This is a genomic window from Marinobacterium maritimum, assembly GCF_039523155.1.
Taxonomy (GTDB): Bacteria; Pseudomonadota; Gammaproteobacteria; order Pseudomonadales; family Balneatricaceae; genus Marinobacterium; species Marinobacterium maritimum.
This window is the reverse complement of the sequence record NZ_BAAAET010000008.1, coordinates 1-57,356: the sequence shown is the minus strand read 5'-3', so window position 1 is coordinate 57,356 and position 57,356 is coordinate 1. Positions and strand designations below refer to the sequence as shown.

General features: G+C 58.8%; 55 protein-coding genes and 1 pseudogene (1 of these 56 running past the window's edge). 23 read left to right on the top strand and 33 right to left on the bottom strand.

Annotated elements, in window-relative coordinates; all coding sequences use genetic code 11:
- Positions 1–7, bottom strand: the 5' end (the start) of a protein-coding gene (gene pdhR / locus ABD013_RS17935) for a pyruvate dehydrogenase complex transcriptional repressor PdhR (RefSeq protein WP_343809046.1). Its footprint begins 758 nt before the window's first position; 7 of the gene's 765 nt are visible here — the first part of the coding sequence; its start codon is at positions 5–7; the stop codon falls past the left edge of the window.
- A gap of 181 nt (positions 8–188) precedes the next feature.
- Between pdhR and ABD013_RS17930 the strand changes: the two genes are divergently transcribed.
- Genes ABD013_RS17930 through ABD013_RS17920 form a run of 3 tightly spaced genes read left to right on the top strand, consistent with a single transcriptional unit; the run spans position 189 to position 4,461 of the window.
- Positions 189–3,038 (top strand): FAD-binding and (Fe-S)-binding domain-containing protein, encoded by a 2,850-nt coding sequence (locus ABD013_RS17930; protein WP_343809045.1) that lies wholly within the window; start codon positions 189–191, stop codon positions 3,036–3,038.
- Positions 3,025–3,513, top strand: coding sequence for a universal stress protein (locus ABD013_RS17925; protein WP_343809044.1), 489 nt, complete (start codon positions 3,025–3,027; stop codon positions 3,511–3,513). The genes ABD013_RS17930 and ABD013_RS17925 overlap by 14 nt, the downstream gene beginning before the upstream one ends.
- Before the next feature lie 45 nt (positions 3,514–3,558).
- Positions 3,559–4,461, top strand: a complete 903-nt coding sequence (locus ABD013_RS17920; RefSeq protein WP_343809043.1) for an AEC family transporter — start codon at positions 3,559–3,561, stop codon at positions 4,459–4,461.
- Positions 4,462–4,507: 46 nt separating this feature from the next.
- Here the strand turns inward: ABD013_RS17920 and ABD013_RS17915 are convergent, their stop codons facing one another.
- The 13 genes from ABD013_RS17915 to ABD013_RS17855 all read right to left on the bottom strand — a co-directional run bounded on the left by ABD013_RS17915 (position 4,508) and on the right by ABD013_RS17855 (position 19,419).
- Positions 4,508–4,792: a ComEA family DNA-binding protein gene (locus ABD013_RS17915; protein ID WP_343809042.1), complete on the bottom strand. Its 285-nt coding sequence runs from the start codon at positions 4,790–4,792 to the stop codon at positions 4,508–4,510.
- Between the two features lie 113 nt (positions 4,793–4,905).
- A complete protein-coding gene (gene pyrF / locus ABD013_RS17910) occupies positions 4,906–5,631 on the bottom strand; it encodes an orotidine-5'-phosphate decarboxylase (RefSeq protein WP_343809041.1) in 726 nt (241 codons plus the stop codon).
- Between the two features lie 13 nt (positions 5,632–5,644).
- Positions 5,645–6,832 carry a lipopolysaccharide assembly protein LapB gene (gene lapB / locus ABD013_RS17905; protein ID WP_343809040.1) on the bottom strand — a complete coding sequence of 396 codons (1,188 nt, stop codon included), beginning with the start codon at positions 6,830–6,832 and terminating at the stop codon, positions 5,645–5,647.
- Between the two features lies 1 nt (position 6,833).
- Positions 6,834–7,139: a LapA family protein gene (locus tag ABD013_RS17900; protein WP_343809039.1), complete on the bottom strand. Its 306-nt coding sequence runs from the start codon at positions 7,137–7,139 to the stop codon at positions 6,834–6,836.
- Positions 7,140–7,183: 44 nt separating this feature from the next.
- Positions 7,184–7,480 (bottom strand): integration host factor subunit beta, encoded by a 297-nt coding sequence (ihfB, locus tag ABD013_RS17895; protein ID WP_343809038.1) that lies wholly within the window; start codon positions 7,478–7,480, stop codon positions 7,184–7,186.
- Between the two features lie 63 nt (positions 7,481–7,543).
- Positions 7,544–9,226 carry a 30S ribosomal protein S1 gene (gene rpsA / locus ABD013_RS17890; RefSeq protein WP_343809037.1) on the bottom strand — a complete coding sequence of 561 codons (1,683 nt, stop codon included), beginning with the start codon at positions 9,224–9,226 and terminating at the stop codon, positions 7,544–7,546.
- A gap of 27 nt (positions 9,227–9,253) precedes the next feature.
- Positions 9,254–9,949 (bottom strand): (d)CMP kinase, encoded by a 696-nt coding sequence (gene cmk / locus ABD013_RS17885; protein ID WP_343809036.1) that lies wholly within the window; start codon positions 9,947–9,949, stop codon positions 9,254–9,256.
- On the bottom strand, positions 9,949–12,189 hold the full coding sequence (locus ABD013_RS17880; protein WP_343809034.1) for a bifunctional prephenate dehydrogenase/3-phosphoshikimate 1-carboxyvinyltransferase: 2,241 nt from the start codon (positions 12,187–12,189) through the stop codon (positions 9,949–9,951). Before ABD013_RS17880 ends, cmk begins: the two co-directional genes overlap by 1 nt.
- Positions 12,183–13,286: a histidinol-phosphate transaminase gene (gene hisC / locus ABD013_RS17875; RefSeq protein WP_343809033.1), complete on the bottom strand. Its 1,104-nt coding sequence runs from the start codon at positions 13,284–13,286 to the stop codon at positions 12,183–12,185. Before hisC ends, ABD013_RS17880 begins: the two co-directional genes overlap by 7 nt.
- Before the next feature lie 29 nt (positions 13,287–13,315).
- Entirely contained in the window at positions 13,316–14,206 is an 891-nt protein-coding gene (gene pheA / locus ABD013_RS17870; RefSeq protein ID WP_343809032.1) for a chorismate mutase, read from the bottom strand.
- A gap of 3 nt (positions 14,207–14,209) precedes the next feature.
- Complete coding sequence (serC, locus tag ABD013_RS17865; protein ID WP_343809031.1) at positions 14,210–15,292, bottom strand: 3-phosphoserine/phosphohydroxythreonine transaminase; 1,083 nt, start codon at positions 15,290–15,292, stop codon at positions 14,210–14,212.
- A gap of 32 nt (positions 15,293–15,324) precedes the next feature.
- Positions 15,325–17,964: a DNA gyrase subunit A gene (gene gyrA / locus ABD013_RS17860; RefSeq protein ID WP_343809030.1), complete on the bottom strand. Its 2,640-nt coding sequence runs from the start codon at positions 17,962–17,964 to the stop codon at positions 15,325–15,327.
- A 126-nt stretch (positions 17,965–18,090) separates the two neighbouring features.
- Positions 18,091–19,419 (bottom strand): HDOD domain-containing protein, encoded by a 1,329-nt coding sequence (locus ABD013_RS17855; RefSeq protein WP_343809029.1) that lies wholly within the window; start codon positions 19,417–19,419, stop codon positions 18,091–18,093.
- A gap of 96 nt (positions 19,420–19,515) precedes the next feature.
- On the opposite strand from ABD013_RS17855, the gene ubiG reads away from it, so the two are divergent.
- The 3 genes from ubiG to ABD013_RS17840 are packed head-to-tail and all read left to right on the top strand — an operon-like array spanning position 19,516 to position 21,704.
- Positions 19,516–20,235 carry a bifunctional 2-polyprenyl-6-hydroxyphenol methylase/3-demethylubiquinol 3-O-methyltransferase UbiG gene (gene ubiG, locus ABD013_RS17850; protein WP_343809028.1) on the top strand — a complete coding sequence of 240 codons (720 nt, stop codon included), beginning with the start codon at positions 19,516–19,518 and terminating at the stop codon, positions 20,233–20,235.
- Positions 20,235–20,909 carry an HAD family hydrolase gene (locus ABD013_RS17845; protein WP_343809027.1) on the top strand — a complete coding sequence of 225 codons (675 nt, stop codon included), beginning with the start codon at positions 20,235–20,237 and terminating at the stop codon, positions 20,907–20,909. Before ubiG ends, ABD013_RS17845 begins: the two co-directional genes overlap by 1 nt.
- A 39-nt stretch (positions 20,910–20,948) precedes the next feature.
- On the top strand, positions 20,949–21,704 hold the full coding sequence (locus ABD013_RS17840) for a YciK family oxidoreductase (RefSeq protein ID WP_343809026.1): 756 nt from the start codon (positions 20,949–20,951) through the stop codon (positions 21,702–21,704).
- A 73-nt stretch (positions 21,705–21,777) separates the two neighbouring features.
- On the opposite strand, the gene rluB is transcribed toward ABD013_RS17840, so the two are convergent.
- The 4 genes from rluB to ABD013_RS17820 form a co-directional block, all read right to left on the bottom strand.
- The gene (rluB, locus tag ABD013_RS17835; protein ID WP_343809025.1) at positions 21,778–22,707 is read right to left on the bottom strand and encodes a 23S rRNA pseudouridine(2605) synthase RluB; all 930 of its coding nucleotides are present in this window, start codon (positions 22,705–22,707) and stop codon (positions 21,778–21,780) included.
- 114 nt (positions 22,708–22,821) lie between these two features.
- On the bottom strand, positions 22,822–23,217 hold the full coding sequence (locus tag ABD013_RS17830; RefSeq protein WP_343809024.1) for an H-NS histone family protein: 396 nt from the start codon (positions 23,215–23,217) through the stop codon (positions 22,822–22,824).
- 78 nt (positions 23,218–23,295) lie between these two features.
- A complete protein-coding gene (locus tag ABD013_RS17825; RefSeq protein WP_343809022.1) occupies positions 23,296–23,916 on the bottom strand; it encodes an L-threonylcarbamoyladenylate synthase in 621 nt (206 codons plus the stop codon).
- Positions 23,917–23,950: 34 nt separating this feature from the next.
- A complete protein-coding gene (locus tag ABD013_RS17820) occupies positions 23,951–24,775 on the bottom strand; it encodes a PHP domain-containing protein (protein WP_343809021.1) in 825 nt (274 codons plus the stop codon).
- Between the two features lie 94 nt (positions 24,776–24,869).
- Between ABD013_RS17820 and ABD013_RS17815 the strand changes: the two genes are divergently transcribed.
- The 4 genes from ABD013_RS17815 (at position 24,870) to ABD013_RS17800 (ending at position 26,995) form a co-directional block, all read left to right on the top strand.
- A complete protein-coding gene (locus tag ABD013_RS17815; RefSeq protein WP_343809020.1) occupies positions 24,870–25,424 on the top strand; it encodes a septation protein A in 555 nt (184 codons plus the stop codon).
- The gene (locus tag ABD013_RS17810) at positions 25,424–25,723 is read left to right on the top strand and encodes a YciI family protein (RefSeq protein ID WP_343809019.1); all 300 of its coding nucleotides are present in this window, start codon (positions 25,424–25,426) and stop codon (positions 25,721–25,723) included. Before ABD013_RS17815 ends, ABD013_RS17810 begins: the two co-directional genes overlap by 1 nt.
- A gap of 143 nt (positions 25,724–25,866) precedes the next feature.
- On the top strand, positions 25,867–26,466 hold the full coding sequence (locus ABD013_RS17805; RefSeq protein ID WP_343809018.1) for an OmpA family protein: 600 nt from the start codon (positions 25,867–25,869) through the stop codon (positions 26,464–26,466).
- Positions 26,467–26,566: 100 nt separating this feature from the next.
- Entirely contained in the window at positions 26,567–26,995 is a 429-nt protein-coding gene (locus ABD013_RS17800) for a DsrE family protein (protein ID WP_343809017.1), read from the top strand.
- Positions 26,996–27,064: 69 nt separating this feature from the next.
- Here the strand turns inward: ABD013_RS17800 and purL are convergent, their stop codons facing one another.
- The gene (purL, locus tag ABD013_RS17795) at positions 27,065–30,967 is read right to left on the bottom strand and encodes a phosphoribosylformylglycinamidine synthase (protein WP_343809016.1); all 3,903 of its coding nucleotides are present in this window, start codon (positions 30,965–30,967) and stop codon (positions 27,065–27,067) included.
- A 108-nt stretch (positions 30,968–31,075) separates the two neighbouring features.
- Between purL and mltF the strand changes: the two genes are divergently transcribed.
- Entirely contained in the window at positions 31,076–32,575 is a 1,500-nt protein-coding gene (gene mltF, locus ABD013_RS17790; protein ID WP_343809015.1) for a membrane-bound lytic murein transglycosylase MltF, read from the top strand.
- A 6-nt stretch (positions 32,576–32,581) separates the two neighbouring features.
- Here mltF and tadA read toward each other — a convergent pair whose 3' ends face one another.
- The 3 genes from tadA to guaB form a co-directional block, all read right to left on the bottom strand.
- Complete coding sequence (gene tadA / locus ABD013_RS17785) at positions 32,582–33,079, bottom strand: tRNA adenosine(34) deaminase TadA (RefSeq protein ID WP_343809014.1); 498 nt, start codon at positions 33,077–33,079, stop codon at positions 32,582–32,584.
- A 76-nt stretch (positions 33,080–33,155) separates the two neighbouring features.
- Positions 33,156–34,736: a glutamine-hydrolyzing GMP synthase gene (guaA, locus tag ABD013_RS17780; RefSeq protein ID WP_343809012.1), complete on the bottom strand. Its 1,581-nt coding sequence runs from the start codon at positions 34,734–34,736 to the stop codon at positions 33,156–33,158.
- A gap of 93 nt (positions 34,737–34,829) precedes the next feature.
- Positions 34,830–36,299, bottom strand: coding sequence for an IMP dehydrogenase (guaB, locus tag ABD013_RS17775; RefSeq protein ID WP_343809010.1), 1,470 nt, complete (start codon positions 36,297–36,299; stop codon positions 34,830–34,832).
- A gap of 120 nt (positions 36,300–36,419) precedes the next feature.
- Here guaB and xseA point away from each other — a divergent pair, with 120 nt between their 5' ends.
- The 3 genes from xseA to ABD013_RS17760 all read left to right on the top strand — a co-directional run bounded on the left by xseA (position 36,420) and on the right by ABD013_RS17760 (position 39,387).
- The gene (xseA, locus tag ABD013_RS17770) at positions 36,420–37,766 is read left to right on the top strand and encodes an exodeoxyribonuclease VII large subunit (protein ID WP_343809009.1); all 1,347 of its coding nucleotides are present in this window, start codon (positions 36,420–36,422) and stop codon (positions 37,764–37,766) included.
- 165 nt (positions 37,767–37,931) lie between these two features.
- Positions 37,932–38,558, top strand: a complete 627-nt coding sequence (gene bamJ / locus ABD013_RS17765; protein ID WP_343809008.1) for a BamJ family beta-barrel-assembly machinery protein — start codon at positions 37,932–37,934, stop codon at positions 38,556–38,558.
- A 67-nt stretch (positions 38,559–38,625) separates the two neighbouring features.
- Positions 38,626–39,387 (top strand): alpha/beta fold hydrolase, encoded by a 762-nt coding sequence (locus ABD013_RS17760; protein ID WP_343809007.1) that lies wholly within the window; start codon positions 38,626–38,628, stop codon positions 39,385–39,387.
- Between the two features lie 6 nt (positions 39,388–39,393).
- On the opposite strand, the gene ABD013_RS17755 is transcribed toward ABD013_RS17760, so the two are convergent.
- From ABD013_RS17755 to bioB, 7 genes are all read right to left on the bottom strand, one after another.
- The gene (locus tag ABD013_RS17755; RefSeq protein ID WP_343809006.1) at positions 39,394–40,179 is read right to left on the bottom strand and encodes a putative metalloprotease CJM1_0395 family protein; all 786 of its coding nucleotides are present in this window, start codon (positions 40,177–40,179) and stop codon (positions 39,394–39,396) included.
- Between the two features lie 35 nt (positions 40,180–40,214).
- Complete coding sequence (locus ABD013_RS17750; protein ID WP_343809005.1) at positions 40,215–40,460, bottom strand: hypothetical protein; 246 nt, start codon at positions 40,458–40,460, stop codon at positions 40,215–40,217.
- 140 nt (positions 40,461–40,600) lie between these two features.
- Positions 40,601–41,287, bottom strand: a complete 687-nt coding sequence (gene bioD / locus ABD013_RS17745) for a dethiobiotin synthase (protein WP_343809004.1) — start codon at positions 41,285–41,287, stop codon at positions 40,601–40,603.
- A complete protein-coding gene (gene bioC / locus ABD013_RS17740; protein WP_343809003.1) occupies positions 41,284–42,066 on the bottom strand; it encodes a malonyl-ACP O-methyltransferase BioC in 783 nt (260 codons plus the stop codon). The genes bioD and bioC overlap by 4 nt, the downstream gene beginning before the upstream one ends.
- Entirely contained in the window at positions 42,053–42,820 is a 768-nt protein-coding gene (gene bioH, locus ABD013_RS17735; RefSeq protein WP_343809002.1) for a pimeloyl-ACP methyl ester esterase BioH, read from the bottom strand. Before bioH ends, bioC begins: the two co-directional genes overlap by 14 nt.
- Entirely contained in the window at positions 42,817–43,998 is a 1,182-nt protein-coding gene (gene bioF, locus ABD013_RS17730; RefSeq protein WP_343809001.1) for an 8-amino-7-oxononanoate synthase, read from the bottom strand. The genes bioH and bioF overlap by 4 nt, the downstream gene beginning before the upstream one ends.
- Positions 43,999–44,007: 9 nt before the next feature.
- A complete protein-coding gene (gene bioB / locus ABD013_RS17725) occupies positions 44,008–45,063 on the bottom strand; it encodes a biotin synthase BioB (RefSeq protein ID WP_343809000.1) in 1,056 nt (351 codons plus the stop codon).
- A 100-nt stretch (positions 45,064–45,163) separates the two neighbouring features.
- Here bioB and ABD013_RS17720 point away from each other — a divergent pair, with 100 nt between their 5' ends.
- From ABD013_RS17720 to ABD013_RS17700, 5 genes are all read left to right on the top strand, one after another.
- A complete protein-coding gene (locus ABD013_RS17720; RefSeq protein ID WP_343808999.1) occupies positions 45,164–45,871 on the top strand; it encodes a ComFC family protein in 708 nt (235 codons plus the stop codon).
- A gap of 50 nt (positions 45,872–45,921) precedes the next feature.
- On the top strand, positions 45,922–46,668 hold the full coding sequence (gene modA, locus ABD013_RS17715; protein ID WP_343808998.1) for a molybdate ABC transporter substrate-binding protein: 747 nt from the start codon (positions 45,922–45,924) through the stop codon (positions 46,666–46,668).
- Positions 46,655–47,341 (top strand): molybdate ABC transporter permease subunit, encoded by a 687-nt coding sequence (modB, locus tag ABD013_RS17710; protein WP_343808997.1) that lies wholly within the window; start codon positions 46,655–46,657, stop codon positions 47,339–47,341. The genes modA and modB overlap by 14 nt, the downstream gene beginning before the upstream one ends.
- Positions 47,338–48,408 carry a molybdenum ABC transporter ATP-binding protein gene (gene modC / locus ABD013_RS17705; RefSeq protein WP_343808996.1) on the top strand — a complete coding sequence of 357 codons (1,071 nt, stop codon included), beginning with the start codon at positions 47,338–47,340 and terminating at the stop codon, positions 48,406–48,408. Before modB ends, modC begins: the two co-directional genes overlap by 4 nt.
- A gap of 93 nt (positions 48,409–48,501) precedes the next feature.
- Positions 48,502–50,133, top strand: a complete 1,632-nt coding sequence (locus ABD013_RS17700) for a Na/Pi cotransporter family protein (protein ID WP_343808995.1) — start codon at positions 48,502–48,504, stop codon at positions 50,131–50,133.
- 27 nt (positions 50,134–50,160) lie between these two features.
- Here the strand turns inward: ABD013_RS17700 and ABD013_RS17695 are convergent, their stop codons facing one another.
- Entirely contained in the window at positions 50,161–51,666 is a 1,506-nt protein-coding gene (locus ABD013_RS17695; protein WP_343808994.1) for a malonate--CoA ligase, read from the bottom strand.
- 87 nt (positions 51,667–51,753) lie between these two features.
- Here ABD013_RS17695 and ABD013_RS17690 point away from each other — a divergent pair, with 87 nt between their 5' ends.
- From ABD013_RS17690 to ABD013_RS17675, 4 genes are all read left to right on the top strand, one after another.
- Entirely contained in the window at positions 51,754–52,437 is a 684-nt protein-coding gene (locus tag ABD013_RS17690) for a GntR family transcriptional regulator (protein WP_343808993.1), read from the top strand.
- Positions 52,412–53,779: a malonyl-CoA decarboxylase domain-containing protein gene (locus ABD013_RS17685; protein WP_343808992.1), complete on the top strand. Its 1,368-nt coding sequence runs from the start codon at positions 52,412–52,414 to the stop codon at positions 53,777–53,779. Before ABD013_RS17690 ends, ABD013_RS17685 begins: the two co-directional genes overlap by 26 nt.
- On the top strand, positions 53,766–54,806 hold the full coding sequence (locus tag ABD013_RS17680) for a Clp protease/crotonase-like domain-containing protein (RefSeq protein ID WP_343808991.1): 1,041 nt from the start codon (positions 53,766–53,768) through the stop codon (positions 54,804–54,806). The genes ABD013_RS17685 and ABD013_RS17680 overlap by 14 nt, the downstream gene beginning before the upstream one ends.
- 231 nt (positions 54,807–55,037) lie before the next feature.
- The gene (locus tag ABD013_RS17675; protein ID WP_343808990.1) at positions 55,038–55,580 is read left to right on the top strand and encodes a winged helix DNA-binding protein; all 543 of its coding nucleotides are present in this window, start codon (positions 55,038–55,040) and stop codon (positions 55,578–55,580) included.
- On the opposite strand, the gene ABD013_RS17670 is transcribed toward ABD013_RS17675, so the two are convergent.
- The 3 genes and pseudogenes from ABD013_RS17670 to ABD013_RS17660 form a co-directional block, all read right to left on the bottom strand.
- Positions 55,581–56,192 (bottom strand): FMN-dependent NADH-azoreductase, encoded by a 612-nt coding sequence (locus tag ABD013_RS17670; protein ID WP_343808989.1) that lies wholly within the window; start codon positions 56,190–56,192, stop codon positions 55,581–55,583.
- 17 nt (positions 56,193–56,209) lie between these two features.
- Positions 56,210–56,956 carry an SDR family NAD(P)-dependent oxidoreductase gene (locus tag ABD013_RS17665; protein WP_343808988.1) on the bottom strand — a complete coding sequence of 249 codons (747 nt, stop codon included), beginning with the start codon at positions 56,954–56,956 and terminating at the stop codon, positions 56,210–56,212.
- A gap of 47 nt (positions 56,957–57,003) precedes the next feature.
- Positions 57,004–57,356: pseudogene (locus ABD013_RS17660) on the bottom strand (4-hydroxy-2-oxovalerate aldolase); the annotation flags it as partial.

Genomic DNA, 57,356 nt, shown 5'->3' with positions numbered 1-57,356 from the left:
ACACCATACTGCAATGATCACCTGCTTGTGGATAACTGAACTCTATGGAAAAACTAAATTGGTTTGACCAATTTTACAAGCGCCTCAGCATTTAATATCCACAAGCTGGCATTGACAGCCAGGGCATAGAGGCCATAAAGTCCACTAAACCGATATGGTTAATTGGTAAGACCAATTATGGTGATTGTATGAAATCCGAGTTCCAAGCCTTTTTCGACCAGCTGCAGAGCTTCATCCCCGCTGAGCGTCTGATTACCGACCCGTTGCGCACCCTGGCCTACGGTACCGATGCCAGTTTTTATCGCCTGATCCCGCAGATTGTGGTCAGGGTTGAAAGCGAACAGGAAGTCGTACGCCTTATCGGCCTGGCCCATGAACACGACCTGCCGCTGACCTTTCGTGCCGCCGGTACCAGCCTGTCAGGCCAGGCGATCACCGACTCGGTTCTGGTACAGCTCGGTGACGGATGGAAGGGCTACGAAATCAGCCAAGGCGCTGACACCATCCGCCTTCAGCCCGGTGTAATCGGTGCCCATGCCAACCGCTACCTGGCGCCGTTCCAACGCAAGATCGGTCCGGACCCGGCATCCATCAATGCCGCCAAGATCGGGGGGATTGCCGCCAACAACGCCAGCGGCATGTGCTGCGGTACGGCGCAGAACAGCTACCGAACACTTCACAGCATGCGCCTGGTACTGTCCGATGGCTCGGTCCTGGACACGGCCGATCCCGTATCGGTAGAGCAATTCCGTCAACAGCACCAGCCCCTGCTCGACAGCCTGGACTCGCTGGCCAAGCTGACCCGCTCCAATAGCGAGCTCAGGCAGAAGATCGAGCACAAATACCGGCTCAAGAATACGACCGGCTATGCGCTCAATGCCCTGGTCGATTTCGATGACCCGATCGACATCCTGCAGCACCTGATGATCGGCTCGGAAGGCACCCTCGGCTTCATCTCCGCCATCACCTACAACACCGTACCCGATCACCCCCACAAGGCATCGGCACTGGTATTTTTTGATCGCGTCCGTACCACCTGTGAAGCAGTCGCCCTGCTCAAGTCCACACCGGTTGCAGCAGTCGAGCTGATGGATCGGGCCGGACTGCATTCGGTTGAGGACAAACCCGGCATGCCCGACTTCATCCGCTCATTGCCGGAGGATGCCGCCGCCCTGCTGATCGAAACCCGCGCCGAGAATGAAGCCGAGCTGCAACAGCAGATCGACGCCATCAGCGCCAGCATTGCTCACCTGCAGACCAGTCAGCCATACCAGTTCAGTACCGATCCAGAGGAGTGCGCTCGCTACTGGGCGATTCGCAAGGGCCTGTTCCCGGCGGTTGGTGCCGTGCGCGAGACCGGTACCACGGTGATCATTGAGGACGTCGCCTTCCCTGTCGAACGGCTGGCCGACGCCGTTGCCGATCTGCACGAGCTGTTCGTTCGCTGGGACTATCCTGAGGCCCTGATCTTCGGCCATGCTCTCGAAGGCAATCTGCATTTTGTATTCACCCAGTCGTTCGAAACCGAAGATGCCCTGCGCCGCTATGAAGGCCTGATGGATGACGTGGCGGACCTGGTCGTCAACCGTTATGGCGGCTCTCTCAAGGCCGAACACGGCACCGGGCGAAACATGGCGCCCTATGTGGAGCTGGAATGGGGGCAGGACGCCTATCGACTGATGCGCGAGATCAAGTCCCTGCTGGACCCGGCGGGCATCTTGAATCCGGGCGTTATCCTCAATGAGGATGCCAAGGTACATCTGAAAAACCTCAAGCCAATGCCCGCTGCCGACCCACTGGTGGATAAATGCATTGAATGCGGCTTCTGCGAACCGGTGTGCCCGTCACGGGATCTGACGTTGACGCCTCGCCAGCGCATCGTACTCTGGCGCGAAATCAGCGAGCTGGAACGCTCGGGCGACAACCCCGAGCGCTTGCAGCAGCTGAAAAAGGACTATGCCTATCAGGGTGACGAGACCTGTGCCGCCTGCGGGCTCTGCTCGACCAGCTGCCCGGTAGGCATCAATACCGGCGACCTGACCCGGCTGATTCGTCACCATAATCATGAGCATCGCGAGAACCTCGCCAACTGGCTCGCCGAGCACTACGGCGGCGCGATGAAAGCCAGCCGCGCCCTGTTTAAGGTCGCCGACACCACTCACCGACTATTGGGCAGTGACCGCATGAGCGCACTGACCGGGGGAGTCCGCAAGCTTAGCGGCAACCGGGTACAGCAGTGGACACCTGCCATGCCGACCGCTGCCAGCACGCCGGCCACGCCAACCCCTTCCAGCCCCCGGGTTGGCGACAGGGTCGTCTATCTGCCCAGCTGCGCCAGCCGCACCATGGGGCCCATGCGCGGCAGCGAAGAGCTGGTCTCACTGGCGGACAAAACCATCCATTTGCTGCAAAAAGCCGGTTTCGAAGTCATCCTCCCAGACGCCCTGGAAAGCCTGTGTTGCGGCATGCCGTTCCAGTCGAAAGGCATGTTCACGGCTGCCGAGCACAAGCGAAGCGAGCTGGCCAGCCAGCTGCTTAAGGCCAGTGACAGAGGTCGTATTCCGATCTATTCGGATACCAGCCCGTGCAGTTTGCGGCTGCAGGAAGGCCTGCCAGCAGAACTGCAGCTCTATGACAGTATCGAGTTCCTTGATCGCTTTGTGTTGCCCAGGCTCGAGGTCACGCCTGTCGCTGAGACGGTGGCTCTGCATATCACCTGCAGCAGCCAGCGCCAGGGACTGGATGGCGCACTCAAGCGTATCCTCAGCGCCTGCAGCACAGACGTCGTTATCCCCGATCAGATCACCTGCTGTGGTTTTGCTGGTGACAAGGGGTTCTCGACCCCCGAGTTGAATGCAAATGCCTTACGCACCCTGAAATCCCAGGTCCAGCACTGCAGCGGTGGCTATTCTACCAGCCGTACCTGCGAGATCGGACTGAGTCATCACAGCGGCATCGAATACCGCTCAGTGGTGTATCTGCTTGATCGTTGTTCACAACCCAAGCCTTGCGAGGAGGCCCACCATGTCGCTACCTGATATCAACACCATTCTGTACACCACGCTGCTGGACGACTACTCCCGCCCGGTTTTTCGTCATGCAGTACAACTGGCACGCCTGACCGGCGCGCATATTCAGATGCTGCATGTGATCGAACCGGTCGGCGAGATGGGACACGCGCTGATCCGCAACTACCTGCCCGAGGACATGATCCAGCGAATGCATGAAGAAGGCATCCACAAGGTCCTCGATCAGATGCGTGTACGCGTCGACAAGTTCATTGCTGACGAACTGGCGGCACTGCCGGCCAACGGAACCCCCGACATCACGCCGGTTGTTGCAGAAGGCGCTCATGCCGATGTTATTCTCGAACAGGCTGAAATACTGGGCGCGGATGTTATCATCATGGGCGCTGAAAACCGGTTCGGTCATCACAGCCACACGGCAAATCAGGTTATTCGCTACGCCAAAGTTCCCGTGTATGTCGTGCCAACCGGTAAAGACTATCTCTGACCCGAAGGGCGGGCTGGCCCCACCGGGCCAGCCAAAGGAACTTTCATGGACAGCACTTCACTCGCGCTAATGGAACGCATTTTTCTCACGGTTTTCCCTCTGGTTGCCATCGTTAGCGTCGGTTTTTTCTATGCCAAATCCCGACACACCGATATGGCGATCGCCAACCGCATCAACATTGATGTTTTCTGCCCGGCGCTGATCTTCTCGGTCATGTCGGCCAAATCCTTTGATTTACCGACCTATTCCAACCTCGCCATCGGCGCTGCAGTCGTCGTACTCGGCTCAGGCCTGCTGATCTGGCCACTGTGCCGCCTGATCGGTGTCCAGATGAAGACTTTCCTGCCGCCAATGATGTTCAACAACAGCGGCAATCTGGGTATCCCGCTGCTGGTGCTGGCGTTCGGAGAGCAGGCCCTGCCGGCCGCCGTAGTGTTGTTTCTGGTGGAAAATCTGCTGCATTTCACGGTCGGCATCTACATGCTCGACCACCGCACCAACCCGTTCAACGTGCTGCGCATGCCGATGATCATCGCCACCATTGCCGGTTTGCTGGTCAGCAGCTTTGACTGGACGCTGCCCAATGTGGTGCTGGTACCGATTGACATGCTGGGTCAGATCGCCATTCCACTGATGCTGTTCGCGCTGGGGGTCCGTATGACCAGCGTCGACTTCTCCAACTGGAAAATTGGTCTCTGGGGAAGTCTGCTGGCGCCGGTCAGCGGCGTGATCGTCGCGCTGGCCCTGCAGCCGTTACTGCAACTTGAGCCACTGCAGTTCAGCTACCTGTTGATGTTCGGTGCCCTGCCGCCGGCGGTACTCAACTACATGATGGCGGAGCGTTACAACCAGGAACCGCATCAGGTCGCATCGATTGTATTGTTGGGCAACATCAGCAGCCTGCTGGTAATCCCGGTTGCACTGGCATTTGCCCTGCAAGCGGGATAAGCACTAAAAAGAAGGGCCGGCAGATGCCGGCCCTTGGCTGACCGTCTTACTCCGCACCACCCGACTGCAACAGAATCAAGTCCCTGTTCTTTGTAACTGTCGCAGGCCCTATGCCTTTCACATCGCTCAGCTGCTCAACCGCAATGAATGGACCATTGGCTTCACGGTAGGCCACGATGGCTTCCGCTTTTGCCGGTCCTATGCCATTAAGCGCAGATGCAATCTGGGCCGCACTGGCGGTATTGATATCCACCGGCTCGGCCGCCAGCGACAAGGGGGAAAACAACAGGGTAGAGGAGAGCAGCACGCTGCCCAGCAGACGTTTCATCATGATCGCTTCCTTTCGTCTATGAGGGGAATGCCAGCCATCCTTGACCAGCGCCTATCATCATAGGCAGCGCAGTGCCGAAGCTGAAGACCTGTTCGGCCTGCGCTTGATCCTGATCAGTTCTGGCGTGCCAGAAGTGCTGCCGCAACGTCCTGCTGTATACGTGCTGCGACATCAGACGGGGTCTGCGCCTGAGTAATCGGTCGACCGATCACCAGGTAATCGCTGCCGGTCTCGATCGCTTCGGTCGGTGTCATGATACGACGCTGATCGCCCTGCTCGGCATCAGCCGGACGGATACCCGGGGTCACCAGCGCGAACGGCTGTTCAATGGCGGCCCGAATCGCAGCGACCTCCTGGGCTGAACAGACCACGCCATCCAGCCCGGATGACTGGGTCAGTTTGGCCAGACGCACGACCTGCTCCATCGGGTCCAGATCCAGGCCAATCTCGGCCAGATCGGCACGCTCCATGCTGGTCAGCACAGTCACCGCGATCAGCAGGGTCCGGTTATCCCGCATTTGCTCCAGCTGCTCGCGTGCCGCCTCCATCATGCGGCGCCCACCCGAAGCGTGCACATTGACCATCCAGACACCCATTTCTGCCGCCGCGCGCACGGCACGCGCCGTGGTGTTGGGAATGTCATGGAATTTCAGGTCCAGAAAGACCTCGAACCCCAGGCGATGCAGCGCTTCAACCACCGCAGGCCCACAACGGGTAAACAGCTCCTTGCCCACTTTAACCCGGCACAGCGCCGGGTCCAGCTGCCGGGCCATCTGCAGGGCAGCCTCCTGATCCGGATAATCGAGAGCAACAATGATTCGGTTGGTATCGGTGGTCATGTTTAAAAATCTCTTACTCGCCTTCAAGGCCCTGTATCGGGCCGGTCGTACCCCACTGCTTGCAGGAAGGGCACTGCCAATGCAGTGTCCGTCCGGCAAAACCGCAATGGTTACATTGATAAATGGGTTTACTCTGTTCCAGCTGCCCGGTCAGTCCACGCAAAACACTGAGGCTCTGCCGAGCACTGCGGGAACCATAGTCGATATGCATGTCGATCAGGCGATTGAAGCCCCTGATCGAGGGACGCTTTTTCAGTTCTTCCGTGAGAAATTTGCCTGCCGCATAAACATCCTTATGCTGCCAGATTATCTCCGCCAGGGCCTTAAGGACCGTTGCCGACGGGGCCTCCTGCAGGCATTTGCGCAGATAGGCCTCGAATTCATCTTCCGCTTCCAGCGCCTGGTAACATTCGGCCAGAGGGGCAATGGTTTCAGGCACCAACAGCGCGTTCTGCTGCAGAACCTGTTTCAATGCCTTGATCGCCGGGCGCCAGCGTGACTGCGCCATCAGCATCCGGGCCCTGATCAGGCTGGCACGACAGCAGGCACTGTCATAGGCAAGCGCCTGACGCAGATATTGCTCAGCGGCCCCGGAATCGCCCTCACGCAGTACCACCTCTGCCCGTTCGCAGCAATAATGGGCCAACTCATGCTGGGCTTCGGCCAGATCAGCGGTCTGAAGCTGATGCGCCGTATCCAGCGCCTGCTGCCATTCACGCTCTTTTTCATAGAGCTTGATCAACAGCAGCAGGGCCTTACGGCGAGCATTCGCTTCAGTCGCTTGCTGAATAATATCCAGCAACAGGTTTTCTGCCCGGTCGAGCAACCCCAGGGCATCATAGTCACGGGCCAGTGCCATCTGGATACGCAGGAAGTCCGCTGGTGGCAAGTCCGGCCGGGCCAACAGCTTCTGATGAATGCTTACTGCCCGATCAACCTCGCCCTTGCGCCGGAACAGCTTGGCCAGAGTCAGGTGCGCCGGAATCGTATCAGAGTTGATCTCCAGTGCGCGAATGAAACTTTCGATCGCTTCATCGGTGTTTTCATTGATCAGATGATCAAGCCCGTTGAAGTACTCCTTGCTCAGGTCGGCTGCCGAGAGCTCTGCCGCTTGGCGGTTCAGCACCTGGCTTCGACCCAGCCACCAGCCGGCGCCCACTGCCAGAAACAGTGGAACAATCAGCAGGTAGTCAGACAACATTTCAGTTGGAGTTTTTCAGGCCGGCCGTACGCAACTGGTCAAGCTCCTTGCGGAACGCCTGCTCCTTGCGCCGAGCCGATCGGAGGCGGGTTTTCAACGCCAGCAGCGTCAGGCTGCTCAGCAACATGCCGCAGATCCCCCCCAGCACGAAGACAGCGATGAGCCAGAGGGACAGGCTGGCTTCCGGCGAGGCGAAGAACACCAGATCGATGCTCACCGGTTGAGTATTGTGGATGGTAAACAGAATGCCGATGCCGATCACGATCAGCGCCAGCAGGGTCAGAATCAGTTTTTTCAGCCAGTTCACGCGTTCTTCCTCTGCAGTTGACCGGCATTATTATGACAGGGAACTCAATAGCCGGCTTTAAGCCCTTCGTTCACCTGGTCACGCAGCTCCTTACCGGGCTTGAAGTGCGGAACATATTTGGCCACCAGGGGAACGGCTTCGCCCGTTTTGGGATTACGTCCCATCCGGGGAGCACGATAGTGTAACGAGAAGCTGCCGAAACCGCGAATTTCAATACGCTCGCCTGTCGACAGCGCATCGGTCATATGGTCAAGCATGGTCTTGACAGCCAGCTCCACATCCTTGACCGATAATTCGGGGTGGGCATCAATCAAACGCTCGATTAACTCTGACTTGGTCATAACACCTCCGGTTCAGACCGAAGGCCCCGCAACGGCAGGGCCTCAGACTAGAGCGATGGGGAATCAGGAGTCCTGCTTTTTCATCTGCTGCTTGATCAGGTCACCAATGGTGGTCGGCCCCTGTTCCTGGCTGGGCTGCTCCTGCACCGCCTTCATCGCCTGTTTCACCTGCGCCCGTTCCATCTGACGAACAGAGAGATTCAGCGCTCGATTACGACGGTCCACACTCAATACGGCGGCTTCCAGCTCATCACCGGCCTTGAGTTCAGTGGTCAGGTCAGCCACATGTGCTTCAGACAGTTCAGAAACCTTGAGGATGGCATCCACACCCTCTGCCAGTGCGATGGTTGCCTGGCGCGGGTTTACCTCCTGAATGATACCGGTCACGATGCTGCCCTTGGGATGCTGGTCGGCATACTGCGCAAAAGGATCCGAGTTCAGCTGCTTGATACCCAGCGCGATACGCTCACGCTCAGGATCTACGGACAGCACCAGGGCCTCGACCTCATCCCCCTTGTTGTAGTCTTTCATCGCCTCTTCCCCGGGCAGATCCCAGGACAGATCGGAGAGGTGCACCAGGCCATCGATACCGCCATCCAGGCCGATAAACACACCGAAGTCGGTGATCGAGCGGACCCGTCCCTTGAGTACATCGCCCTTGGCATGCTGGCTGGCAAACTGTTCCCAGGGGTTGGCCTGACATTGCTTCATCCCCAGCGAGATGCGGCGACGCTGCTGGTCGATATCGAGGATCATGACTTCGACCTCATCGCCAACCTGTACTACCTTGGAGGGGTGGATGTTCTTATTGGTCCAATCCATTTCAGAGACATGGACCAGACCTTCGATGCCCGGGGCGATTTCGGCAAAACAGCCATAGTCGGTCAGGTTGCTCACCTTCGCCTTGACCCGGCTGCCCACCGTATACTCGGACGTCAGCTTGTTCCAGGGGTCTTCCTGCAACTGCTTGAGGCCCAGGGAAACACGCTTGCGCTCGGCATCGTATTTCAGCACTTTGACATCAATTTCGTCACCAACATTGAGCACTTCACTCGGATGCTTGACCCGCTTCCAGGCAATATCGGTGATATGCAGCAGGCCGTCGATGCCGCCCAAGTCGATGAAAGCGCCGTAATCCGTCAGGTTCTTGACGATACCCTTGGTTACCAGGCCTTCTTCCATTTTCTCCAGCAGCTTTTCACGCTCCTGGCTGTAAGCTTCTTCAAGCACGGCACGACGGGACACCACCAGGTTATTGCTGCGGGCATCCAGCTTGACGATACGCAGTTCCAGCTCCTGGCCTTCGAGATGGGAGGTGTCGCGCAACGGGCGGATATCGACAAGCGAACCGGGAAGGAAGGCATTCAGGCCATTTACGTTGACGGTCAAGCCACCACGGACACGGCCAACGATATGGCCATGCACAGTGCTGCCGGCTTCGTAGGCTTCTTCGAGCACCGCCCAGGCTTCGATTCGCTTGGCGCGCTCACGGGACAAAACGGTCGAGCCAAAGCCATCTTCAAGGGATTCCAGGGCGACTCGTACTTCGTCGCCGATTTGAAGATTGCATTCACCCTTGTCATCACGGAACTGTTCCAGAGGAATAACGCCCTCCGACTTGAGTCCTGCATTGACGATCACAAAGTCATTATCAATCGCCACCACCGTGCCCGTCACAATCGATCCGGGCGCCATGTCCAGCTCTTTCAAACTCTCTTCAAACAGCTCCGCAAAACTTTCGCTCATTACCGTTCCTTCCCAAGTTTGGCTACATCAACGCAGCCCTCTGTGTCTGGCTTCATCCAGCACGGCCTGCAACACCTCATCAATCGTCATCGTCGTGGTGTCAAGCCTCACTGCATCTGGCGCTGGCTTAAGCGGCGCAACGGCACGATTCATGTCACGCGCGTCACGGGCCTTTATATCGTTCAATATATCATCAAGGCTAGCACCGGGTTCCTTGCTAATCAACTGCTTATAACGTCGCTGCGCACGCTCCTCAGCACTGGCATCCAGGTAGATCTTCAATTCCGCAGACGGGAAGACAACAGTGCCCATATCGCGACCATCGGCAACCAGCCCCGGCGCGCCTGCAAAGTCACGCTGGCGATTGAGCAGCGCTTCGCGCACCGGCCCCAGCGCCGCGATAACAGAAGCATCCTCGCCAACCCGCTCATTGCGGATGGCATGGGTCACTTCTTCACCTTCCAGTACGATCTGTACGCCCTTGCCGTTGTCAGAAGCCTTGAACTGCACATCCAGATGCGCAGCCAGCACCTCCAACGCCTCAACGTCATCCAGCTCGACGCCATGGTGACGCGCAGCCAGTGCGGTCAGGCGATAAAGCGCCCCGCTATCGAGCAGATGCCAACCAAGCTCTTTCGCCAGCAACTGACAGATAGTGCCCTTACCTGATCCACTGGGGCCATCAACCGTGATGACCGCCACCTGTTTCTCCTGGATGGACATCAGTCCTCCTCCTTATGAACGTTCAAACCCACCCGCTGTGCCTGCTCGACAAAGTCGGGATAGGCCGCCAGCAGAGCTCCACTCTGGGTCACTGTTACGGTTTCGGCGCAGCACAGCCCGGCGGCCAGTGCCGCCATGGTCAGCCGCAAACTGCCTTTGGCCTCGATGCTGCCACCCTTCAGCCCACCACCGGTTACCCGGATGCAGTCTGCGTCCTGCTCAACCCGGACGCCAAGGTCGGACAGCATGGCCACGGTTTTCTGTACCGGGTCATCTTCCTTGTGCTTAAGCCGGGCCAGACCGCTGAAGCAGCTCTCGCCCTCAGCCACACCCGCCGCGACCAGCAGCAGTGGCAGCTCATCTACCGCCGATACCAGCAACCGGGTATCGGCATCGATTCCCTTGAGCCTCTGCCCCGCTGTCACTACCAGGTCCGCGACTGGTTCGCCCAACTGGTCACGGCTATGCTCCTGCCGAATATCGGCGCCCATCCGCTGCAGCACCTGCAGAGCCCCGATACGGCTGGGATTGGTGCCGACCGAACGCAGTCGGTAAGATCCGCAGCTGTGTTCGGCTCCGGCCACCAGCATGAACAGGGTGGCCCAGGAGATATCACCCGGCACCTGGATATCAGCGGCTCGCAATGTTCCACCCGGCGCCAACGTGACGCTGGTATCAGTATGCGCAACCCCCGCTCCCAGCGCGGCCAGCATACGTTCCGTGTGATCGCGTGTGGCCACCGGCTCCCGAATACAGGTGTTGCCCTCGGCCCAGAGGCCTGCCAGCAACAGCGACGACTTGACCTGCGCACTGGGCACCGGCAATTGGTAATCGATCCCCTGTAACCGCTGTCCACCGGTGATGCGTAGCGGAGCCCCACCGCTCTCACCGGTTTCGATCAGCGCGCCCATCTGGCGCAGCGGCTCGGCAACCCGGGTCATGTCACGGTGGCACAAGGCCTCGTCGCCGAACAGCTCGGTGTCGAAAGGCTGAGCCGCCAGCACACCGGCCAACAAACGCATCGCCGTAGCCGAATGCCCCAGGTACAGCGGCCCGGGCGGCGGCTTGAGACCCTGCAGCCCCACACCAAACACCCTCACCTGGCCCTGGTGCGGTCCTTCGATGACCACCCCCATATCGCGCAGGGCCTGCAGGGTTGCAAGGCTGTCCTCGTTCTCCAGAAAACCGCTGATGTCAGTAACACCTTCCGCGATCGCCGCCAGAATAATGGCCCGATGCGAAATCGACTTGTCACCAGGCAAACTGAACTCACCACTGAGTTCAGCACCACCACGGGCGCGCAAGTTTACCGCTCGCATATGATCATTCGATGAATAGGCCGCCTTGTTCAACAGGCGAGTAAAGTGGTCTCGCGCTGCCTTGGCCCGGGTGAATATCCCCAGCATGCCTTCGCTGTCACCCTGCTCAATGGCACCGCGCAAACGCGTCACACCGGCGGTGTAACGATCGATCTGCGCCAGAATGGCATCACGGTTGGCGATACAGATATCGTGCCACATGGTAGGGTCGCTGGCCGCGATGCGCGTGAAGTCGCGAAAGCCACCGGCGGCATAGCGGAAGATGTCCAGGTTCTCCTCCTCCCGCGCCAGCGTATCAACCAGTGAAAAGGCCAACAGGTGCGGCAGGTGGCTGGTCGCCGCCAGGACTTCGTCATGCCGGCCGACGTCCATCTGCAGCACTTCGGCACCAACGGCCTGCCACAGGCGCGCCAGTTCAAGCGTGGCGTTGGGGTCGGTTTCCGGCAGCGGGGTCAGAATGACCTTATGGTGCTCGAACAGGTCAGCATCCGAGGCGCGCACACCACTTTTCTCGGCCCCGGCAATCGGATGGCCCGGAATGAAAGTGCCCGGCAAATGACCAAAAATACGCCGTGCCGCCTGGACCAGGTTGCCCTTGGTACTGCCGACATCGGTCACCAGGGTCTGCAGTCTCAGGTGCGGACGTATCTGCTCCAGTACGGTTTCCATCGCCTTGACCGGCACCGCCAGCACGATCAGATCGGCTGCTGAGACCTCGGTGGGCAGATCTTCAGCGACCCGGTCGATTACGCCCAATTGCAGTCCCAGACGGCATTCATCCTGACTGCGATCAGCGCCCACGACCTCACCGACACAGGAACGGGTTTTCAGTGCCTTGGCCAGGGAACCTCCGATGAGGCCCAGGCCGATGATGAGGACGCGTTCGAGTCGGTATTGCGAGGCGGGGCTATAGTTCAGCACGCGAGCACCTGTCGCAGCGCCCTCAGGAAGCGATCATTCTCTTCCGGCAGGCCGATGCTGATACGTAGATGCTGCGGCATGCGATAGGGCCCCAGCGGGCGGACAATCACGCCTTCACGCAGCAACGCTTCGAATACCGGCTGAGCCGGGCGCGCCACATCGACGGTGATGAAGTTGCCAAAGGACGGGATGAAGCCCAGACCCTGCAGCTTGAGTCCCTCTTCGAGCTGCTGCATGCCGGCACGGTTCAGCTCGACGCTGCGCTGCAGGTAGTCACTGTCAGCCAGCACCGCTTCCGCGGCTGCAAGGGCCAGGTGAGACACATTAAACGGCTGACGCACCCGGTTCAGCAGGTCGGTGATCACCGGGTTGGCGGCGGCAAAGCCGACCCTCAGGCCCGCTAATCCCCAAGCCTTGGAGAAGGTCCGTGTCACGATCAGATTCGGATAGCGCGGCAGCAGCTCCAGCCCATCGGGGAAGTCAGCCTGATCCACATACTCGGTGTAAGCCTCGTCGAGTACGACGATCACCTGCTCGGGTACTGTATCGAGGAAAGCCACCAGTTCATCGCGCATCAGCGCGGTACCGGTGGGGTTGTTCGGGTTGGCGATAAACAGCAGCCGCGTCCGCTCCGTGATCGCTTCGGCCATCGCCTGCAGGTTATGGCCATAATCGCGGGCCGGGGTGACCACTGCTGTGGCACTACACGCCTGGGTAACGATTGGATAAACGGCAAAGGCGTACTCGGAGAAGACCACCTCGTCACCAGGGTTTAGGAAGGCGCGCGCAATGAGTTCCAGCACATCATTGGAACCATTGCCCAGCGTCAGCTGGTTGGCCGCGAGCCCGTAGTGTCGTTGCAGGGCACGCTTGAGGCCGAAGCCGTTGCTGTCCGGGTAGCGGGTCGCGTCGGCCAGCGCGGCTTGTGCTGCTGCCATTGCTCGACCGCTCGGTCCCAGCGGGTTCTCGTTGCTGGCCAGCTTGACGATATTGCTGATGCCCAGTTCGCGCTCCAGCTCCTCCACCGGCTTGCCGGCTTCATAGGGATGCAGTCCCTGCACGCCGGGTGTTGCCAGTGCCATAAAATCACATGACATGTGTTGGCGTCCTTCTGATCGTGTAAGACTTACAATACGGCTTTCGGGTAGGAGCCCAGATGCTTGACCTCCACCTGCAGGTCATTCAGCTCGACCATCAGTTCAGCAACCCTGTCGTCACTGACATGCCCTTCAAAATCAATATAGAACAGCGTTTTCCAGTCATGCTGCCCGCTGCTGCGAGTCTCCAGACGGGTGAGGCTGATCTTGCGACGGTGGAAAGGAGCCAGCAGATCATGCAGCGCACCCGGTTCATCGCCGCAGATCAGCAACAGAGAGGTCTTGTCTTCGCCGCTCGGTCCGATGGCGTCACGGCCGACCACCAGATAGCGCGGGCATCGGTTCAGCTGGCTGGACGCCGCCTCCGGCGTCAGCTCCACCTCGCCACAAATATGCAGATTGAAGCGGCGGAAAAGATCCAGTGTATGCCGGATCAGCCCCGCATCCTCACTCTCGATCGGTACCACTGCGTAGTGCGCTTCGCCCTGCTCGACCGCCGTGAACACCTGCTCAAGACTGTCCAGTGCATGGCACTCGGCCGCCTGACCAAAGTGCTTCTGTGCCGCCTGCTGAGTAAAGGTGCCTTCGGGTCCGAGGAATACCACCTTAAGCGGTTCCTCCAGCGCCAGGCAGACCGACATCACCTCGCGGAACAACCGTCCGACAGTGGCATCCGCCAACGGCCCTTCGTTGCGCGCCATCACGGCACGCAGCACCTGGGCTTCACGCTCGGGGCGGTAGAACACCGGGGTTTCTTCGCCCTGACGATAGCGTTCCTTCACCTCTGCAACCTGCTGCGCCAGGCGCGCCCGGTCGTTGAGCAACTGATGGATCTGGCGGTCGACACTGTCGATCTGATCGCGCAGAACCCGCAGCTCCGCTTCCTGCGCATCCCCCGCCGGCGGTTGGTTCACACTCATTGATCAGGCCTGCTCTTTCTCGAATCGCTGCATGAAGTCGATCAGGGCATCCACGGCCGCTTCCGGCACGGCGTTGTAGATGCTGGCACGCATGCCGCCCACGGAACGATGCCCCTTCAGGTTCATCAGTCCCTCGGCCTCGGCCAGCTCAAGGAAGCGATTCTCCAGAGCTGTATCCGCCAGGGTAAACGGTACGTTCATGATCGAACGGTTGTTGATCGCCACCGGGTTGCCGTAGAAGTCACTGCCATCAATCGCCGCGTACAGCTTGGCCGCCTTGCGACGATTCACCTCGGCAATGGCTTCAACACCGCCCTGACGCTTGAGCCACTGGAATACCAGACCGGCCAGGTACCAGCCGAAGGTCGGCGGGGTATTGTTCATGGAATCGGCATCGGCGTGGATCTTGTAGTCGTACATGCTCGGCGTACCGGCCAGGGTCTGGCCGATCAGGTCTTCACGCACGATCACCACGGTCAGGCCGGCCGGTCCGATGTTCTTCTGCGCACCCGCGTAGATCAGACCAAAGCGGCTGACGTCGATCGGTGCCGACAGGATGTCGGAAGACATGTCCGCGACCAGCGGCACATTGCCGCTGTCGGGGATGTAATCGAACTCGACGCCACCGATGGTTTCATTGGTGGTGTAGTGCAGGTAGGCCGCATTGGGATCCAGCTGCAGTTCGGACTGACCCGGTGCCGAGGTAAAGTTGTTGGCCTCGACGCTGGCGGCGATGTTGACACCACCGTAGCGCTGGGCTTCCTTGATCGCCTTCTTCGACCAGATGCCGGTGTTGATATAGTCGGCCGAGGCGGCACCGCGCAGCAGGTTCATCGGCACCATGGCGAACTGGGCGGTGGCACCGCCCTGCAGGAAGAGCACCTTGTAGTTGCTCGGGATGCCCATCAGGTCGCGCAGGTCCTGTTCGGCCTGCTCGGCCACACCGACATACTCGGCACTGCGGTGACTCATCTCCATGATGGAGAGTCCCTCGCCATGCCAATCCAGCAGTTCTGCCTGAGCCTGCAGCAGGACCTCTTCCGGCAACGCCGCGGGACCTGCACTGAAATTGAATTTGCGCGTCATATCTGTTTTTGCTTCCACACTATATACGGAAATTATTCGTCGTCAGCGTCTGCTGCCGGCGCGTCAGCGGCCGTATCGGACTCGCCGGTTGCCGTCGATTCAGTGACACTCTCATCAGCAGCATCGGCTTCGCCTTCGACCTCCTCAGGCTCTTCGATACGTGCAATACCGACCAGCGCTTCTTCGTCCGCCAGACGGATCAGCATCACGCCCTGTGTATTACGGCCCAGGCTGGAGATTTCGCCGCTACGGGTACGCACCAGAGTGCCCCGGTCACTGATCAGCATGACATCGTCGCCTTCGAACACCTGCACCGCACCGGCCAGCTGGCCATTGCGATCGGTGCACTGCATGGCGATGACACCCTGGCCACCACGGCCACGCAACGGGAATTCGTCGACACGAGTCTTCTTGCCGTAACCGTGCTCGGATGCGGTCAGTACTTCACCGCCTTCCTGAGGCACGATCAGCGAGATCACCCGCGCATCCTCATCCATCTTCACGCCGCGCACACCGCGCGCAGTACGCCCCATGGCACGCACATCGTCCTCGTTGAAGCGGATCGCCTTGCCGGCACTGGTCACCAGCATGACATCGTCCTGACCGCTGGTCAGAGTGGCGCCGATCAAACGGTCACCGTCCACGATATCCAGCGCAATCAGACCGGTGCTGCGCGGACGCGAGAAGGCATCCAGCGGGGTCTTCTTCACCGTACCGTTGGCAGTCGCCATGAAAATGAAGCGTTCGGGATCGAACTCTTTCACCGGCAGGATGGTGCTGATGCTTTCGTCTTCTGCAAGCGGCAGGATGTTGATCACCGGACGGCCGCGGGAGGCACGGCTAGCTGGCGGGATCTCATACACTTTCAGCCAGTACACCTTGCCCATATTGGTGAAGCAGAGCACGGTATCGTGGGTATTGGCGATCAGCAGATGCTCGATGAAGTCTTCATCCTTCATCGCGGTCGCCGACTTGCCCTTGCCGCCACGGCGCTGGGCCTGATAGTCGGTCAGCGGCTGAGTCTTGGCGTAGCCGGCATGGGAGATTGTCACCACCATGTCTTCTTCGGTGATCAGATCGGCTACAGTCAGGTCCTGCATGGACGCCTGGATCTCGGTGCGACGCTCATCGGCATACTCGGCCACCAGCGTTTCCAGCTCTTCACGGATCACTTCCATCAGGCGCTCGTAGGAGCCCAGAATGTGCAGCAGCTCAGCGATCTTTTCCAGCAGCTCACGGTATTCAGCGATCAGCTTCTCGTGTTCCAGGCCAGTCAGGCGGTGCAGACGCAGATCCAGAATCGCCTGCGCCTGTACCGGCGACAGGTAGTAGTGACCGTCGCGCAGGCCATACTGCGGCTCCAGATCTTCCGGACGGCAGGCCGTTTCACCGGCACGTTCCAGCATATCGGTGACGTTACCCGGCGCCCAGGCGGTAGAGATCAAACGTTCCTTGGCTTCTGCCGGGGTCGGCGACTGCTTGATCAGTTCGATGACCGGATCGATGTTGGCCAGCGCGATTGCCAGACCTTCCAGCACATGACCGCGTTCACGCGCCTTGCGCAGTTCGTAAATGGTACGGCGGGTCACCACTTCACGGCGGTGACGCACGAAGCATTCGAGGATGGTTTTCAGGTCCAGAATCTTCGGCTGGCCGTCGACCAGCGCCACCATGTTGATACCGAAGACACTCTGCAGCTGGGTTTGGGCGAAGAGGTTGTTGATCACCACCTCAGGCACTTCACCGCGGCGCAGCTCGATCACGATGCGCATGCCGTCCTTGTCGGACTCGTCACGCAGCTCGCTGATACCCTCGATCTTTTTCTCTTTGACCAGGTCCGCGATCTTTTCGATCAGGCGGGCCTTGTTGAGCTGATACGGGATCTCGGTGATCACCAGCACCGGACGGCCGGTCTTGGGATGCTCTTCGACGTGGTGACGGGCACGCACGTAGATGCGGCCACGACCGGTACGGTAGGCTTGCAGGATGCCGGCACGGCCATTGATGATGCCACCGGTCGGGAAGTCCGGCCCCGGAATCGACTCCATCAACTCATCGATGCTGATGTCCGGGTTATCGATCAGGGCGAGACAGCCCTGTACCACTTCACCCAGGTTATGCGGCGGAATATTGGTCGCCATACCGACGGCGATACCGGCCGAACCATTGACCAGCAGGTTCGGAACTCGAGTCGGCAGAACGGCCGGGATTTTTTCGGTGCCGTCGTAGTTGTCGACGAAATCCACCGTTTCCTTGTCCAGGTCGGCCAGCAGCTCATGGGAGATCTTGGCCATTCGGATCTCGGTATAACGCATGGCCGCCGCCGAGTCGCCATCGACGGAACCGAAGTTCCCCTGGCCATCCACCAGCATGTAGCGCATGGAGAAGTCCTGCGCCATACGCACGATGGTGTCATACACCGCACTGTCACCGTGCGGGTGGTATTTACCGATAACATCACCAACGACACGCGCCGACTTCTTATACGGCTTGTTCCAGTCATTGTTCAGTTCGTTCATGGCGAACAATACACGCCGATGAACCGGTTTCAGGCCGTCACGCACATCCGGCAGAGCTCGGCCAACGATTACGCTCATGGCGTAGTCGAGGTAGGACTGTTTCAGCTCGTCTTCAATGTTGACTGGCAGAACTTCTTTGGCTAAATCACCCATTCGCACAGCTTTCCTTGATCCGGTACCCGAGCACGCCCTGATGGCGCGCTTATAAACTGCGGAAGTATACCACAGCGCGGATCAATTCACGCTAACCACGACGGCCTGTATACACAAATCCCGGCCTCAGCCGAGCATCCTGCGCAGCGCGGCCGGCAGGGCGTTGCGCCGTTGACGTAGCTGGGGAACTATCTTTTGCTGCCAAAGCTGCTCAGCCGACACGGCTTCCAGACCCAATTGATGCTGATAAGCATCAACAAAAGGTGCTGCCACAACCTGCTTCAGCCGATCATCCATCACCCAGCCTGCCAAGTGCAGCAACGCAACGGTATCGCACCAGGCTGATGGCAACTGCTCGGGAGGCATCCATTGGGGATAATGCTGCAGCGAAATCACCTGCCAGATGACTTCCGGCAACAACCAGTTTCGCAGCAAGAGGCTGCCTGCTACTCCAGAAGGGACACGCCGAACCAGCTCACGACAGGCAGGCTGCTGGCGCTGCATGACCACTAGTACGACGCGACCTATATCATGCAACAAGGCAATGGTTGCCAGCTCCGCCGGACGCCCGCGGCCAGTCACCTGCGCCAGTGCAAAAGCGATATACGACAACATCAACGCCCGTTGATAACTGACCTTAAAGCCTTCGCTATCCGGCAACGACCTGCGCAGCGTTTCCGCCATGATGATTTGATAGACGCCTTCAAACCCCAGCATGGTCACGGCATGACTGAGGTCGGCGACCGGGTTGCCAAAGCTGTAGGCCGGCGAGTTAACAGCCTTCAGCAAAGTCGCGGTCATAGCCGGATCCTGCCTCACCATATCGACAACCTGCGCATGGGTACTGTTTTCATCCAACAGCCGCTCAAGCAACTCGATACAGGATACCGGGAGTCGCGGGATACGATCGATGACGGCCAACACCCCCTCCGAGCGCTCCAACCCTGCTGACTGGGCACGCAGCTCTTTAAAGGCATTCGCAGCGAGCTGGCCACAGCTCTGCCGCAAGGCATCTCGCTCCTCAATCAGGCCGGTCGCGAGCCGGGAACTGAAAGCACGACCACGCTGCAGTAACACAAGCTGCGTCTGCTCATGCAGCTGATCGAATTGAGACCTGGTCAGGCTGAACAGCAGGCCAGAACCTTGCGCCAACAGTTTGGCATTACTCGCCACGGGAGATAGTTCAGACAGGGGGTACATCAACGTGCCTGCCGATAACTCAACTGAACGGCAGGTTACACCTTGCAGGCTTAGCTCACCCTCCCTGACCAGCAGTGTCTGCCGCGCCAGCTCCGGCCACCGCTGAAACAGGTCCATACCGGCTTCGAATCGCACACTGCTTGACCTGTTGAGCAGTTCGACCATCGCGGCATCAGACAGTCCTATCCAGGACTTTCCGCTTCTATGCTGTTCCGTTGGCGCCACCTTTGCAGTACGTTTCCATAGCTCAATCATTATTACCCCTTCACCACGCCTTACGTCCCGATTTCCGCGCCTAACACCATGATGCTAGAATGCGCCCTACTGGAATCTTGAGCAAGGGTACTGAGCATGAATGAGGATCGCGGGTTGAACCTGGACCCGGCTGAAATCGCCAAATTTGAGGAGCTCGCCAGCCGCTGGTGGGATCGCGACAGCGAGTTCAAGCCTCTGCATGACATCAACCCATTGCGGGTGGATTTCATTGATCGCATCGGCCAGCTTGCAGGTAAGAAGGTACTGGATGTTGGCTGCGGCGGTGGTATTCTTTCGGAAGCAATGGCGCACCGTGGCGCCGATGTCAGCGGCATCGATATGGGCGAGGCCCCGCTCAAGGTCGCCAAGCTGCACGGCCTGGAAAGCGGCGCCAAGGTCAACTACCGACGCATCACTGTCGAGGACCTGGCCGAAGAGCAGCCGGAGCAGTATGACATCGTCACCTGCATGGAGATGCTGGAACACGTTCCCGACCCAGCCTCGGTGGTAAGAGCCTGCGCCCGACTGATCAAGCCCGGCGGCAAGGTATTTCTGTCCACACTGAACCGCAACCCGAAGAGCTATCTGTTTGCCATTCTCGGCGCTGAGCGAGTGCTCAAGCTGGTTCCGGCGGGCACCCACGATTTCAACAAGTTCATCCGCCCCGCCGAGCTTGGACATATGGTACGCAATGCCAGCATGGAGATCGACGAAATCACCGGGCTGGTCTACAACCCGCTGACCAAGGTCTACCGCCTCGACGCCTCGGATGTGGATGTAAATTACATGCTGGCATGCCATAAAGAGGCCTGCTGATGAGCCCCCCCGCCGCCGTTCTCTTCGACCTGGATGGCACTCTGCTCGATACCGCCCGGGACTTTCACCGCGTCATCAACCGCATGCTGGCGGAGGCCGGGCAGGCAGCGATCGACTATGAATCCCTGCGCACCCAGGTCTCCAATGGTGCGCGCGCCATGGTCTGCCATGCCTTTGAGCTGGACACCGAGGACGCCGACTTTCCCCGCCTGCACCAGCAACTGCTCGACTATTATGCCGAACAGCTGCTGGTCAGCAGCAGCCTCTTTCCCGGCATGACCGAGCTGCTGGAGTGGTTGGAACAGCAGGACATCCAGTGGGGCATCGTGACCAACAAGCCACAGCGGTTCACCTTGCCGCTACTGAAGGCGCTGGAGCTGGACCAACGCTGTGGCAGCGTGATCTGCCCGGAAGATGTCAACCATGCCAAACCCGACCCCGAAGGACTGCTGCTGGCCTGCCGTCAGCTAGGCGTCACCCCTGAGCACAGCCTCTATGTCGGCGACCATGTACGCGACATAGAAGCCGGTCGTGCCGCCCGCATGCGCACCATTGCGGCCGGCTGGGGTTACCTGAACCCGGGCGAGACGCCGGAAGAGTGGCACAGCGACCATATCAGCCAACGCTCTACCGACCTTCAGCCCCTGCTACACTCACTATTACAGGCAAGCTAAACTCTGCTTTCCGCCAGTTTTCTTACCAAGGAGCTTAGGATGTTTCACTACAACGCCCCGGCCGACCTGCTGAAAGACCGCATCATTCTGGTGACAGGTGCCGGCGAGGGCATCGGCCGCGCCGCCGCCAAACACTACGCGGCACATGGCGCCACCGTGGTACTGCTGGGACGGACCCTGGAAAAGCTGGAATCTCTTTACGACGAGATCGAAAACGCCGGCCATCCCCAGCCCGCCATCGTACCGATGAATCTGGACTCCGCCACCGAGCACGACTATATCGAGCTCAGCAACCAGCTGTACGACGAGTTTGGCCACCTTGACGGCATCCTGCACAACGCCGGCCTGCTGGGCATGCGCACTTCGATCGAGAACTACGATCCGATCACTTGGGAGCAGGTGATGCGCGTAAACGTGCACGCCCCCTTCCTGATGACGCAGGCACTGCTGCCGCTGCTGCAGCGCTCCGGCGATGCTTCGATCGTATTTACCTCATCCGGCGTGGGCCGCAAGGGACGTGCCTACTGGGGCGCCTATGCGGTATCCAAGTTTGCCACCGAAGGGATGATGCAAGTACTCGCGGATGAACTGGAAAACAGCCCGAACATCAGAATCAACGCCATCAACCCGGGCGCGACACGCACCCAGATGCGCGCCTACGCCTACCCGGCCGAGCCGCCGGAAAACAACCCGACGCCTGACGAGATCATGCCGCTGTACCTGTATTTGATGGGGGCCGACAGCCGCCAGGTTAACGGGCAATCACTGGATGCCCAGGGTGACGGAGCTGCCTGAGCATAGGGAATACCAGAAACACGAAGGGGGCCCAAGGCCCCCCTTTTTTACGTCAGTGCGCTATCGCTCAAGCTCAAACGCGACGACCGCGCTTGCTGACATTACGCTTGCCAACAGAACGCGCCTTGCTCCGTCTTTTCCCGGCAGTGCGCGGCTGCTCTTCTTCGCTCTGCCCCTTGATCACCTCCTGACGTACCCGCTGACGCTTGTACAGACGCTTCTCCTTCTCCGACTCCAGCGGTGTCGGGCGGTGAGTACGCGCCGTCTCCAGCTCCAGCTCTTTCGACAGATGGTCCACTTCCTTGGGCGCCAGCTCTCTCCAGGTACCGACCTTGATGTCACTGGGCAGGAAAACAGGACCGAAACGAACCCTCTTGAGGCGGTTCACCTGCGCTCCCTGTGATTCCCACAGACGTCGCACTTCGCGATTACGCCCTTCCATCACCACGCAGTGGTACCATTTGTTGGCACCTTCACCGTCGAAATAGCGCACATCACTGAAGCGGGCCATGCCATCTTCGAGCAGTACACCCTGCTTCAGCCGCTCCAGCATCGCCTCATCCACATCCCCCAGTACACGCACGGCATACTCACGGTCGATCTGCATGGACGGATGCATCATGCGGTTGGCCAGCTCGCCATCGGTGGTGAAGATCAACAGCCCGCTGGTGTTAATATCCAGACGACCAATCGCCACCCAGCGCCCCTGCTTAAGAGGCGGCAGGTTATCGAACACCGTCGGGCGCCCTTCAGGGTCATGACGGGTACAGACCTCGCCCAGAGGCTTGTTGTACACCAATACCCGGCGCTCGGCCGTTGCCGAGAAGGTCAATTCGACTTCCTTGCCATCCACACTGACACGATCCTCAGCCGAGACTCGATCGCCAAGGGTCGCTGGCTGGTCGTTCAGGGTAATACGACCACTTTCTATCCAACGCTCCATCTCACGACGTGAGCCAAAACCGGAACGCGCCAAAACCTTCTGCAATTTTTCATCATGCATTTTGACGTCTCCTGAGCCACTCTTCGCGAGAGCAGCCATTAATGTTTGAAATAATCAAAAAAGCCCCTTCAGGTATTCCCGAAGAGGCTTCGTACTGCCGCGAATGATGCCTGATCATTCAACGGTCGGCAACTGTTCCTTGGTCAGGTTATTCTGATCCATGTACTCGCGGAATGCGATCGGGGTACGGCCACGGCCAGACCAGCTGTGCTCCTGCCCTTCGCTATCCGTAATAACATATTTAGCCTTGACCGATTTGCGTGCAACAGGCTCAACACCCTGCTTGAGTTCGTCCAGGCCAATTCCAGCCTCTTTCATCAGGCGCTGAATTTCTTCAACCTGCTGCTGCTTGGCCTGCTCCATTTCAGCATGACGCTGAGCAGCTTCCTCGATTTCAGCACGAATATCGTTCAGGTCCGCAATTACCTTATCGATGTCAGCCAGGCTCATATCCTGGCACTGTTTACGCAAAGAGTTCTTGCGAGTCAGTGTCTTAATGAAGTCAGTCATTTTAAAGCGCCATTATCAGTCGTTAATTAGCTTTAATTATCGCTATAAAAGACTTTTTTTCAATATAAAGTAGAATATTTATTTAAAATATTCGACATCACCGGCGCCTTCTCGAACCACCACCGGAACATCATCTACCATATTGATGACACTGGTTGCCTCCATGCCGCAATAACCACCATCAATGACCAGATCAACCTGGTGCTGAAGCAAATCTCGCATTTCATAAGGATCAGTTAATGGCAGCTCTTCACCCGGCATTATCAGTGAGGTACTCATTATTGGCTCACCCAGCTGTGAAAGAAGCGCTGCCACTATCGCATTATCGGGTACGCGTATTCCGATAGTACGGCGCTTGGGGTGCAGCAGCCTGCGCGGTACTTCCGTGGTCGCTGGCAAAATAAAGGTATAGGCACCTGGCGTATGCGCCTTCAAAAGCCGGAACTGCTGATTATCCACCTTGGCATAGGTACCAATAGACGATAAATCATCACAGACCAGCGTAAAGTTGTGCTTATCATCCAGGCGACGAATCTGCTTGATGCGATCCACTGCCTTTTTGTCCCCCAAATGACAGCCCAGTGCATAGGCGCAATCGGTCGGGTAAATAATGACACCACCCTGACGCAGAATTTCAACCGCCTGCTGAATCAGGCGCTGCTGCGGGTTCTCCGGGTGAATCTGAAAAAACTGGCTCATAAAGCCTCCTGTCTGTATGCGAACCCGCTCGGGCTCAAAGGGGCATATCCGTATAAAACTGATGTATCAGGTGTCTGGACGTTTCCACACGGGGAAAACGCCCCAGCCCGGTCCAGTGATGCTCGGGGTTATGAAAGTCACTGCCGGAAGAAACCTGCATATCCAGAACTTCAGCCTGTTTAAGCAGCAGCCGTATATAGTCCTGACTGATGCCCGGGTAACCAATTTCAAAACCATCCGCACCAGCCTCTGCCAGTGCCGACAACAACAGCCTCAACCGGGAAAAGGTCATTCGGTATTTGGTTGGGTGTGCCAGGATAGCCTTGCCGCCGCTGGCCTGAACAATGGCAATCGCCTCCGCCACATCCGGCCACTCCGCCTTGACGTCGCCCACCTTGCCCTGTCCAAGATAGCGATCAAAGGCTTCATTCTCGGTGCTGACCACTCCTGCCTCCAGCAGGGCCCGAGCAAAATGCGGGCGCCCTATCTGACCTCTGCCGGCATGGGTGCGTGCCCGCTCCAGAATATCATCCGGTGCGCGCTTGCCACGCAGCTTGAAAGCTATGGTCTCCGCCCGCTGTTCACGCAGCCGCTGCAGGCGCGCTTCATATTCACGCCAGCCTTCATACTCCGGATCGATCCCCAGTCCCAGCAGGTGCAGAGTACGCTTATGCCAGCGACAGGTCAGCTCAACCCCCGGAATAAACTGAATACCCTGACGTACCGCCTCGACCCGAGCCTCATTCAGGCCCGCCAGCGTATCGTGGTCGGTCAGGGCCAGATAACGGATGGAAGCCTCGGCCGCGCGCGCCACCAGTTCGGCCGGGGACAGGGCACCATCAGATGCTGTACTATGCATGTGCAGATCAAACCTGGGCTGTTCCGCAGAATTCAGGTCGGTCACGATAAAGGGCACACCTCCGTATTAACTTACTGGTCAGATTAGCAGGACGATGAAACTATTACTCGACTTTCTTCCCGTCATTATATTCTTTGCCGTCTATAAATTCAGTGGCGATATCATCCTGGCTACTGCCGTCCTGATTCCGGCAACCCTGTTACAGATGGCTTACACCTGGTTCAAAACCCATCGCATCGAAAAAATGCAGCTGGTCACTCTGGGCCTGGTCGTGGTTCTCGGGGGGGCTACCGTTTTATTGGATAACAAAGCCTTCATCCAGTGGAAACCGACAGTGGTCAACTGGCTATTCGCACTGGCATTTCTCGGCAGCCACTTTATTGGCCAGAAAACCATCGTGCAGCGAATGATGGAGAGCAGCATTGAGCTCCCTGACCGAATCTGGCGACAGCTGAATATGGGCTGGGCCACATTCTTCGTATTGATGGGAATACTGAACCTGGCTGTCGTCTATACGATGAGCGAAGAGGCCTGGGTCAATTTCAAACTTTTTGGCATGCTCGGCTGCACCCTGATCTTTATCATCGCTCAGGGGGTATATATCTCCCGCCATATGCCGCAGCAGGATCAACATAACGGAGAACAATAATGTATTACGCCATCATCGCCGAAGATAAGGCCAACGTACTCGATAAACGCATGGCCGCCCGGCCTGACCATTTGGCACGACTTGAACAGCTTAAACAGCAGGGACGCCTGCTGGTGGCCGGACCGCACCCGGCCATCGACAGCGAAGATCCCGGTCCTGCAGGCTTTACCGGCAGCCTGGTCATTGCCGAATTTGACTCCCTTGAAGCGGCTCAACAGTGGGCTGATACCGACCCTTATTGCGCCGCCGGCGTATATGATAAAGTCACGGTAAAACCATATAAAAAAGTGCTACCTTAAGTTAGTATAGGCTCTAGCTGATGCAGCCCTGTTACAGATACCCTGGTAGGAAGCACAGGTGTTCGGCTGCTTAAGGCGAAAATAGTTGTAATGTACTAAACTGTTTGCAAATTCAAACATCCACCTGGCACAAGGATATGATGATGAAAAAAATTGCAATTGCTGCTGGATTGGCGATGGCTCTGGGTGCTTCTGCCGCTCAGGCTGCTGTACCGGGTTACGCCGTAAACTCCAGCGACACCATCTGGCGCACCAGCTTTGGTGAGTGCTGGCACACCGGCTTCTGGACTCAGGAGCAGGCTGTTGAAGGTTGCGACAACGTGATGGCCAAAGCTGAAGAACCGGCTCCGGCTCCGGCTCCGGCTCCGGCTGCTACCATGGCTGACGTTGAGAAGAAGTTTGCGCTGTACTTCGACTTCGACAGCACCAAGGTTGGCGACGTAAGCAACGTTGTTAACTACATCGGTTCCCTGGCTAGCCTGCAGAGCGTCAAGCTGGTTGGTTACGCTGACTTCATCGGTTCCGCAGCTTACAACGAGAAGCTGTCTGAGCGTCGTGCTCGCGCAGTTGCTGCCAAGCTGGAACAGGCTGGTGTTGACGCCAGCAAGATGTCTATCGGCTTCATGGGCGAATCCGCTCCGGTTGCAAACTGCACCGGTCGTGGCGCCGAGCTGATCGCATGTCTGCGTCCAGACCGTCGTGTAGACGTGGAAATCATGGGCCAGAAGCGCGTTCAGCAGTAATCTGCTCAACCGCTTTATGCTCAAGGAAGCCGGCCTAGCGCCGGCTTTTTTTATGGCTGCTTTTATATAGCCACTTTTATAAAGCTACGGAGGGTCTGTCATGCTCAAACCCTTTTTCCTGGCATGGGCGCTACTCCTCACCGCACTTCCCGCGCACGCCGGCGACTACCCGGCGCAGAAGGTTGTCTACCATATCAACTACGGTGAACCTTCACGCCTGTCGGCGACCTTCACCAATATCAGCAATCACATCCAGGCCGTTGGCGAAGACAATATCGATCTCAGGGCCGTCATCCACGGCAAGGCGATCGAGTATTTCATCGCCGCCAAGGAGGATGCCGACAAGCAGATCACCCTGGACACCCTGCGACTCAGTGGGGCCCGCTTCATCATCTGTGGCAATACGCTGGATGGCTACCATATCGGCCGCGAAGCACTCTATGAAGTAGAGGCTGAAGACGTGGTCCAGGCCGGGCTGCCGGAAATCGTCCGCCTGCAGCAACAGGGTTTCAGTTACGTCAGACCCTGACTTTGCGCCCTTCAGATACAAAAAACGGCAGCCGAGGCTGCCGTTTTTCATATTGCCGGGAAAGCCTGATCAGCCGACCCAAACACGTGCGTTGCGGAACATACGCATCCAGGCACCATCCTCGGACCACTCATCCGGCGCCCAGGAGTTCTGTACGGCACGGAAGACACGCTCCGGGTGCGGCATCATGATGGTGACACGGCCATCCGGGGTGGTCAGACCGGTAATACCCAGCGGCGAACCGTTCGGGTTGGCCGGATAGACAGTGGTCGCATCGCCACGGTTATCCACATAGCGCAGGGAAACCGTACCGGATTCGTTCAGCATGCGCAGTTGCGCATCGTCTTCGAACTCGGCACGACCTTCACCATGGGCGACCGCGATTGGCATGCGGGAACCGGCCATGCCCTGCAGGAAGATGGACGGACTGTCTTCGATCTCCACCATCGCCACACGCGCTTCGAACTGCTCGGACTGATTGCGCACGAAGTGCGGCCAGAGGTCCGCGCCCGGAATCAGCTCGTGCAGGTTGGACAGCATCTGACAGCCGTTACACACGCCCAGTGCGAAGGTATCTTCACGCTCGAAGAAGGCGGAGAACTGCTCGCGCGCCACCGTATTGAACAGGATCGACTTGGCCCAGCCTTCACCGGCGCCCAGGACGTCACCGTAGGAGAAACCGCCACAGGCAACCAGGCCACGGAACTGATCCAGGGTGATGCGACCGGAGAGAATGTCGCTCATATGCACGTCAATCGCTTCGAAACCGGCACGATCGAACGCAGCCGCCATCTCAACCTGGCCGTTAACGCCCTGCTCACGCAGGATGGCCACTTTCGGGCGCACGCCGGAAGTGATCAGCTCAGCTGCCACGTCATCGTTCTGGTCGAAGCTCAGGCTGGCGTTCAGACCCGGATCTTCGCGATCCAGCAGACGGTCGAACTCCTGCTGCGCACACTCGGAGTTGTCACGCAGTGCCTGGATACGGTAGGAGGTCTCGGCCCACCAGCGCTGCAGCTGGATCAGGTCGGCGCTGTAGACTTCTTCGTCGTCGAAGAAGCAGTTCAACTGCAGATCCGGGTTCAGGGTACCGACCACCTTGGCTACGTCAGCCAGGCCTGCCGCGTTCAGTTCGTTAAGGACAGTTTCCATATCTTCACGACGGATCTGGATCACCGCGCCCAGCTCTTCGTTGAACAGCGCCGCCGCCAGCTCGGAGCTGTCTTCGGCCAGCAGATCCAGGTTCAGGTCAACACCGGTGCGACCGGCAAAGCCCATCTCGGCAATGGTCGCCAGCAGGCCGCCATCGGCACGGTCGTGGTAGGCCAGGATCAGACCCTGCTCGTTCAGCTCCTGAACGGCGGCGAAGAAGTTGGCCAGCAGTTCGGCGTTATCCACGTCCGGTACGTTCTGACCCACTTCGTTGTATACCTGCGCCAGCGCAGACAGGCCCATGCGATTCTGGCCATTACCCAGATCCAGCAGGATCAGGTCAGTTTCGCCCTTGTCGGTACGCAGCTGCGGCGTCAGTGTCTTGCGCGCATCCAGTACCGGCGCAAAGCCGGAGATGATCAGCGACATCGGCGCCGTTACACTCTTCTGCTCGCCGTTGTCATCCCAGACGGTACGCATGGACATCGAGTCCTTGCCCACCGGAATGGTGATACCCAGCTCGGGGCAGAGCTCCATACCCACCGCCTTGACGGTGTCGTACAGTTTTTCGTCTTCACCGGCGTGGCCAGCGGCGCACATCCAGTTGGCGGACAGCTTGATGTCGGACAGCTGGCCGATACGCGCCGCCGCCAGGTTGGTGATGGTTTCACCGATCGCCATGCGGCCGGAGGCCGGGGAATCGATCAGCGCCAGCGGGGTACGCTCACCCATCGCCATCGCTTCACCGGCATTGGTGTCGAAAGACGCCGTAGTCACGGCGCAGTCGGCAACCGGTACCTGCCAGGGGCCAACCATCTGATCACGGGCGACCTGACCAGTGATGGAACGGTCACCGATGGTAATCAGGAAGGACTTGGACGCAACCGCTGGCAGCTTGAGAACACGCTCGGCCGCATCGGCCAGCTCGATCTTCGCGGTATCGAACTCCGGCACTTCGTAGGCCTTGCGCTCAACGGTGCGGTGCATCTTCGGCGGCTTGCCGAACAGCACGCTCATCGGCAGGTCGACCGGCTTGTTGTCGAAGTGGGTATCGCCCAGTGTCAGATGGTGCTCTTCAGTGGCTTCACCGACGACCGCAAACGGGCAGCGCTCACGCTCACAAATCGCTTCGAAACGGGCCAGATCTTCCGGCTTCACCGCCATCACGTAGCGTTCCTGAGCTTCGTTACACCAGATCTCCAGCGGTGACATGCCCGGCTCGTCGTTGTTGACGTTACGCAGCTCGAAGTTGCCGCCACGACCACCGTCTTTCACCAGCTCGGGGAAAGCGTTGGACAGACCGCCGGCACCCACATCGTGGATAAAGGCGATCGGGTTGTCGTCACCCAGCTGCCAGCAGCGGTCGATCACTTCCTGACAGCGACGCTCGATCTCCGGGTTGCCACGCTGAACGGAGGCAAAATCCAGATCGGCAGAGGAGCTGCCAGAAGACATGGAGGACGCCGCACCGCCGCCGAGGCCGATCAGCATCGCCGGACCACCCAAACAGATCAGTTTGGCACCGACAGTGATTTCGCCCTTCTCGACATGATCTTCACGGATGTTGCCCAGACCACCGGCGATCATGATCGGCTTGTGATAACCGCGCACTTCATCACCGTTGGCACCCGGTACCTGCTGTTCGAAGGTACGGAAGTAACCGGTCAGGTTAGGACGACCGAATTCGTTGTTGAACGCCGCACCACCGATGGGGCCTTCAATCATGATGTCCAGTGCGGAAGCGATGCGCTCCGGCTTACCGTAACCGGATTCCCAAGGCTGTTCAAAGCTGGGGATGTTCAGATCGGATACGGTGAAACCGGTCAGACCCGCCTTCGGCTTGGAACCACGACCGGTGGCACCTTCGTCACGAATTTCACCGCCGGAACCGGTCGCCGCACCAGAGAACGGAGCAATGGCGGTCGGGTGGTTGTGGGTTTCCACCTTCATCAGAATGTGGATCGCTTCCTGGTTATAACCATACTGGCCCGTGGCCGCATCCGGGAAGAAACGACCGGCCTTGCTGCCGACGATGACGGAGGCATTGTCCTTGTACGCGGACAGAACGTTCTCGCCACCCTGGTTATAGGTGTTGCGGATCATCGCAAACAGGGAGTGCTCCTGACGCACACCATCGATGTCCCAGCTGGCGTTGAAAATCTTGTGACGGCAGTGTTCGGAGTTTGCCTGGGCAAACATCATCAGCTCGACGTCGTTGGGGTTACGCCCCAGACCATTGAAACTTTCGACCAGATAATCGATCTCATCCTCCGCCAGGGCCAGACCCAGCTCGACGTTGGCTTTGGCCAGAGCATCGCGACCACCACCCAGAATATCAACCTGGGTCATCGGACGCGGCTGTTCATGGCGGAACAGTGCCTGAGCCTGATCCAGGTCAGTCATGATCGCTTCAACCATGCGATCATGCAGCAGCTCGGCAACCTGTTCGCGCTGCTCGGCGGTCAGCGCCTGCTCGCTGCGCAGGTAGTAGGCAACACCGCGTTCAAGCCGGTCGATTGCATTCAGACCGCAGTTAAGGGCAATATCGGTTGCCTTGCTGGACCAGGGCGAGATGGTACCCGGACGCGGCACGACCAGGAAGAGCTCACCGGTCGGCTCCTCGGCACTGGCTTTGGGGCCATAGCGCAGGATACGATCAAGAACCTCAGACTCCTGTGCTTCCAGATCGCGCTGCAGATCTGCAAAGTGAGTATATTCAGCGTACAGGCCGGTCACTGCAGGCAGCTGTGACTGAATCTGGGACAGCAGTTTTGCATGACGAAAAGACGAAAGAGCGGGAGCTCCACGCAGTACGAGCATGTTGATATCGAGCCTCTTGGTTCTACCTGCGAATCAGGCGTTGGAGAGCAAAAAATTAAATGACGATTTTACCCGATCAGGCCATCGAGATACAGAATAGCAGAGCCTATGTTTAAACTGCGCCAATCTCCTCATTTACGCGAACTGATCTATTTTTGTTCTCTGGTCGTCATCACCTTCGGCCTCGCCATGCTCAGTCTCAGCACCCCAACACAGCTTGAGGCGATCAAGCAGAACGGCGTCATCCGTTTTGCCACCACCAACACCCCGATGACATACTTCATTCGCAAGGGAGAACCCGCCGGCTTTGAGTACGAATTGGCCCAGGCTTTCGCGGACCATCTGGGCGTCAAGCTTGAGCTGGCCCTGCCGGGTAGTTTTGCCGGCCTGTTTCAGGTGCTCCAGGTACGCAATGCTCACATCGCCGCCGCCAGCCTGACCGCCACCCCGGAGCGCCGCAAGCAGTTTGACTTTTCTCCCGCCTACCGCAGCAGTGCTCCTGTCGTGATCTACCGTGTCCGCCGCGGCAACCCGGCCCCCAAAACCCTTGAAGACCTGTATGGCCGCAACATCCGGGTATTGGCAGGCTCAAGCTATGCAGAGCTGCTAAAACAACTACAACCGCAACACCCTGAACTGACATGGTCCAGCAATGATGACGACTCGGTAACCGACTTGCTCGACATGGTGCACGATGGCACTTTGGACTACACCCTGCTCGACTCAGCTGTTTTCGATGCCCAGAAGTCCTTCTACCCCGGGCTCAAGTCCGCATTCGAACTGCAGGAACCCCAGCCGATCGCCTGGATGCTGAATCGACACTACGACGGCACTCTCAAGGCAGAACTGAACCGCTGGTTTCAGCTGGACAGTACCCAAGCGCTGATCAAGACATTGGAAGAGCGTTACTTCTCGCGCACCAACCCGCTCAACTTCTTCGATACCGTCACGTTCAGACGCGACTTGCAGGAGCGTTTCCTGCCCCTGTACCCCTGGTTCAAGCAGGCCGAGGAAGAAAGCGGCATCAATTGGCTGTTGCTGGCGGCAATTGCCTACCAGGAATCACACTGGAAAGAGGATGCCGTCTCGCCGACCGGTGTGCGAGGCATCATGATGCTGACCCAGGCGGCGGCCGATGAAGTCGGCGTCAGCGACCGCACCGATCCCAAACAAAGTATCCTGGGTGGCGCCCGCTACCTGGTGAACGTGAAGAAAAAGATCCCTGACCGCATACCCGACCCCGACCATACCTGGTTTGCACTGGCAGGCTACAATGTGGGTTTTGGCCACCTGGAAGACGCCCGCATTCTGACCCAGAAAGCAGGCAAGAACCCGGACAAGTGGCAACATGTCAGGGAGTTCCTGCCCCGGCTGAGCAACCCAAAATATTATCCACAGACCCGCTACGGCTACGCCCGCGGCCATGAGCCGGTGCAGTATGTCAGCAATATCCGCAAGTATATGGAGCTGTTGCGCTGGGAAGTGGATACCGCCAGCGCCCGCGACCTGGTACCGGCCCCCGAATCCGACAGCGACGCAGCGGAAACAGAAGAGCCGAGCAGCTCCATGCCGGAGCTGCCACTGAGCAACCTGCCCAGCTCACTCTGACCCCTTTTACTCCGAAGGTTTCTCGCGTCGCAGTTGCTTCAGCCGCTTCTGCTCCTCACGGCGACGCTTGAAGAAGTCACTGATCACAGCCGCGCATTCATCTGCCATCTGACCGCCTTCATACTCCGGGTGATGGTTGAGCCAGGGCTGATCAAACAACTGCTGATTGCTGACCAGCGCCCCCGCCTTGGGCTCGGTGGTGCCGAATACCACTCGCTCGATACGGGCATGCACGATGGCTCCGGCACACATGGTACAGGGCTCGATAGTGACATAGAGAGTGGCACCCACCAGACGATAGTTGCCCACACGAGCGGCCGCCTCACGCAGTGCCATGATCTCGGCATGGGCTGTGGGGTCATGACCACTGATGGGACGGTTCCAGCCCTCGCCGATCACCTCACCATCCAGTACGACCAGCGCACCGACCGGCACTTCACCCAACTCTGCAGCGCGTTGCGCCAGCTGTAGCGCCTGCTGCATGTATACCTGATCCTGCTCCATTTTCTACCACCCGGTCACCACACACGAAAAAGCCCGCGCAAGCGGGCTTTTCAATCTGATCATCCAGACTGGCCGATCATTCCCACTCGATGGTGGCCGGCGGCTTGCTGGATACGTCGTAGGTCACGCGCGAAACCTGAGCGATTTCATTGATGATACGACCGGATACCTTCTCCAGCAGCTCGTACGGCAGGTGTGCCCAGCGAGCGGTCATAAAGTCGATGGTTTCCACGGCACGCAGCGCAATCACGTATTCGTAGCGACGGCCGTCACCCACGACACCGACAGATTTCACCGGCAGGAATACCGCGAAAGCCTGGCTGGTCTTGTGGTACCAGTCCGCGTTGTGCAGCTCTTCAATGAAGATGGCATCGGCTTCACGCAGGATGTCCGCGTATTCCTTCTTCACTTCACCGAGGATACGCACACCCAGCCCCGGCCCCGGGAACGGATGACGGTAGACCATGTCGTACGGCAGGCCCAGCTCCAGACCAATCTTGCGCACTTCGTCCTTGAACAGCTCGCGCAGCGGCTCGACCAGTTCGAACTTCATGTCTTCCGGCAGGCCACCCACGTTGTGGTGCGACTTGATCACATGCGCCTTGCCGGTCTTGGAAGCGGCAGACTCGATCACGTCCGGGTAGATGGTACCCTGCGCCAGGAAGCGGCAGTCCTTCAGCTTTTCAGCTTCGTCATCAAATACTTCGATGAAGGTGTTGCCGATGATCTTGCGCTTGGCTTCAGGATCGGCTTCGCCTTTCAGGCGACCGAGGAACTGATCTTCAGCGTTGGCACGGATCACGTTGACGCCCATGTTGCGGGCAAACATGTCCATCACCTGGTCGCCTTCACCCTTGCGCAACAGGCCGTTATCCACAAACACGCAGGTCAGCTTGTCGCCGATCGCCTTGTGCAGCAGCGCCGCAACCACTGAAGAGTCAACACCGCCGGACAGGCCCAGCAGTACTTTCTGGTCACCGACCTGCTGCTGAACCTTTTCAATCAGGTCCTGGATAATGTTGGCTGCGGTCCACAGGGCTTCAGTACCACAGATCTCGCGCACGAAACGCTCCAGGATACGCAGGCCCTGCTTGGTGTGGGTCACTTCCGGGTGGAACTGAACACCGAAGAGGTTGCGCTGCGGATCACACATGGCCGCGATCGGCGCAGAGTCGGTTGCCGCAATCACGTGGAAACCTTCCGGCAGCTCGGTCACCTTGTCACCGTGGCTCATCCACACATCCAGCGACAGGCTGCCGTTGTTGGCGATGTGATCTTCGATACCCTCCAGCAGACGGCTGGGGCTGTCCGCCAGGCGAACGCGGGCATAACCGAACTCACGCTGGTCAGAGCTGGTTACCTTGCCGCCCAGCTGCTCAGCCATGGTCTGCATGCCGTAGCAGATACCCAGAACCGGCAGGCCCATGTTGAAGACACACTCGGGCGCGCGGGGAGAATCCAGCTCGGTGACGGACTCGGGACCGCCGGCCAGAATGATACCCTTGGGGGCAAATTCACGAATCGCTGCTTCATCCATATCGAAGGCATGGATCTCACAGTAAACCCCGATTTCACGTACTCGACGTGCGATCAACTGGGTGTACTGGGACCCGAAGTCCAGAATCAGGATGCGTTGCGCGTGAATGTCTTTGCTCATACTCAGTGACTCCACCGAATGCTGGCCGCCAGGCGGCGCAAACAAAAAGTGGGGCAGTCTGACGCCCCACTTACTGGTTAGTATTTAATCTGCTCAGCCCACACGGTAGTTGGGCGCTTCCTTGGTGATGCTGACGTCGTGCACGTGGCTCTCGGTGATACCGGCGTTGGTGATGCGCACGAACTTCGGCTTGTTGCGCATCTCTTCAACAGTGGCACAGCCAGTGTAGCCCATGGAAGCACGCAGACCGCCCATCAGCTGGTGCAGTACGCCACCCATCGGGCCCTTGCAGGGTACGCGACCTTCGATGCCTTCCGGCACCAGCTTCTCGGCACCTTCTTTGGCATCCTGGAAGTAACGGTCGGAAGAGCCGGTCAGACCGGACATGGCACCCAGAGAGCCCATACCGCGGTAGGACTTGAACGCACGGCCCTGGAACAGTTCGACTTCACCCGGCGCTTCGTCGGTACCTGCCAGCATGGAACCAACCATGACAGCAGAGGCACCCGCCGCGATCGCCTTGGCCAGATCGCCGGAGAAGCGAATGCCACCGTCCGCGATCAACGGTACACCGTGCTCACGCAGCGCTGCAGCCACGTTGGCAACGGCAGAGATCTGCGGCACACCGACACCGGCCACGATACGTGTAGTACAGATGGAACCCGGGCCGATACCGACCTTGACGCCGTCTGCACCCGCTTCCGCCAGCGCCACAGCCGCTTCAGCGGTCGCGATGTTGCCACCCACCACCTGCACCTGCGGGAAGTTCTGCTTGACCCAACGAACACGGTCGATCACACCCTTGGAGTGGCCGTGCGCAGTGTCCACCACAACCAGGTCAACACCGGCGGCTACCAGCGCCGCAACACGATCAGGCGTTTCCGGACCAGTACCAACGGCGGCACCGACGATCAGGCGACCACGGCTATCCTTGGCAGCCCGCGGGAAAGCCTGGGCCTTGTTCATGTCCTTCACGGTCATCATGCCGCGCAGCGCGAAGTTATCGTCAACCAGCAGGATCTTCTCGATGCGATGACGACGCAGCAGTTCGCGAATCACTTCCTGGTCTTCACCTTCTTTGGCAGTGACCAGACGATCCTTCGGCGTCATGATGGTGGAAACCTTGGCATCCAGATCGTGCTCGAAACGCACGTCACGGCTGGTAACGATACCGACCAGCTCACCGTTGTCGACAACCGGAAAACCGGAGAAGTTCAGCTGGCTCGACAGATCAATGATCTCGCGTACAGTCGTATCGGAGCTGCAGGTTACCGGATCGGTTACCACACCCGCTTCGTACTTCTTCACGCGGCGAACTTCTTCGGCCTGCTGCTCGAGGGTGAGGTTCTTGTGGATAATACCGATGCCGCCTTCCTGAGCCATGGCGATCGCCAGACGGGATTCGGTCACCGTATCCATCGCCGCTGACACCAGCGGAATGTTCAGTTCGATACCCTTGGTCAGGCGGGTTTTCAGCGAGACGTCTTTCGGGAGTACTTCAGAGTATCCCGGCACCAGCAAAACATCATCAAAAGTAAGCGCTTCTTCAACGATTCGCAACATACTGAACCAGCCCGTATTTCCGTGAAAAATTAAACGAGAAAGTATACATGAAATCAGTCCGAACAACAATCGAGAATGACGATGGATGCCATTAGTAACGGGGTCGTTTAAGATGTCCGCATGAATAGAAGCATGCCGCCCCGTAACCGCAGCGCAATCAGCGTCAGCGAGCTTAACCGCCAGGTCAAATCCCTGCTGGAACACTCCTTCATGACCCTGCAGGTCGAAGGCGAAATCAGCAACCTGGCCCGCCCCTCTTCAGGCCATTGGTACTTCACCCTCAAGGATGACCGCGCCCAGGTGCGCTGTGCCATGTTCCGCGGCCGCAACCAGCAGGTTCGCTTCCGCCCCAAGGAGGGTGACCAGGTGGTGGTAATGGCCAAGGTCAGTCTGTACGAGGGGCGCGGGGACTTCCAGCTGATCTGCGAACAGATGCAGGAAAGCGGTCAGGGCCGCCTGCAGCAAGCCTTCGAGCGGCTGAAGCTGCAACTCAGCCAGGAAGGCCTTTTTGATGCCACGCGCAAGCGCCCTCTGCCCAGCCCGGCGCGTCATATCGGTGTGATCACCTCGCCCACAGGGGCGGCGATTCACGATATTCTGCAAGTGTTACAGCGCCGCTGCCCATTGCTGCCGGTAGCTCTCTACCCCACCGCCGTTCAGGGCAACGAGGCTGCGCCGCAGATTGTGCGCGCCATTGAACTGGCTAACCGCGACGGCCGCTGCGACGCTCTGATCGTTGGCCGTGGCGGCGGCTCACTGGAGGATCTCTGGCCGTTCAACGAGGAGAGCGTTGCCCGCGCCATCGCCGCTTCCGGCATTCCGGTGGTATCGGCAGTCGGACATGAGGTCGATATTTCGATCAGCGACCTGGTGGCCGACCTGCGCGCACCAACGCCCTCGGCGGCCGCCGAGCTGCTCAGCCCCGACCAAAGCCAGCTGCAGCAACAACTACAAGTACTGCGTCAGCGGCTGTCACGCCAGACGCTGCGTACCCTGGACCAGCACCGCGCCCGATTGGAACATCTGCGTGCCCGCCTGCGTCACCCTGGCGAACGGCTGCGTGAGCAATCACAGCGACTCGATCAGCTGGAACTTCGACTGCAACGCGCCCTGAACCTGCGCCTGCAACAAAGTGCTCAACGCCTGGAAGCCCTGCATCAGCGACTACAACGCAGCTCACCGTCGCGCCTGCTTGAGCGCAAGCAGCAGCAACTGGCCCCGCTGCAGCAGCGCTTGCAACACGGCATAGAACTGCTGCTGCAGCAACGGCGTCAACAACTGCAGTTTCAGGCACGCCAGCTGCACGGCGTCAGCCCGCTGGCCACACTGGAGCGCGGCTATGCGATTGTACAGGACCAAAACGGCCAGGCGATCACCCGGCAGGAGCAGGTCAGCCCCGGCGATCAGATCAACGCCCGCCTGCATCAGGGCACGCTGATCTGTACCGTCGACGGTTATGCCGACTGATCCACCACGCCAGCTGTGGTAGGATCACGGCCCTTTGCAAACTCCAACAGGTTGTTGAAAAACATCATCAAGGCAGCCGGGCCTGTTTTAACGAAACATTCGGCAACGCAGATGGGTTTTCGACAGCCTGCCAATACGAACACCCCAAACAGACAGGCAAAGATTATGTCAGAACAGGTTTTTGAAACCACAGAACAGCGCGCCAGCTACGGCATCGGCCGCCAGATGGGCGACCAGCTGGCTCAGGGCAGCTTCGATGGCGTTGATGTTGAAGCCGTCATCACCGGCCTGCGCGACTCCTTCCACGGCGAAGCGCTGCGCGTCCCGGCTGAACAGATTCAGGCCGCTTTCAACGAAATCACCCAGCGCATGCGCGAAGCCCAGGAAGCCCAGGCCAAGGAAGCCGCCGCAGCCGGCGAGCAGTTCCTGGCCGATAACGCCAAGCGCGACGGCGTAATCACACTGGAATCCGGCCTGCAGTACGAAGTAATCACCGCCGGTGAAGAAGAGGGTGAAAAGCCGACGGCCCAGAGCAAGGTGCGTACGCATTACCACGGCACTTTCATCGACGGCAAGGTATTCGACAGCTCCTACGAGCGCGGCCAGCCGGCCGAGTTCCCGGTCGGCGGCGTGATCGCTGGCTGGACCGAAGCCCTGCAGCTGATGAGCAAGGGTGCCAAATGGCGTCTGTATGTGCCCTACCAGCTGGCCTACGGCGCCCAGGGTTCCCCGGGCGGTATCCCGCCCTACTCTACCCTGGTCTTCGATGTTGAGCTGATCGACATCCTCTGATCCATTCGGGGCGCCTCAAGGCGCCCCGTCTGTCCGTCCGAGTCTAATCGACCGAGAGACCTTTATCATGTTGCTGCACTTTCAACGCCACGGCCAGGGCGAGCCCCTGGTGATTCTGCACGGCCTGTTCGGCACCCTGGAAAACTGGGGCGCCCAGATCAAAACGTTGAGCGAGCACTTCGATGTGATCGCCGCTGATCTGCGCAACCACGGCCGCTCGCCGCATAGCGACGAAATGAATTACCGAGCAATGAGCAACGATCTGCTGGAGCTGCTGGATCATCTGCAGCTGGAGCGCATCAACCTGATGGGTCACTCCATGGGTGGCAAGGCCGCCATGCAGTTTGCGCTGGACCACCCCGAACGGGTGGAACGACTGATCGTGGTCGATATCGCCCCCGTGCGCTACCCGCCGAACCATAATGAGGTGATCGAAGGCCTTAACCAGATCGACCTGCCCCAGCTGAAAAGCCGCAGCGAGGCGGATCGCACGCTAAGCGAGTATGTGGATTCCGCCGCGACTCGGGCCTTCCTGCTGAAAAACCTCTATCGCAACGAGCACAAGCAGTTTGCCTGGCGCATGAACCTGCCGGTACTGGAACAGCAGTACCCCGAGATTGCCGCAGCCCCGGAAGGCGAGGCCTATACCGGCCCGGTGCTGTTCATCAAGGGTGGCGAATCCGACTACCTGCTGGCGGAACACCAGCAGCCGATTCAGCAACTCTTTCCCAACGCGGGTTTCAAGATTATTGCGGGCGCCGGGCACCTGCCCCATGTGGAAAAGCCGGCCATCTTCACCCGGCTGGTGGATAACTTTCTCGGTGCCTGAACAGGATCAGGCCTGCAGATTAACCAGAGAGCCGGAAGGGTAAAGTGAGGTGTAGACGCCCGTGTCGACCAGTTGCTGCTGGACAGCATTCAGCGGTTGCGGACCGGTAGCCGAAGAAAAGGCCCGGGAGTCGGCATCATTCACGGAAGACCCGGACTTATCAACAGAAGACGCTGACTCAGTCTCGGCGCTTTGATCGGACTCCATGTCATCGGACTCGGCCGCCTCAGTCCGTTCATCCTCTTCCATCCGTGCCAACTCCGCCCGGGCTTCGGCCGCCATGGCACGGGCACTGGCCGCAACCCGATGATCCTGGGAGGAAGGTTCCGCCGGCGCCATTGCCGCGCGGATAATCGTTTCGGCTTTTTCCAGCGTAGCCCGCGGGTCGCCACTCACCGCCGAGGTATCGATACTGACCTCACCACCCACCGCATACATCCGCCCGTCAGGCCCGCGTTGAAAGGTGTAAGAGACCGCCCCCGTGTGGCCACCACCCGCCGCCTGGTGTGCCATCTCGTGCTGACGCACTTCACTGTCTCGAGCACTGAGCTGACGCAGTATCTGCTGATCCTGCAGCTGCTGTGCACGCTCACTGGAAGCTTCACGCGACGATGGGCTTTTCGAGGCCTCTTCCGACGTTGCGTCAGAGCGCCCCCCCCGCTCAGGCTGTTCAACCTGCGCGGAGGTGGAAGGGTCGGTGTCTTCGCGGGCAGCAGCCACGGGCGCAAGCCCACTGCCGGGCGCGACAATGGGCATCATGGGAGGCGAAATACTGGAAAGATTTGTACTCATGGCTGACAAGCGGGAAACAAGCCCCCGCGCTCCATTCAGGCGCGGGTATCGATCAGATTACCCAGTACCTCATCGGCCTGATTAACCACCTTGGTAGCCGCCGCTTCGGTATTACGGTCAACCGTCGTGTCCGCAACAGCCGCGCTGACAGGTTTGCCGGAAGCAAGCTCGGCACTGTCTGACTGACCACTGCCCTGAACATCACCGGATGCCTTGGGCACGTTATCGAGTGTACGGTTTACATTGAACAGACCGCTGTTCTGTGCGGAGGTCACATTCATGTCGCACCTTCCTTAATGATCCCTGGGGCCTGAACACTGCACGACCGAGGTGCCTGACTATCAGAGACAAGATCTGCCTGACACTCCATCAGTGTTTCATTTATGAACAGTATAATTCAAACCCGCAAACTGGTCACTTTTTACTCATCCCAAAGTGGCTTCAGGTCAATATGATCGGCCACCGCATCGGCAGTGGGCTCTTTCAGCCAGGGCACCCGCCCCAGCAGCGGCGCTCGAAACAGTTTCTCCAGTGTTGCCAGGTTTTCATCCGGGCAACTCATCTCGGGGTCCACATGGTTGGCGACCCAGCCAGCCAGACGCAGACCATCACGGGCGATCGCCTCAGCGGTCAGAATGGCGTGGTTGATGCAGCCCAGCTTCATGCCCACCACAAGGATCACGTCCAGCTCCAGCAACTGCGGCAGTCGAGCCAGGCTTTCACGCATGCTCAAGGGCACACGCCAGCCACCCGCACCTTCCACCAGCACCAAGTCCGCCGGCTGCATCATGGCACCGCGGCAATAGGCGGCCAGACGATCGGCACTGAGGTTACGCCCTTCCTGCTCGGCGGCGATATGCGGCGCGATCGGCGGCTCAAATGCAATGGGATTAACCTGTTCATAGTTCAGCTTGATGCTGGCCGCCTGCTGCAGCTGCAAGGCATCGGCATTGCGCAGCCCATCCGGCGTCTGCTCACAACCGGCCGCTACCGGTTTCAGACCGATCGTTCTCAAACCCTGACGATTGGCTGCGGCCAGCAGGCCGGTGGTAACCAGTGTCTTGCCGGCATCGGTATCGGTACCGGCGATAAAGAAACGCTTTTTCACTGGGGCTCCTTGAACAGTTCCAGATAATAGACTTCGTAGGTGGCCGGCAGGGTACCATCTGCCTGGCGCTGCTGTTCATAGGCTTCCAGCAGACGAACCAGACGCTGACGACTGCTCAGCCCCTGCTCACGGCGGCTGTTGACGTTATGTGCCCCCAGTGCCTTGAGCTCATGCATCAACTCCTGCAGCCGATTGTAGCGAAGGACTTTATATTCGGTCTCGCAACGGGCCAGCTTCAGGCCAGTATTGTGTTCCAGCAACTGTGCCAAAGGCATGAAGCTGTTTACATGCACGTCGTCATCGACAGCCGCCCAGGCGCCCTTGAGTTCGTGCAGGGTCTCTGGCCCCAGCGTGGCCAGCAGGCAGCGCCCGCCCGGCTTGAGTACCCTTGCCAGTTCGGCCAGCAGACGATCAGGCTGCTCGCACCACTGCACGGCCAGGCTGGACCAGATCAGTTCCACACTGGCATCCGCCAGCGGCAGCTGCTCGGCATCGCCGCACATATAAAAGGCACCTGCTACCGGGCGCTGCTCGCGGGCAAAGGTAAGCATGCCGTGAGCCAGATCCAGGTGCAGCAGCGGGGCCTGTGGATAACGCTCGCGCAGATAAGGTGCCGCATAACCAGTACCACAGCCCAGGTCAAGCATACGGCCTTGTACCTGTTGCGGCAGCCAGCCCAGTAGCTGGTCGGCGATATCGCGCTGCAACTGAGCAACAGAATCGTAACTCTGGGCGGCACGGCTGAACGCCTGGGCCACCTTGCGCTTATCCCGCTGCATCAATACTGTCCACCTGTCGTTGAATGGATTCCAACACCGCATCGGCATGACTGATAAACGGCAGATGAGCACTATGTTCCAGCACTTGAACATTCAGGCTGTTATTCAGCGCTCTGGCTTTTGCGGCCAGCACCTGGGGCACCAGCTGATCTTCAGCACCCAGTATCAACTGGGTCGGGCAGTTCAAAGCAGCCAATGCGAGGCGCAGGTCGGACTCCAGCAGCATCAGGGCCGAAGCCAGCGCCAGAGGCTCGGTCGAGGCCATCACTGACTTGAGACGCTTGAGCTCATTACGGGCATTGACCGAACCGCGTGTCTGCAAAGCCGCAAAGCGCTGCAGCGTCTTGGCTTCATTGTCGGCCAGCGACTCGACGAAAGCACCGAACACCTCGGGGGCCATGGCACAGGGCCAGTCGTCTCGGGCCACAAAACAGGGGTTGGCCGCGATCAGGCTCAAGCTTTTCACCCGTTCCGGCGCCTGTGCGGCCACCGCCAGTGCCAGCTGCCCGCCCAGCGACCAGCCCGCCCAGTGAGCGCATTCGGGAGCGGCGTCCAGCAAGGCACCGACTGTGGCCTCAAGCGACATGTCACCAGCAGGGGCAGAACGCCCCAGCCCCGGGAGGTCGATCAACGTCACCCGGTAGCGCTCGGCCAAACGGTCGGCAAAATCGCCCCAGATAGCGGAGCTCAATCCCCAGCCATGCAGCATCACCAGACCGGGGCCTGCGCCTTGAGTGTGTGTCCACAGCTTCATCGGCATCCACCCTGCTTTGTACCTGAACGAACGGCATCCAGTGCATCCAGCAGGCAATCGACCTGCTCTTCGCTGTGGGCCGCACTAAGGGTCACGCGCAGACGGGAGCTACCCGCCGGTACCGTTGGCGGGCGGATGGCACTGATGAAGATACCTCGCGCTTCCAGCTCGGCACTGATGCGCATCGCCTCACCGGCATCGCCGATCAGGATCGGCTGAATCGGCGTCGGCGAGTCCATCAGCTCATAGCCCAGCTGTTCGCATCCGCTGCGGAACCGCTTGATCAGCTGCGCCAGCTTGTCTCGACGCCAGCTCTCCGCCTGCACCAGTTTGAGACTGGCCCGGGTGGCCTGCGCCACGGCCGGCGACATGCTGGTGGTATAGATGTAGGTACGGGCGAACTGGATCAGGGTTTCGATCAACACCTCGGAACCGGCAACAAAGGCACCCGAGGTACCAAAGCCCTTGCCCAGGGTACCGATCAGCACAGGTACCTCGTCGTTACTGAGACCAAAGTGCTCGACACAGCCGGCGCCGGTCGCGCCCAGACAGCCAAAGCCGTGAGCATCATCGACCATCAGCCAGCCGCCTTGCTCGCGGGTGACACGGCTCAGTTCTGGCAGGTCGGCAATATCGCCATCCATGCTGAATACGCCATCAGTGACCGCCAGCTTGCGGCGGGCCTCAGAGCGGCTCAGACGCTGGGCCAGACTGTCGGGGTCGTTGTGCAGGTAACGCTGGAAACGGGCACCGCTGAGCAGCCCTGCATCCAACAGGGATGCATGATTGAGACGGTCCTGAAACACCGCGTCCTGCTTGTCGATCAGGGCATTGATGGCGCCGATGTTGGCCATGTAACCGGTGGAGAACAGCAGCACTCGCTCACGGCCGGTGAACTCGGCCAACTCCTCTTCCAGCGCATGGTGCGCCTGTGAATGGCCATTGACCAGATGGGAGGCGCCGCCACCGACGCCGTAGGTATCGGCGCCCTGTTTGAGCGCGGCGATCACCTCTGAGTGGTTGGCCAGCCCCAGGTAGTCGTTGGAGCAGAACGCCAGATAACGCTTGCCATCGACGCTGACTTCCGGCCCCTGGGCCGACTCCAGCACCCGACGCTGGCGATAAAGGTTCTCCTGCCGCCGCGCCTCGAGCGCGGCAGCCAGATCGTTAAAGGACATGGGCGCGCCTCAGTGCGTGGCAGAGGCGTCGACGAACAGCTCGGCGTCCTGCTGCGCCTGGATCTTGGCGGCCAGCTGCTTTTCCTGATCGGCATCGGAGTCTTCGATGCGCTGCTCCGGGCGAATGCCCAGACGCTTGAACAGCTGCAGGTCGCGGTTGGTTTCCGGGTTTGGCGTGGTCAGCAGGCACTCGCCATAGAAGATGGAGTTGGCGCCGGCAAAGAACGCCATCGACTGCAGCTCGTCGGACATCTGTTCACGACCGGCGGACAGGCGCACGTGAGACTTCGGCATCATGATGCGGGCAACGGCGATGGTGCGGATGAACTCCAGCGGGTCCAGGTCGTCGACGTTTTCCAGTGGCGTGCCCTGCACCTTCACCAGCATGTTGATCGGCACCGACTCCGGCTGCTGCGGCAGGTTAGCCAGCTGCATCAGCAGACCGTAGCGGTCCTTGGCGGTTTCCCCCATGCCCAGAATGCCGCCGCTGCAGATTTTCATGCCGGAGTCGCGCACGTGCTGCAGGGTGTTGAGGCGGTCCTCATAGGTGCGGGTGGTGATGATCTTGTCGTAGAACTCCGGCGAGGTATCCAGGTTGTGGTTGTAGTAGTCCAGACCGGCTTCGGCCAGCTGGTCAGCCTGAGACTCCTTCAGCATGCCCAGCGTCATGCAGGTTTCCAGACCCATCGCCTTAACGCCCTTGATCATCTCGATCACGTAAGGCATGTCACGGTCAGTCGGGTGCTTCCAGGCAGCGCCCATGCAAAAGCGGGTGGAGCCAGACTCTTTCGCCTGCTTTGCCTTGTTCAGAACGGCTTCCACTTCCATCAAGCGCTGCTTTTCCAGGCCGGTGTTGTAATGGGCACTCTGCGGGCAGTACTTGCAGTCTTCCGGGCAGGAGCCGGTCTTGATCGACAGCAGCGTGCTGACCTGTACTTCGTTGGGATTGAAGTGCTGACGGTGCACGCTCTGTGCCTGGAACAGCAGATCGTTCATCGGCAGTTCGAACAGTGCCCGTACTTCCTGCTCGGTCCAGTCGTGACGCACTTCGGCGTTGCTTTGCATGACTCCAATCCCCTTGTGACATAATCGGTGGTGCGCACCCAAGGATAGGGTGCCTGCAGTATGCTGTTGATCATAAAGCGACAGAAGGAGCTGTCAACCTATGTTTATGCACAGAAAAAACTACTGGGTATATTTCAACCACTCCTGTTCACTCTGCGGAGCAACAAGCGACGTCCATCACGGCATCTGCACTGACTGCCATAGCGACCTGCCCTGGCTACTGGGCAGCTGCCGTCGCTGCGCTCTTCCCCTGCCATCAACAGCGCCACCCGGCAGCCTGTGCGGCCGCTGCATCCAGACTCCGCCTGCATTCGACCGGACACTGGCCGCCTTTCACTATGACTTCCCGCTGAGCCAACTGCTGCCCCGCATCAAGTACCAGCGCCAACCGGCTCACCTGGGCTGGCTGGGCCGTGTGCTGGCCGCCTTCCTGCAGCAACAGTATGAAGCTGACTGGCCACTGGCTCTATGCGCTGTTCCCATGCACCCGCTCAGTGAACTCAAGCGTGGTTTCAACCAGGCGCAACTGCTGGCCGAGGTATTGGCCCGCCAGCTGCAATTGCCGCTTACACCCTGCCTCAATAAAACACGGCGTACACCCCACCAGATGTCGCTGGGGCTGGACGAGCGACGTCATAATCTGCAGCAGGCCTTCAGGATCACCCGTCCGCCGGCACGGCATATCGCCCTTGTCGACGATGTGATGACGACGGGAACCACCGTCAACACTCTGGCCGAATTGCTCAAACAGGCCGGAGCCGAACGAGTGGATATCTGGGTGCTGGCCAGAACGCCAGAGGTTCGATAAATTGAGAGGTTCGTTAAATTGAACTGGACACTTCGACGACAGGGACGCACATGCTCACACGCCTGCTCTGCACGCTTTGTCTGATACTGCCGAACCTTGCCATGGCTGGCAGTCTGAATCTGGCGGTGGCGGCCAATTTCAAGCAGCCGCTGGAACGGCTGGTACGCCAGTTTGACCCCGAGCAGCAGCATCAAATCGCCATCAGCAGCGCGTCCACCGGTGTGCTCTACACCCAGATCCGCCAGGGTGCGCCCTTTGATATTCTGCTTGCCGCTGACAGCGCCCGCCCGGAACGTCTCGAGCAGGAAGGCCCGGGCATTGCCGGCAGCCGCTTTACCTATGCCATCGGCCAGCTGGCCCTGTGGCAGCCCAAGGGGCATCCTGACTCACTGAAGGATCTGCTCGACGCTCCCCTTGCCATTGCCAACCCCCGCACTGCCCCCTACGGTCTGGCGGCTCAGCAGGTGCTGAAGGCACTCGACCGCTGGCAACCGGCACAGCAGGTACAGGGCAGCAATATCGCCCAGACCTTCCAGTTTATCCACAGCGGCAATGTACCCCAGGGCCTGGTTGCCCGTGCACAGCTGATCCAGCAGTCCATTCCGCCTGCACAATGGGTGCTTGTTGATCCTGAACTGCACCAGCCGATCGAACAGCAGTTGATCCAGCTACAGCGCAGTGCCGGTAACCCACTGGCCGATGCCTTTATCGAGTTTCTGCACTCAGCTGAAGCCCGCCAACTGATCGAGCAGAACGGTTACGTCCCTGGCAAAGGAATCACCCATGCTGCCCACTGAGCAGGACCTCGCCGCGCTCTGGCTTACTCTGCAGCTGGCCAGCCTGACCACGTTGATCCTGCTGCTGCTCGGCACGCCCTTCGCCTGGTGGTTGGCCCACACCCACCGTCGCTGGAAGGTCATCCCCGAAGCTCTGGTGGCACTGCCGCTGATCCTGCCGCCGACGGTGCTGGGCTTCTACCTGCTGCTGGCGTTCGCGCCCGATGGCATCCTCGGTGCGCCCTGGCACTGGCTGACCGGCTCCGGGCTGGCCTTTACCTTTACCGGACTGCTGATCGGCTCCATCCTGTATTCCCTGCCGTTTGTGGTCCAGCCGTTGCAAAGCGGCTTCGAGCAGCTTGATCAGGGGCTGCTGCAGGCCGCTCGATCGCTTGGGGCCAGCCGGCTGTCCTGCTTCAGGCGTATCGTGATCCCTTTGTGCCGACGCAGCTTCCTCACCGCCATCACCCTCGGTTTTGCCCATACGGTAGGCGAGTTCGGCGTGGTATTGATGATCGGCGGCAACATCCCGGGCAGCACCCAGGTGCTGTCGATCGCCCTCTATGACCACGTGGAGACCCTCGAATACGCCCGCGCCCATTGGCTGGCCGGCGGCCTGCTGCTGTTTTCCATCAGCCTGCTGCTACTGCTCTACAGCCTCAACCGGCGCCAGCAGGCGGAGATCATTCGATGAGCCTGACATTCGCCGTGCAACACCACTATAACGGCTTCGATCTGGATATTGAGCTGCAGCTTGAGACCGAAGGGATTACCGCGCTGTTTGGCCCATCCGGTTGTGGCAAGTCCACTCTACTGCGCCTGCTGGCCGGACTGGAGCCGGCCCAGCAGGGCCGCATTCACTTCCATGGCGAATGCTGGCAAGACAGTCAAACAGGGACCGTCCTGCCCGCCAACCGACGTGATATCGGTCTGGTGTTTCAGGACGCCCGCCTCTTCCCCCACCTCAGCGTGCAGGACAACCTGAGCTTCTCGGCTCCCTACCGGCGTGGCGGCATGCCGCTGGACGCCTCCCTGCTGATCGATCAGCTGCAGCTGGCGCCACTGCTACTGCAAAAGCCTGACACCCTGTCCGGTGGCCAAAAACAGCGCGTTGCCTTGGCCCGCGCCCTGCTCAGCCGGCCACGACTACTGCTGCTGGACGAACCCCTGAGCGCACTGGACCGGGAATCCCGCCGGCTGATCATGGACCTGATTGAACAGCTGCAGCAACGTCACGCCTTGCCGATCATCTACGTCACCCACGCAGTCGATGAAGTGCTGCGGCTGGCAGATCATCTGGTTTGCCTGCAACAGGGCAAGGTAATCGCTGAAGGGGATCCTCTTCAGCTGTTCGGTCAGCAGGGCACCCTGCCTCAGCTGGGTAACCGGGCGCTGCTGCGCGGTCGGGTGGCTCAACTGGACATCCAGGACCGCATGAGTGCCATCTCCTGTGGACGGGATCTGCCACCGATCTGGATCGCCGGAACCGATCATGCCCAGGACACCACTGTGACCCTGAGCCTTCAGGCCGAGGATATTGCCCTGTCGCTACAGCCTCTGAGCGGCACCAGCCTGCAGAACCAGTTGCCGGTAGAGCTCGTGTCCATCGACCAGACCAACAGCGACCGCCCCTGGGTGCAGGTGCGCTTCGGCGACCATCTGCTGCCGGTCAGCATCAGCCATCGTGCGTTGACCCAACTGGAGCTGCGGCCGGGGCAGCAACTCTGGGCGCTGATCAAGTCGATTGCCGTTGAGCACTGATCCGGTAAAACCTCAGCCGCGACAAACACTTGCTCGACCTCTACGGAAGGCTCTGCTAATTTTGAGACAAATACACCGGGAGATATTCAGGGAATGACACTGGAGATGCTGGGGCAGCTGTTTGGCGGCTTAGGATTGTTCCTGCTGGGGATGCAACTGCTGACCAATGGCCTGAAACAGGCCGCCGGCCGCTCGCTCAAGGCAGCGCTCGAACATGCCACCGGCTCACGTCTGAAAGGGGTCCTGTCCGGCGCCCTGATCACAGCCCTGGTACAGTCATCCAGTGCCGTCACCGTGGCCACCCTCGGCTTCGTCAACGCCGGCTTGCTGTCTCTGGCGCAGTCGGTATCCATTATCTACGGCAGCAACATCGGCACCACCATGGTGGGCTGGCTGGTCGCATTGATCGGCTTCAAATTCAAAATCAGTGCCTTTGCCCTGCCACTGATCGGCGCCGGCATGGTACTGAGAGTCAGTGGTGGCAACAGCCGACGCGCCCATATCGGCACGGCCATCGCCGGTTTCGGCATTTTCTTCATCGGTCTGGATTTCCTGCGGGCCAGCTTCGATGGTTTAAGCAACTCCGTGCCCCTGGCCGAACTCGGCGCCGGCCCCCTGGCGCTGGCGCTTTTCGTCATCGCCGGCATAGCGCTGACCTTCCTGATGCAGGCATCGGCGGCGGTGATCGCCATCGCACTGTCACTGGTACACACCGAGAGTATCTCCCTGGCCGCGGCCGCAGCTCTGGTGATCGGCGCCAATGTGGGTACCACCACTACCGCGCTGCTGGCCTCCATCGGCGCCACACCCAACGCCAAGCGAATTTCGGCCGCTCATGTACTGTTCAACCTGCTCACCGGCCTGGTCGGACTGGTGCTGCTGGTCGCCCTGAGCGGGCTGCTCAACCGACTGGACCCGACAGCGTTCGACCTGGTCTTCCTGCTGGCCCTGTTCCACACCCTGTTCAATATCGCCGGGGTAGTGCTGATGTGGCCGCTGACCGACCGCATGGTGCACTTTCTTAAGAAGCGCTTCCGTACCCTTGAAGAAAACGAAGCCAAGCCTCGTTACCTGGACAGCAACATTCTGACCACCCCGTCCCTAGCGGTGGAAGCGATCAACATGGAGCTGGCCCGTGTCAGCCGTATCTGCAGCCGCATGTCGCGCGAAGCAATCAGTGCCGAACGGGGCGCGTCCGACCGCCTGCAACAGCAGTACGAGAGCCTCAATCTGCTGATCGGCCGTATCGTCGAGTTCAACCAGGAACTGGCGCGGCAAAACCTGAATGTCGAGATCAGTGAAACCCTGCCGATCTCGCTGCGTGTGGCGCGTTATTTCAACGAGATGGCCCGGCTGGCCGCCCGGCTGCCCGAATACTACCCGGTGTTCGAACAGCTGCAGGACTCCGGCATTCGCGCCAGCGTGCATGACTATCAGCAGGCTGTCATTCACCTGATCGATGCCTGTGAAGTACGCGAAGACAGTGCCACCCAGGGCTACGAGACTCATCAGATGAAGCACGAGATGGAGCGGGAGTATCAACACCTGAAAAACGGCTTGCTCAATCAAACCATCTCAAGCCAGCTTTCCCCTGCCGAGTCCGTCACCCTGCTTGATGCGCTCAGCCATATTCACCGCCTGGCCGAGCAGGCGGAGAAGGCTTCACGCTACTGGAGCAGCACCACCCCGGTACAGCACAGGGCGGCGCTGCTGGAGCAGGAGTGACTGGGGACCGACAGGGCTCAGAACAAACTACTGCCCATACTCATCGCGCAGCAGGTTTTTCTGCACCTTACCCATGGTGTTGCGCGGCAGCTCCGCCAGATAAATGATGCGACGCGGCACCTTGTAGGCAGCCAGGCGGTCGCGACAGTAGGACACTATCTGTTCCTCGCTCGGGGCCTGACCCTGCTCTGCCACGACGGCAACCGCCACACCTTCACCGAAGTCTGCATGCTTGTATGCAAACACGGCGGTTTCGACCACGCCGGGAATCTCGTTCAGTACGAGTTCCACCTCTTTCGGATAAATGTTGTAGCCGCCGCTGATAATCAGGTCTTTCTCACGACCCACAATGGCAACGTAGCCCTCGGCATCGATTTTGCCCAGATCACCGGTAATGAAGTAGCCATCCTCGGTGAAGTCGGCGGCCGTTTTCTCAGGCATGCGCCAGTACCCCTGAAAAACATTAGGCCCCTTTACCTGCAGGCTTCCCACCTCACCGGCGGAGAGCAGCTCCCCAGACTCAGACATCACGCGAACGTCTGTGCCCGGCAGCGGAAAACCAACCGTTCCCGGCAGGCGAGCGCCACGCAACGGGTTGGAGGTATTCATGCCGGTCTCGGTCATGCCATAGCGCTCGAGGATGCGATGACCGGTACGCGCCTCGAACGCCTCGAAGGTTTCTTCCAGCAAAGGCGCCGAACCGGAGATAAACAGGCGCATGTTCACACACAGCTCTGAAGTGAAGTCACTTTCACCCAGCAGGCGAGTATAGAACGTCGGCACACCCATCATCACAGTACATGAGGGCAACTCAGACAGCGCGTGCTGTGCATCGAATTTGGACAGGAAGACCATCTCGGTCGCATTCATAAACGAAATATTGCAGGCCACGAACAAGCCATGGACATGGAAGATCGGCAAGGCATGCAACAACACATCGTTGCCTTTCCAGCCCCAAATATCGGACAGAGTACGGGCATTACTGGCCAGATTGTCATGACTGATCATGGCCCCCTTGGGTCGCCCGGTAGTACCCGATGTATACAGGATGGCGGCGATATCATCCCCTGAGCGCGCTACCGTCTCAAACTGATCACTGTACCTGCCCAGCTCCTGCATCAGACTGCCAGAGCGGTCACTTTCAAGTGTCACACAGCTGAATACCACCCCGCTGTCCTGCTGGATGCCGGCAAAAATTCCTCTCTGAGCCTGCTTGGTCACCACCACTCGGGGCTCGGCATTGGATACGAAATAGGCCAGTTCTTCCGGCATATAGGCCGTATTCAACGGCAGATAGATAGCTCCTGCCCGCAGTACCGCCAGATACAGTGCCAATGCCTCGACACTCTTATCCACCTGAACCGCTACACGATCACCGGGCTCGACCCCCAATCCAACCAGCTGATGGGCCATTCGGGCAGACAAACCATCCAGCTCACCGAATGAGACCAGCCTTTCCTGCTCAGGAACCCTTAGCGCCACCTTGTTCTTATGTAGTTGAAAGCCTTGCTGAAACGATTCAAACAGATTCATGGAACACCCCGTTTATTATTTTTTCTTCACATTAAGCATAATTATTAATTATACTGCGATCAACTTTCAATTGATGATCTATTGAATATGAAGAAGATATCGCGGAAAGTCCTCTTCGAAGAGGTCGCCGATATGCTGGCTCACATGATCTACTCCAGTGAGCTATCACCCGGGCAGTGGATTGATGAACTGGCGCTCTGTCAGCAGATGGGCATTAGCCGGACGCCGCTCAGGGAGGCTTTGAAAGTGCTGGCGTCTGATGGTCTGGTTGAGCTGGTGCCCCGTAAAGGCGCATTCGTCAAAACCATCAGTCTTGAGGATCTGGATGAAATCTTCCCGATCATGGCCATGCTGGAGGGCTACTGTGCCCAACTGTCCGCCGAAAAAGCGACGCGAGAAGACCTCCGCTGTCTTCAGGCGTTACATGGCAACCTGGAGCAGCATGCTGCCGGTGCCAACATTCCCCACTATTACGAAGACAACACCCGCTTTCATGACGCGCTGAAACGGATTGCCCGCAACAGCTGGCTCGAACAGATCACGCTTGACCTGTCCAGAGTGATTCATCTGGCAAGGCATCAGCAGTTGATCGTCAAGGGCCGACTGGAAGAGTCTCTCGAAGAGCATCGCAGAATCATTGAAGCGATCGAAGCGGGAGATGCTGACCGGGCTCGCAAGGTGATGCACGTACACCTGATGAATCAATACCGCGCTCTTAAAGAGTCCATAACCAAGGAGCTTAACAATGGGGTGGATCAGCAAGCTTATTGACTCGGTATCAGAACGGGGCCGAGAAATCTGGCAACAGGAAAGTCATGACCACCCAGCCTTTCCCGACACCCTCGCAGATGCCTGCCGGGACTTGTTGAGCCGCCAGGGGGACGCTGTTGCCTTGGCCATTGCCAAGGAAATTCTGCAGCGCTACCGAAGCGCCTCAGAAGCGGAAAAGCTGGCCTTCTTTCACTTCCTGCAGATGCTGCAACCGGATTTCAACCAGATTTCCCGACTGTCTCATGCGTGCGCCGAACTCAACTCCCCCGAGAGCTACCAGGCATTTTGCACGGCCCTTAGTGGCGGCAGAAAAGCCCTGTTCGAACTGTTGAATGTTCCGGGAGTTGGTACCGCCTCACTGGTGTCCTTGCGTGAAGACCTGCTCAAGGCCATGCGTGTTCAGCCGGAGCTCAAGGTGGTCGATCTCGACCTGCAATCGACGCTACAAAGCTGGTTCAATCGCGGCTTTCTGGAATTCCGATCCATCTCTTGGGAAACACCGGCCTACATTCTCGAAAAACTGATCGAATACGAAGCGGTCCACGAAATACAGGATTGGGACGAGCTGAAGAGACGGCTGGAAGTTGATCGAGACTGCTTTGCGTTTTTTCATCCGGCACTGCCGGGAGACCCCCTCATTTTCGTCCAGGTTGCATACACCCAGGGCATCAGTGGCGATGTAGCCCCTTTCCTGAACAAGGACACCCCCATCGAGGAGGGGCCATCAGCCGACTCGGCCATTTTCTATTCGATCTCCAACTGCCAGAAAGGATTAAAAGGCATCTCGTTCGGCAACTTTTTGATCAAGCAGGTCGTACAGGAAATCCTGAAGCAACGGCCCGCCATCAGGCAGTTTTCCACCCTTTCCCCCATGCCGGCTCTGACACTGGCGCTCGGCAAAGGACAGATCGATGAAGAGGCACTGACGGCGATTGCCGGTAAAAAAACCGAGTTGCTCAAGCAACAGTACGCGGTCGATTCCCTGACCGAGCTGTTGCTCGAAAAAGCCAACCTGCTTGAACGCAACGACGAGCAAACCGCTGCATGGCTGGAGGAGGTCGGGCTCTACTACCTGGCCCAGGTCAAAAAGGGAACCGAGCCATTCGACCCTGTTGCCCGCTTTCATCTCAGCAATGGCGCGTCCATCTACCGGATAAACCCGTTTGCCAACACCCGCCCTTATGGACTCGAGAGTTCCGCAGGTTTGATGGTGAACTACATCTACGAACTGGACCAGGTCGAAATCAACCACGAGCACTTCAAGCAAAACGGCACCATCGCAATCCACCGCTATAACAATAAAAAGAATAAGATCAAGAGGATAGAAAATGTCCGCACATGAATTCGGCAACAAGGACCGATATTTGGCAATGTTGGACCATTTCGATGTCATGCATGAAACCCACTTGAGTGAATCCAGCCGATCAGCCTTCGGGACCCTGAATAACATCAAATATGCGCTCTGGTGCAACAACCCTCATATCAGCGCCGGCAGCTTCGACACTCAAGCCGCAACGGATCTGAACCGCTTCCTGCTACTCTGTATCGAGCATGAAGTGGAAACGGTCATTCTGTTCATCGATTCGGCAGGGGTTTCGCTGAAAGACCCACAGAACGGCATGGCCGGCGTTGCCCAGGCGATCAAGCTGATTCATCGCCTCAATATGCGGCCAGGATGCAAAACAGTGTCAGTCATAGGAGAAACTCGTGGCTGCTTTGGTGGTGCCCTGCTGATCGCCGGTGCCTGCCAATATCAGATCGCCCATCCCTGTGCCCTAATTGGCGTCTCCGGTCCTCAGGTGATCGAGTCCATCACCGGTGAGTCTCGACAAGGGCACATGGCCATCTACACCGCCGCTTACCGCCTGAGTACAGGAGAGGTCAGCCACTTGCTGACGGACCAGTGCCTGCTCAACCAGGTTGCCATACTGCCAACACGTCGGCTGGACTTCTCTTTCCTGTGCTCCCTTATAGACGCTCTTCCCGGCCAGGGAGCGTGCAACCGGTCCTCATCGGGATTCGACAATGAACCGATAAGCCTGGGCGATCTCAAGGAAACCGCTGCCGGTCTTCTGCATGCACAAGCCGGTGTGCTGTACCTCAAGGGGAATGCCGAGCAACCGTTTTCATTCGAAAACGAGCGAAACGGCTTCTCCCGCTATCTGAAAGCACTGGCCGCAACCCTGCGTTACCGGGTCGAAACCGGCCTGCAAGTCGACATCAGCGTGACCGCTCAGGGGTCAGGCGCAACCTTTATCGCTTTCTCAATGATGGGGAGCCACCTCAGGATAGCACCTGAAGCCCAGGTACGTGCGCTGCCTCAAGTGGCTGTCGACAGGATTGTGCCAGCCCGAACAGGGGCACAATAACATCTTGAAAAAACAGAAATTTCAGAAATAAAACCCCTTACCGAGATTGCACTGAAACAGAGCATTTTGCTTCTAAGAGAGGCCTTCTTGGTGCTATTATGAAAAGCAAATCAACTATGTTTATCTTGAAGTTCAATAGACCCTATAGCAAAATCAGCGCATGGCATAGGACTTGCCTCCTGATAAAAATAATAAAGCCAGAGGCCTATTGATATGAACGCGAAAACTCTAATGTCTGATACTACTCTATACCGTAACTGGCACCTTGCTGCGACCGAGCACGATGTAGCCACCACAGAATTCGAATGGGCGCTGCTGCGTTTCCATGAAGCTTTCCAGCGCTTTTGCCTGCAGCTGGGCAGTACTTGTGGGCTGGGCTCCCTGACCTACCAGGAACTGATCATCCTTCATGTCATCCGCATGCAGGACCGACCCAAGCCTGTCACGATCATTGCCCGTCTGTTGAACCGTGACGACATTCCCAATATCCAGTACAGCCTGCGCAAACTGGTTAGCCAGGAATTAATCACCAAGATCAAGGAGCCTCAAGGCAAGATCTACACCTATGCGATGACCGAGGATGGCAAAAGCAAGGTCGACAAATATGCCACTCTGCGCGCAACGCTGTTGACGGAGCAGACAGCCAGCATCGACAAGATCGACGAGAAGCTGGTGGTTGCCGCCCGTCTGATCAGCCTGCTGACCGGTATCTATGATGAAGCGGGCCGCATCTCAGCGACCTACTCGCTGCCGGAAGATATCAAGGAGTCCTGATCAGGACTCCTGTAAAAAACGCTCGATCTCCTGCTCGACTCGGCACAGCGACACTTCCTCGTCAAACGAAGCCTGTGCCGTCCCTTCCATGTAGGCAAACTGCACCTTCTCGAGACCGATAAAGTCGGCAATGATTTTCAGGTAGGGTTCGACCAGATTGGTGTGATGCCGGGCAAAGGCACCTCCCATGGAACAAAGCACCATGGCGCTTTTACCACGACACAGCCCTCTCAATTTGCCATCCGCAACCTTTTCGAAGGTGACCCCGGGACGCACCACCAGGTCGATCCAGGCTTTCAGCGATGCGGGAACGTTGAAGTTGTACATGGGCGTGGCGATCACGACCAGGTCTGCAGCCAGCAGCTCCTGACTGAGTCGATTGGACAGGCTCAGCGATGCCTGAACTCGCTCTGGCAAAGCGTCATTTTTGGCGAAAAAGCCGGACAGCATCTCTTCCGACACGGCGGGCAAAGGTTCAGCCGTCAGGTCACGCTCCATGATCTCAGCCCCTGGAAACAGAGCCTTGGCCTTCTCGATAAACAGCCGGGACATGGCACGACTATGGGCCCCTTCATAGCGGGCGCTAGCGGTCACTACCAGGATCTTTTTCATTTTTTTTCCTTATGTGGTCAGGCGGCACACATGCCGCCGTCTACTGACAGGGTTTCACCGGTGACATAGGAAGACTGCTCCGACAGCAGCCAAAGGACCGCGTCTGTTACCTCTGCCGGCATGGCGATACGGTGCATGGGTACGCCGTCGTCATACATGTGATCATCGCCCCCCGTCACCTTGTCGTAACTGGGCGTTTTTACCGGCCCCGGACAGATCGCGTTGATTCGGATGCCATCACGGGCGTAGTCCAGCGCTGCCGCCTTGGTGGCGCCGACAACGCCGAACTTGCTGGCAACGTAATAAGCCAGGTTCGGCATCGCCTTGAGACCAAAAATGGAGCTGTTGTTGACGATCGAACCCTTGCCATTCTCCAGCAGCAACGGCAGCTGATACTTCATGCCGTACAGGACCCCCTTGAGATTGGTCGCCAGAACGGCGTCGATCAGCTCGTCCGGGGTTTCATGCAAACGGGCAAATTGCTCCTGAAAACCGGCATTGTTGAATGCGCCGTCAAGTCCACCGAAAGCCTCACGGGCTGCCTCCGCGACCAGGCTGCAGGCAGCCGGGTCGGATACATCAGCCGCCTGAAAAATGGCACGCCCCGGCAGTGAATGCGCAGCCTCCATCAAGTGTTCCCCCTTGGCGGCACTGCGCCCAACCATCAACACCTGAGCGCCTTCACGCAGCAAGGCCAGCGCCACATCACGCCCCATGCCGGAACCTGCGCCAGTAACGATGTAACGTTTATCGGTAAACTGCATGCTTGCCTCCCTCGTTTCCTCGTCCAGAAGCAACTCGACCTTCAGATCTATCCCTTCTCTTTCGCCATGGTCAGCGCCAGGTCCTCGATCATGTCTTCCTGACCGCCGACGGTACCGCGGCGGCCCAGTTCGACCAGGATGTCACGGGCCTGGATGCCGTACTTCTTCTCCGCGCGCTGAGCAAACAGCAGGAAGGATGAGTAAACACCGGCGTAACCCAGAGTCAGCGCATCGCGGTCAACGCGGATAGGCTGATCCATGATCGGGAACACCCGGTCTTCGGCCACATCCATGATCTTGTACAGGTCGATGCCGGTCTCGACACCCATACGGTCCAGCACGGCGCAGAACACTTCCAGCGGCGTGTTGCCGGCACCGGCACCCAGGCCAGCGACAGAGC

Coding starts and splice junctions, on each gene's coding strand:
- ABD013_RS17800 (WP_343809017.1), top strand. CDS start 26,567: ATGCTCAAACCCTTTTTCCTGGCATGGGCGCTACTCCTCACCGCACTT.
- ABD013_RS17750 (WP_343809005.1), bottom strand. CDS start 40,460: ATGAATGTGACCTCCGCACAGAACAGCGGTCTGTTCAATGTAAACCGT.
- ubiG (WP_343809028.1), top strand. CDS start 19,516: ATGAATGAGGATCGCGGGTTGAACCTGGACCCGGCTGAAATCGCCAAA.
- modA (WP_343808998.1), top strand. CDS start 45,922: ATGCTCACACGCCTGCTCTGCACGCTTTGTCTGATACTGCCGAACCTT.
- ABD013_RS17760 (WP_343809007.1), top strand. CDS start 38,626: ATGTTGCTGCACTTTCAACGCCACGGCCAGGGCGAGCCCCTGGTGATT.
- ABD013_RS17720 (WP_343808999.1), top strand. CDS start 45,164: ATGTTTATGCACAGAAAAAACTACTGGGTATATTTCAACCACTCCTGT.
- ABD013_RS17920 (WP_343809043.1), top strand. CDS start 3,559: ATGGACAGCACTTCACTCGCGCTAATGGAACGCATTTTTCTCACGGTT.
- pheA (WP_343809032.1), bottom strand. CDS start 14,206: ATGAGTGTGAACCAACCGCCGGCGGGGGATGCGCAGGAAGCGGAGCTG.
- ABD013_RS17815 (WP_343809020.1), top strand. CDS start 24,870: ATGAAACTATTACTCGACTTTCTTCCCGTCATTATATTCTTTGCCGTC.
- ABD013_RS17680 (WP_343808991.1), top strand. CDS start 53,766: ATGTCCGCACATGAATTCGGCAACAAGGACCGATATTTGGCAATGTTG.
- ABD013_RS17685 (WP_343808992.1), top strand. CDS start 52,412: ATGGGGTGGATCAGCAAGCTTATTGACTCGGTATCAGAACGGGGCCGA.
- tadA (WP_343809014.1), bottom strand. CDS start 33,079: ATGGAGCAGGATCAGGTATACATGCAGCAGGCGCTACAGCTGGCGCAA.
- ABD013_RS17855 (WP_343809029.1), bottom strand. CDS start 19,419: ATGATTGAGCTATGGAAACGTACTGCAAAGGTGGCGCCAACGGAACAG.
- ABD013_RS17755 (WP_343809006.1), bottom strand. CDS start 40,179: ATGAGTACAAATCTTTCCAGTATTTCGCCTCCCATGATGCCCATTGTC.
- hisC (WP_343809033.1), bottom strand. CDS start 13,286: ATGTCATGTGATTTTATGGCACTGGCAACACCCGGCGTGCAGGGACTG.
- ABD013_RS17690 (WP_343808993.1), top strand. CDS start 51,754: ATGAAGAAGATATCGCGGAAAGTCCTCTTCGAAGAGGTCGCCGATATG.
- pyrF (WP_343809041.1), bottom strand. CDS start 5,631: ATGACCACCGATACCAACCGAATCATTGTTGCTCTCGATTATCCGGAT.
- rluB (WP_343809025.1), bottom strand. CDS start 22,707: ATGCATGATGAAAAATTGCAGAAGGTTTTGGCGCGTTCCGGTTTTGGC.
- bioB (WP_343809000.1), bottom strand. CDS start 45,063: ATGCAAAGCAACGCCGAAGTGCGTCACGACTGGACCGAGCAGGAAGTA.
- bioC (WP_343809003.1), bottom strand. CDS start 42,066: ATGCAGCGGGATAAGCGCAAGGTGGCCCAGGCGTTCAGCCGTGCCGCC.
- ABD013_RS17810 (WP_343809019.1), top strand. CDS start 25,424: ATGTATTACGCCATCATCGCCGAAGATAAGGCCAACGTACTCGATAAA.
- bioF (WP_343809001.1), bottom strand. CDS start 43,998: ATGTCCTTTAACGATCTGGCTGCCGCGCTCGAGGCGCGGCGGCAGGAG.
- xseA (WP_343809009.1), top strand. CDS start 36,420: ATGAATAGAAGCATGCCGCCCCGTAACCGCAGCGCAATCAGCGTCAGC.
- bioH (WP_343809002.1), bottom strand. CDS start 42,820: ATGAAGCTGTGGACACACACTCAAGGCGCAGGCCCCGGTCTGGTGATG.
- ABD013_RS17825 (WP_343809022.1), bottom strand. CDS start 23,916: ATGAGCCAGTTTTTTCAGATTCACCCGGAGAACCCGCAGCAGCGCCTG.
- purL (WP_343809016.1), bottom strand. CDS start 30,967: ATGCTCGTACTGCGTGGAGCTCCCGCTCTTTCGTCTTTTCGTCATGCA.
- ABD013_RS17675 (WP_343808990.1), top strand. CDS start 55,038: ATGTCTGATACTACTCTATACCGTAACTGGCACCTTGCTGCGACCGAG.
- ABD013_RS17840 (WP_343809026.1), top strand. CDS start 20,949: ATGTTTCACTACAACGCCCCGGCCGACCTGCTGAAAGACCGCATCATT.
- ABD013_RS17695 (WP_343808994.1), bottom strand. CDS start 51,666: ATGAATCTGTTTGAATCGTTTCAGCAAGGCTTTCAACTACATAAGAAC.
- ABD013_RS17700 (WP_343808995.1), top strand. CDS start 48,502: ATGACACTGGAGATGCTGGGGCAGCTGTTTGGCGGCTTAGGATTGTTC.
- guaB (WP_343809010.1), bottom strand. CDS start 36,299: ATGTTGCGAATCGTTGAAGAAGCGCTTACTTTTGATGATGTTTTGCTG.
- ABD013_RS17665 (WP_343808988.1), bottom strand. CDS start 56,956: ATGCAGTTTACCGATAAACGTTACATCGTTACTGGCGCAGGTTCCGGC.
- serC (WP_343809031.1), bottom strand. CDS start 15,292: ATGACGCGCAAATTCAATTTCAGTGCAGGTCCCGCGGCGTTGCCGGAA.
- cmk (WP_343809036.1), bottom strand. CDS start 9,949: ATGTCCATCCAGGAGAAACAGGTGGCGGTCATCACGGTTGATGGCCCC.
- rpsA (WP_343809037.1), bottom strand. CDS start 9,226: ATGAGCGAAAGTTTTGCGGAGCTGTTTGAAGAGAGTTTGAAAGAGCTG.
- ABD013_RS17915 (WP_343809042.1), bottom strand. CDS start 4,792: ATGATGAAACGTCTGCTGGGCAGCGTGCTGCTCTCCTCTACCCTGTTG.
- lapB (WP_343809040.1), bottom strand. CDS start 6,832: ATGTTGTCTGACTACCTGCTGATTGTTCCACTGTTTCTGGCAGTGGGC.
- ABD013_RS17820 (WP_343809021.1), bottom strand. CDS start 24,775: ATGCATAGTACAGCATCTGATGGTGCCCTGTCCCCGGCCGAACTGGTG.
- gyrA (WP_343809030.1), bottom strand. CDS start 17,964: ATGGGTGATTTAGCCAAAGAAGTTCTGCCAGTCAACATTGAAGACGAG.
- ABD013_RS17845 (WP_343809027.1), top strand. CDS start 20,235: ATGAGCCCCCCCGCCGCCGTTCTCTTCGACCTGGATGGCACTCTGCTC.
- ABD013_RS17925 (WP_343809044.1), top strand. CDS start 3,025: ATGTCGCTACCTGATATCAACACCATTCTGTACACCACGCTGCTGGAC.
- mltF (WP_343809015.1), top strand. CDS start 31,076: ATGTTTAAACTGCGCCAATCTCCTCATTTACGCGAACTGATCTATTTT.
- ABD013_RS17805 (WP_343809018.1), top strand. CDS start 25,867: ATGAAAAAAATTGCAATTGCTGCTGGATTGGCGATGGCTCTGGGTGCT.
- bamJ (WP_343809008.1), top strand. CDS start 37,932: ATGTCAGAACAGGTTTTTGAAACCACAGAACAGCGCGCCAGCTACGGC.
- ABD013_RS17930 (WP_343809045.1), top strand. CDS start 189: ATGAAATCCGAGTTCCAAGCCTTTTTCGACCAGCTGCAGAGCTTCATC.
- ihfB (WP_343809038.1), bottom strand. CDS start 7,480: ATGACCAAGTCAGAGTTAATCGAGCGTTTGATTGATGCCCACCCCGAA.
- modB (WP_343808997.1), top strand. CDS start 46,655: ATGCTGCCCACTGAGCAGGACCTCGCCGCGCTCTGGCTTACTCTGCAG.
- guaA (WP_343809012.1), bottom strand. CDS start 34,736: ATGAGCAAAGACATTCACGCGCAACGCATCCTGATTCTGGACTTCGGG.
- ABD013_RS17830 (WP_343809024.1), bottom strand. CDS start 23,217: ATGACTGACTTCATTAAGACACTGACTCGCAAGAACTCTTTGCGTAAA.
- modC (WP_343808996.1), top strand. CDS start 47,338: ATGAGCCTGACATTCGCCGTGCAACACCACTATAACGGCTTCGATCTG.
- ABD013_RS17670 (WP_343808989.1), bottom strand. CDS start 56,192: ATGAAAAAGATCCTGGTAGTGACCGCTAGCGCCCGCTATGAAGGGGCC.